Consider the following 57,671-nt stretch of genomic DNA (forward strand, 5'->3'; position numbering starts at 1 on the left):
CTCCGACTTCGGCGAGGCCGAGGCTGCGGCGGCCGCCTACGAGCGGCTCGGCCTGCGGTTCGACGCCGCGCGCACGCACCTCGCCCACGGGCGCGCGGCGCGCCGCGCGCGGCAGTGGCGCGTCGCTCGCGAAGCGCTCGAGGCAGCGGCCGCGGCGTTCGACGCGCTCGGCTCCCCGGGCTGGGCGGAGCAGGCCAGCGCGGAGCTGGCCCGCGTCGGCGGTCGCAAGCCCCTCGCCGACGCGCACGAGCTGACGCAGACCGAGCGCCAGGTCGCCGAGCTCGCCGCCGCCGGGCAGACCAACAAGGAGATCGCGCACGCCCTGTTCGTGACGACGCACACCGTCGAGGCGCACCTGACGAAGGTGTACGCGAAGCTCGGCGTCCGCTCGCGCACGGAGCTCGCCGCGCAGCTCTAAACACTAGGGATCCGGGGAATATCGCCGGCCCGGTCACGCCCGTACGGTCGCCGGATGTCCTCCCCGACTCCCTACCGGACCGCATGACGCGGCGCGGACTCGCGATCGCGACCGCGTGCGCCGGCGGCTTCCTGGCGTTCCTGGACACCACGATCGTGAACACGGCGTTCCCCGCGATCGCCGGCTCGTTCACGGGCGCATCCGCGCAGGACCTCGCGTGGGTTCTCGACGCGTACTTCATCGTCATCGCCGCGCTGCTCGTCCCTGCCGGCGGGATCGCCGACCGCGTCGGCCGCAAGCGGACCTTCCTCGCCGGCGTCGCGCTGTTCACCGCCGCCTCGGCGGCGTGTGCCGCCGCCCCTGGGCTGGAGGTGCTGATCGCCGCCCGCGCGGTGCAGGGCGCCGGCGCGGCGGTGATGATGGCCGTCTCGCTCGCCTTGATCCTCCCGCTGTACCCGGTCGCGCAACGCGCGTCCGCCGTCGCGCTGTGGGGCGCGTCGGCCGCGCTGGCCGCCGCTTCCGGCCCGCCGCTCGGCGGCGCCCTCGTCGAGCTCGACTGGCGCTGGGTCTTCCTCCTCAACCTCCCGCTGGGCGCGGTCGTGCTCGTCGCCGCCCGCGCCGCGTTCGCCGAGCAGCGCGACGCCCGGCTCACCGGGCTGCCGGACCTGCTCGGCGTCGGCCTGATCATGGCCGGCCTCGGGACGCTCTCCCTGGCGATCCTGGAGGGCGGCGCGTGGGGCTGGACGAGCCCGCGCATCGTCGGCGCGTTCGTCGTCGCCGCGCTGGCGCTCGCCGCGACCGCGCATCGCTGCCGCGTCCATCCACGTCCGGTGCTCGATCCCGCGCTGCTGCGGATCGCGTCCTTCAGCCGCGCGAACGTCGGCATCCTGCTGCTCGGGATGGCGTTCTTCTCGACCATCCTCGCCAACGTCCTGTTCCTGGTCGGCGTGTGGGGCTACAGCCTCCTCGGCGCCGGGCTGGCGGCCGTGCCGGGCGCGCTCGCGACCGCCGCGGTCGCGGTGCCGGCGAGCCGGTTCGCCGAGCGCCACGGCCAGCGCGCGGTGATCATCCCGGGCTGCCTGCTCTACGTCGCCGGCATGACGATCGTGCGTGGCGCCGGCTCCGAGCCCGCGTTCCTGGAGACCTGGCTCCCGGCCCTGCTGCTCAACGGCGCCGGCCTCGGGCTCGCGTTCCCGGCGTTCGCCGCGGCGGCGCTGCGCGACGTCCCGCCCGAGCACTTCGGCACCGCGAGCGCCGTGACCAACGCGACCCGCCAGCTCGGCGGCGTGCTCGGCACGGCGCTGCTCTTCGCGGTCGGCGCGCCGGTCACGCTGGCGGCGGCCGAGGACGCGTACCTGGTCAGCACGCTGTGGGCGCTCGGCGCGGGCGTCGTCGCCGCGACGCTCTACGGCCGCGTGCTCACGCTCGGGCTCGGCGCCGTGATCGCCACCGGCGCGCTCGTGCTCGCCGGCCCGGCCGCCGCGCAGACGACCGAGTTCCTCGGCCCGATCATCATCAAGCCCAAGCAGGTCCCGCGCCTGGCGGCCGCGGCGGACCTCACGAAGACCGCGGTCACCACGCCGTCCACGCCCGTGTTCCACCTCTACGAGCCGGAGGTCAAGGACGTCGGGCTGCGCGTCGCCGGCACGACCGACGGCGCGAACGGCGACCTGGTCGACCTGCTGTGCACGCGTGGCGCGGACGGGTACCAGCGCGTCGCGGCGAACGTCGCGGTCGGCAAGGACGGGAGCTTCCAGACGACCGTGGCGTTCGGGAAGTTCAAGCCCGCCGCCTGCACGTTGCGCGCGGTCCCGTACAAATCCACGCCCAAGGACCTCGGGCCGTTCACCGGCCCGCTCGTCGCGGTCACCTACCTCGCGCGCACGCGGTCCATCCCCGTGCTCGGGGAGGAGGCGGCGGTGGCGCTCGACTACGAGCTCGAGAGCGGGCACCGGCACGGCCACGCGACCGTCACGTCGGCCGCGGGCGCGGGCCTGAAGGCGCAGTACGGCGTCCGGCCCGCGCTCGAGCGCTACGGCACGCCGACCTGGGTCGGCGGCGCGCGGATCGAGGCGCTCGCCGTCGACGGCACGCCCGCCTACGTCGGCGCCGCGATCCCGCTCCTCGATGTCGAAGGCCGTCCGGCCGCGCCCCGCGGTTTCGACGGAGTCCAGACGAAGGTGGAGGTCGATCCCGTCACGGGGACCGTCGTCGTGGCCGAGACCGCGCGGGCGCTGCGCTGCGACGCGAAGTGCGTGGCCGTGACCGACACCGGCGTGCGGCTCCAGCGCACCGTCACGCTCGACGGCGAGCACGCCGTCGCGCGCGTGCTCGACCGCTGGGTGAGCACGGACGAGCAGCCGCACCGGGTGCGCGTCGAGTACGCGCACCGGGCGCAGGCCACACGCTGGCGCTTCCCCGGCTCGCCGGTCTTCCGCACGCCCGCGGCGACCGAGCCCAGGGCCGGCACGCTGCTCGTCCACGACGGGACGACGGCGCAGGCCCCGGGCGCGCTGACGCTCGACCCGGCGCCCGCGGCGCTGGCCTTCGCGACGCCGGACCGCGCCACGGAGACGCTCACGCTGACCACGCCCGCGACCGTGCAGCGCACGTTCTCGGTCGGGGACCAGGTGATCGAGGACGAGCCGCAACCGCCGCCGCCCGGCGCGCCGGAGCAGCCGGGCGACCCGCATCCGGAGCATCCGCAGCCGGACCCGCAGCCACAGCCGACCAAGCGGTGCGTCGTCCCGCGCGTGAAGGCCGGGGCGACGGTGAGCGCGGCGCGGGTGGCGCTCAAGCAGGCGAGCTGCGCGGTCGGCGCGACGCGCAAGGCCCGCTCGGCCAAGGTCAAGAAGGGCCGCGTGATCGCGCTCGCCCGCGGCGCCGGCAAGCGGCTTCCGGCGGGCACGAGGATCGGCATCAAGGTCAGCCGCGGCCGCCGCTGACGCACCTCGCCGGGGGTGCTCCGGCGCCCCCGGCAACTTTCTTCTTGACGTTCTGCCAGAGTCCGTGCATACTGCCGCCCACGGTTTCCGAAACCGTTTTTGGAGAGATGGAAGAACGAGTCACAATCCGCGAGCTCGCGCGGCGGTCCGGCGTGTCTGTCGGCACCGTCAGCCGAGCCCTCAACGGCTACGCCGACGTGCGTCCCGAGACGCGCGAGCGCATCATGCGCCTCGCGTCGGAGCTCGACTACACGCCCGCCGCCGCGGCCCGTTCGCTCGTCACCCAGCGCTCCCACGTCATCGGCGTGTTCATGGAGACGGGCGAGGGGCATCCGGACCTGCAGCACCCGTTCTTCCACGAGGTCCTCGGGGGGCTCAAGCAGCGTGTCGGCCGTGAAGGGTTCGACCTGCTGCTGTTCGCCTCCGAGCGGCCCGGGGGCGGGTACGGCCCGCACTCCTACCTCAAGCGCGCTCGCCACCACAGCGTCGACGGCTGCGCGCTGATCGGCCTGGACCCGGACGACTCCGAGGTCCGCCGGCTCGTGCGCGGGGAGATCCCGTGCGTGGCCATCGACATGCAGCTCGAGGGCCCGAACACCGAGGTCGTGATGAGCGACAACGAGGCCGGCGCCGCCGAAGCCGTGCGGCATCTGCACGGGCTCGGGCACCGGCGCATCGCCACGATCACGGGCATGATCGACTCCCGTCCGGGCGTCGACCGCCTGCGCGGGTACCGCAACGCGATCCAGGAGCTCGGGCTCGCCTATCGCGACGAGTACGTGCGCTACGGCGACTTCTACGCCGAGTCCGCGCGGGAAGCGACCGAGAAGCTGCTCGCGCTGCCCGAACCGCCGACCGCGATCTTCGCCGCCGCCGACCTGATGGCGATCGGCGCCGTGCGCGCCGCGGCGGAGGCCGGCCTGAGCGTGCCGGCCGACTTGAGCGTCGTCGGCTTCGACGACATCCAGCTCGCCCCCCACGTCAACCCGCCCCTCACCACGCTGCGCCAGGACAAGCTCGGCCTGGGCGCGGCGGCCGGCGACGCCCTCGTGGCGCGCATCGCCGGCGACCCCGAGCGTCCGCAGTTGCGGACGCTCCCCGTAGAGCTCGTCGTACGCGGCTCGACCGCAGCTCCCTAGGAGGTCCCGTTTCGCCCGGCCGGACCCACCGGCCAGTTCGTTCGCGCTGTACCAAAACCGTTTTTGTCAGCTTTGCAATGGAGGAGGGAGAACCCCATGCCGAAGAGGCTTGCGATCGTCACGTCGGCGATCGCGCTCGTGCTCGCCCCCGCGGCCTTCGTGGCCTGTGGCGGCGACGACAGCAGTGATTCAGCGGCCAAGCCGAGCGGTGCCAGCAACGCCGCGCAGGGCGAGACGCTCGAGAAGGGCGTGACCTTGACGCTCTGGACGATGCCGAACTCGCCCCAGCCCAAGGAGGACCTGCAGAAGATGGTCGCCCCGTTCACGGCCAAGACCGGCGTGAACGTGGACGTCCAGGAGGTCGGCTGGGACGTCCAGTTCGACCGCATCCGCAACGCCGCCGTCGCGGGCGAGGGCCCGGACATCACGCAGGCCGGCACCACGCAGGTGCCGTTCTTCGCCGCGCTCGGCGGCTTCCAGGACCTGACCGACAAGGTCGAGGAGATCGGCGGCAAGGGCGCCTACGCCGAGGGCATCTGGAACACCACGCAGGTCCAGGGCCAGGACGGCACGTGGGCGATCCCGTGGTTCACCGAGGCGCGCTCGCTCTACTACCGCAAGGACGTGCTCGAGAAGGCGGGCGTCGATCCCGCCACGGCCTTCAAGGACCTCGACTCGTTCAAGGCCACGCTGCAGGCGATCAAGGACAAGGTGCCGGACGTCCAGCCGTTCGGCGCGCCCGGCAAGAAGGCCTACGACCTCGTCCACCAGGTCATGCCGTTCGTGTGGGACCAGGGCGGCGCGGAGCTCAACGCCGACGCCACGCAGTCCACGATCAACTCGCCCGAGTCCCAGGCGGGCGTCGAGTTCATGGCCGGCCTGATCACCGACGGGCTGTTCGACAAGAGCCAGCTCGAGCGCGACGGCACGCAGGTCGAGAACCAGTTCAAGGGCGGCCGGCTCGCGGTCTGGATCGGCGGCCCGTGGGTGCTCGGCTCGATCGATCGCGCCGAGGACGACACGTGGAGCGACGAGGCGCGCGAGAACGTCGGCGTCGCCCCGATGCCGACCGGCCCGTCCGGCAAGGCGTACACGTTCGTCGGCGGCTCGGACCTGATGGTGTTCAAGAACTCCGAGCACCCCAATGAGGCGTGGGCGCTGGTGAAGTTCCTCTCCGAGGACCAGACCCAGGTCGACTACGCGAAGCTCCTCGGGATGTTCCCGGCCCGGCTGGATCCCCAGCAGCAGGTCGGCGACTCCTCCGAGAACCACAAGGCGTTCTTCGAAGCCATCCAGACGGGCCGGACCTACGCGCCGATCCCGCAGTGGGGCCAGATCGAGAACGCGTACAAGACGCGCTTCGGGAACATCCTCGACAGCGCGGCAGGCGTCGGCAAGGACTACAACGCGGCGACCGTGAAGTCCCAGCTCGACGCCGCGGCGAAGGAGGCCGACGGGCTCTTGGCCCAGTCGGCGGGGTAGTGGCACAGACGACCCTTCAGCCGCCCCCCGAGGCCCGTCCCGCGCGCTCCCTCCCCTTGCGCGCGGGGCGGCCTCGCCGCCGCCGCCGGCGGAACTGGTTCGCGTACGGGCTGATCGCGCCCGCCCTGGCGTTCATGGTGCTCGTGCACCTGATCCCCACGGCGGGTGGCGTGGTGCTGAGCTTCAAGCGGCTCAACACCTTCACCTTCGCGCGCCTGTTCGACGCACCGTGGGCCGGGCTCGAGAACTACCGCGGCATCCTCTTCGACACGGCGAACCCGCTGCACTCCGGGTTCTTCGGCGCCGTCCAGAACACGGCGGTCTACACGTTCTGGACGGTCGGCGGGACGTTGGCGGGCGGTCTCGCGATCGCGCTGCTGCTCAACCGGCCGATGCGCGGCCAGCGGCTCGTGCGGACGCTGATGCTCGCGCCGTGGATCGTGCCGAGCTTCGTCGTCGCCGTGCTGTGGCAGTTCATGTGGCAGAGCGACGTCGGGATCATCAACAAGGTCCTCGTCGACTACACGCACCTGCTGAGCGAGCGGCCGATCTGGCTGCTGGGCGAGAACTCGATGTGGGCGATCGTCATCCCGAGCATCTGGCGCGGGCTGCCGTTCGCGATGATCTTCTTCCTCGCCGGGCTGCAGGCGATGCCGCCTGAGCTCCACGAGGCGGCGGCGATCGACGGCGCGGGTCCGCTCCGCCGCTTCCGCTACATCACGCTGCCGTTGCTGCGGCCGCTGATCGCGGTGCAGCTGCTGTTCTGCGTGATCTACGCGACCTACCAGTTCGCGATCCCGTACATCATGCTCGGGAGCAACCCGGGCCCGGACGCCGACCTGATGATGACGTTGATCGTCAGGCAGTCGTTCTCCAACAACCTGTTCGGCTTCGGCGCCGCGGCGTCCGTCCTGCTCACGCTCGCCATGTGCGTGTGGGTGGCGGTCTGGTACCGCGCGTTCAAGCGTGATCTGGAGGTCAAATGAACGCCCGGCTCGTCAACCGAGGGCTGGACGCGCTGACCTGGCTCGTCCTGCTCGTGATGCTGTCGCCGATCCTCTGGCTCGTCGCCGCCTCGTTGCAGACGGACGGCCAGCTTTCGCGCGGCGCCTACAACCTGCTCGAGCCGACGTTCACCGCGTTCAGCCGCATGTGGCAGACGGTCGACTTCGAGCGCTACCTGCTCAACTCGCTGATCATCTGCACGGCGGCGGCGCTGTGCGCGACGGCGTTCGCGTCGTGCGCGGGCTACGCGCTCGCGCGCTTCAAGTTCCGGGGCGCGACGGGGCTGTCCCTCGGCGTCGTCGGCACCCAGCTCATCCCCGGCTCGCTGTTCCTGCTGCCCGTGTTCATGGGCTTCGTGTGGCTCAAGCAGAACACGCCGGTCGCGCTGTTCGACACGCACCTCGGGATGATCCTCGTCTACACGGCGTTCTTCACGCCCGTGGCGATCTACTTCATGCGGTACTTCTTCGCCGCGATCCCGCGGGACCTCGAGGAGGCCGCGATGGTCGACGGCTGCACCCGCTTCGGCGCGTTCGTGAAGATCGTCCTGCCGGCCGCGGCGCCGGGCCTGGTCGCGACCTTCGTCTACGCGTTCCTGTTCGCGTGGGACGAGCTGCTGTTCGTGGCCGCCCTGACGCAGGAGAACGCCGAGACGATCCCGATCGGCATCCGCAACTTCATCGGCAACTACCAGGAAAGGACGGCGCAGCTGATGGCGGCCGGCGTGGTCTCCACACTTCCCGTGCTCATCGCCTTCTTCGCGACCCAGCGTTGGCTCGTGAAGGGCATCACGGCCGGGGCGGTGAAGGGATGACGGCCACGGCGCCCAAGCCCGCCGCCGCGGCGGTGGCCGACGAGCTCCCGGCCGGCTTCCGCTTCGGCGCGGCCACCGCGTCCTACCAGGTCGAGGGCGCCGCGCGCGAGGACGGGCGCGGCGAGTCGATCTGGGATCGCTTCAGCCATTCGCCCGGCAACGTCGTCAATGGCGACACCGGCGACGTCGCGTGCGACCACTACCACCGCTGGGCTTCCGACCTGGACCTGATGGTGGCGCTGGGGCTCGAGTCCTACCGGTTCTCGATCGCCTGGCCGCGCGTGCAGCCGGACGGGCGCGGGCCGTTGAACGCGCGTGGCGTCGCGTGGTACCGGCGGCTCGCGGAAGGGCTGCTCGAGCGCGGGATCGAGCCGGTCGCGACGCTCTACCACTGGGACCTGCCGCAGGCGCGGCAGGAGGTCGGCGGCTGGGCGGTGCGCGACACGGCGCTGCGCTTCGCCGACTACGCGGCGGAGATGGCCGCCGCGCTCGGTGACGTCGTGCAGGGCTGGATCACGCACAACGAGCCGTGGGTCGTCGCGTTCCTCGGGCACGCGCACGGGCGCAAGGCACCCGGCATCCGCGACTGGCCGACGGCGCTGGCGGTGTCCCACAACCTGCTGCTCTCGCACGGGCTCGCCGTCGACGCGCTGCGCGCGGCGGGCTCGGCTCCGGTCGGCATCACGCTGAACCTCAACCCGATGCGCGGCGAGGAGCCGTGGGCGGTGGGGATGATGGACGCCCACCAGAACCGCTGGTTCCTCGATCCCGTGCTGCGCGGCGAGTACCCGGCCGAGATGCTCGCCTACTACGAGAAGGTCTTCGGGCCGCTGCCGGTGCTCAACCCCGAGGACATGGACGTGATCTCGCGGCCGATCGACTTCCTCGGCGTCAACTACTACAACCCGACCTATGTGCGGGCCTCGTCGGAAGGGCCGCTCGGCGTGTCGACCGTGGTGCCGCGCGGCGCGACCACCGCCATGGGCTGGCCGGTCGACGCCACCGGGCTCTACGACATGCTCACCCGGCTGCGCGCCGACTACGGGGACCTGGAGATCTGGATCACCGAGAACGGCGCCGCGTTCGACGACGAGCGGCTCGTGAACGGCGTCGTCGAGGATCCCTCGCGCGTCGTATACCTGTCGACGCACCTGGACGCGCTGCGGCGTGCCGTGGGCGCCGGCGTCAACGTCAAGCGCTACCACGCCTGGTCCCTGCTCGACAACTTCGAGTGGGAGCACGGCTACGACAAGCGCTTCGGCATCGTGCGCGTCGACTACGACACGCAGGAGCGGATTCCCAAGCGGAGCGCGCTCTGGTATCGAGATCACATCGCGGCGGTGCGGGGAGGTGGTGCGTGATGGCGTCGATCGCCTTCGAGGACGTGTCCAAGGTGTTCGACGACGGCACCCGTGCCGTCGACGGGCTCGACCTGGAGATCGCCGATGGGGAGTTCACGATCCTGGTGGGGCCGTCCGGGTCCGGGAAGTCGACGGCGCTGCGGATGGTCGCGGGGCTGGAGGAGGCGAGCGGCGGCTCGATCTCGATCGGATCACGAGTGGTCAACGATGTCGCCCCCAAGGACCGCGACATCGCGATGGTCTTCCAGAGCTACGCGCTGTACCCGCACATGAGCGTGGCCGAGAACATGGGCTTCGCTCTGAAGCTGCAGAAGGTGGGCAAGGCGGAGATCCAGACGCGCGTGAAGTCGGCCGCGGGGCGGCTCGGCATCGGCGAGCTGCTCGAACGGCGGCCGAAGGCGCTCTCGGGCGGCCAGCGCCAGCGGGTCGCCCTGGGCCGCGCGATCGTGCGCTCGCCCGAGGCGTTCCTCATGGACGAGCCGTTGTCGAACCTGGACGCGAAGCTCCGCGTGGAGATGCGCGCCTACATCGCCAAGCTGCACCAGGAGCTCGGCACGACCACGCTGTACGTCACGCACGACCAGACCGAGGCCATGACCATGGGCGACCGCGTCGCGGTCATGCGCGACGGCAAGCTCGAGCAGGTCGACACGCCCGAGGCCCTGTACGAGCGCCCGGCCAACCTGTTCGTGGCGGGCTTCATCGGCTCCCCGGCGATGAACCTCCTGCGCGGCTCCGCCTTCGAGGACGGCGTCCGCCTCGGCGACCAGCGGCTCCCGATCCGCACGTCCCACCGCGGCGACGTGATCGTCGGCATCCGCCCCGAGGCGATGGAGCCGGTCTCCGAGTCGGGCCCGGGCGTGCTCGAGCTCCGCGTAGTGCTGTCGGAGATGCTCGGCTCGGACGTCCTCCTGCACCTGGAGGCGCCCACCTCCTCGGTCCTCACCGGCGACATGCTGGACACCGCCGACGACGAGCTGCCGGACGACACGACCCGTTTCGTGGCCCGCGTCCCGCCCTCCCTACGGCCGGATCCGGGCTCGCTGGTCCGCTTGCGAGTCGACCCCGATCGCGTCCATCTCTTCGATCCATCCTCGGAGCGCGTGATCGGTCGCTAAACTGGCACGCCGCCCGGTGGGATTCCCGAGCGGTCAAAGGGGACGGGCTGTAAACCCGTTGGCTTAGCCTTCGAAGGTTCGAATCCTTCTCCCACCATCTTCAGAAAGCCCTGCTCCGGCGGGGCTTTCGTCGTTCGAGGACCCTGGTTGCGTGCGCAGCGTGCACCTGATGTGCACCGGAGGGGCCGTCGGTCGTTCTTGTGCACGGGCGGCGCAGACGGCGAATGAAGGACCGTGGGCCAACGGAGCGAAGTTCACGCGACGTGACCGAGGAGATCATCGAGGCTGCCGAGGACAACGAGCCCGATGATGCGTTCGCCGGCCTGGCTGCGGGTCTGCTGGTGGTTTCCGACGCGAACTGGGTCCACCGACGCGTCGAAACGATCGACATCCTGAGCACCGAACTATCGCGTCGCACCGTCTCGGTCGATTTCACCGTCCCGCCGACGCTCCGCAGTCCGCTCCAGGTGGCAAAGGGCGAGGTGCTGGTCCCGATCGCGACGTTGGAGAAGGCGCCGCTGCGGCACTTCGACCTTCGAGACGAGCGCGGGGGAGTTGTTCCCTGCCTTGAGCAGCGCGCCAACGGGGAGATCGCGACGCATGCGCTCGTCGAGCTAGCAACATTGGCGCTAGAGGATGCGGAGATGCCTTCGCCGGGAGACCGTCTCCGAGCTGACTTGCGGACGATCGCGACGGCCAGGCGGTCGCCCGCCGAGGCCGCTCTGTCAGGTCTCTACCAAGCGGCTGACAGCGGCGATCCGGAATGCAGCTTGGTGTTGGCCGACGAAATCTTCGCGCTCCTGCTGTCAATACTCGCCACCGACTTCATCCTCTTCGCAGTGGTGGAGTCAGCCGAGCGGCGACGAGTTCTCAAGTACGGCTACGACGAGCCCCTGGCGGACCAGCGATCTCAGCGGCTGAGACTGGTTCAGGGGTTGGGACTCGCACCGCTCGCCTTCCAGATCGACGTCCCTGTGGCTGCCGGCTGTCGGAGCTATCACGCTGAGGTCGTCATCCCGGAGGAACTGCGTCTGTCGTATGCAGAACTCGTAGATGGGCGAAGCGGAGAAGCGCTTGCCGATGGCGACATCGACAGCGACCGCGGGGCGTTGCACGCGCCCGACGTCGACGTACTCGCGCAACCTGAACTGCTCGTCGCGATCGGCGCAGAGAGAGCAGGTTTCATCACGGTGGCGGCCTGCGTCACCGGCGCGATCACGCTAGCCCTGTGGGCGGGCGCAACCCTGCTACCACCTGACCCGACACAGGCGGCGCCGTCCGTTGCCATCCTCTTCGCGAGCTCGGCGCTCGTCTCGGGCGCCCTAACGCAGCGCGGCGAGCACCGCCTCGTCAGCGCGTTCTTCGCTCCGCTGCGAGGCCTCCTCGGGCTTGCCGCGCTGGTAGCGCTGGTAGCAGCGTCGGTACTCGCCCTCGGCGCTTCAGCATGCGTGGTTGACATCGTGTGGAGCAGCGCAGCCGGCGTCGCATCGCTGCTGTCGGCGCTGTTTGCCGTCGCGTGGTGGAAGGCTCGAGGACGTCAAGTCTCTCGCGCGGAAAACGACTAGGATGGGTATATGCGCTTCGACCGCTACGTCCGCTACATCTCCGAGCACCGTCGGACACCGGAAGGGGTGTCGCGCCCGAGCGCGATTCGACTCGGCGCAGCAGAGGGTTACCTGGCGCGCCACGAAGGACGCTCGCTGAGCGCCCCGAGCGAGGCCGACGTGCAGCGTCGTGCCGCGCATATTCAGGCGAACACGCGCCGGAGCTAGAAAGCGCGCTTTACGGGCGCTCGCAGGCGCGCCCGTGTGACCCGCGCCAGCGTGTGCTGGACGGGCGCTCGCAGTTCGCGCCAGGTGCAGGAATTTCTGCGGGCGCGGAGATCGCTCAACACCCGGGACGCAACCGCTGCTTGGTTCTGTAGTGTTGCGCAATGAGCGACGTCCACGAACGCTAGGGGCAGCGTGTCCGCTACGGAAGTTGCAGTCGCCGAGCGCGACTCCAACCGGATCATCGAACTGCAGCTCTCTGAGCGCGCAGAGTTGATCGAAAAGGCGTCGAACGCTGACTTCATCGCGTATCTCGGCCCGATGTTCCCCCCCGCCGACGACCAGATCAAGGACGTCGTCGAAGCTGTTTCGCCCCGTCGGCCGTCGCTGCTCATCTTGCTCGAGACCGGCGGTGGGTTCGTCAGCGTGTCCGAGCGGGTCGCGCGGATCTTCAGGCACCACTACGAGCGTGTCGAGTTCATCGTCCCAAGCCACGCGATGTCGGCGGGCACGGTGCTCGTGATGTCGGGGGACGCGATTCACATGGACTACGCATCGGTGTTGGGTCCGATCGATCCCCAGATCCCAAAGAACGGCAATCTAGTCCCGGCGCTCGGCTACCTCGAGCAGTTCGAGCGTCTCATCAAAAAGTCAGAGGAAGGCAACCTGACGACCGCTGAGCTGGCGTACTTGCTGCAGAACTTCGACCCAGCGGAGCTCTACCGGTACGAGCAGGAGCGCGAACTGTCGATCGCGCTGCTCGAGGACTGGCTCGTCAACTTCAAGTTCAAGAACTGGACCACGACCGAGGGCGCCGGCGTGGAGGTGACGGAAGAAATGCGACGGGAGCGCGCACAAGAGGTCGGACGGAAGCTCAATGAGACGGGGCGTTGGCACTCTCACAACCGCGGGATCCCGATGGAGGTCCTACGCCGTGATCTCAAGCTTCTGATCGAGGACTTCGGGGCAAACGACGCCCTGCGTGGGCCTGTTCACGACTACTACCGGCTCCTCAAGGACTACGCGATGCGCCGGACACACGACGAAGGCTTCGTGCTACACACCAAGGAGAGCTATGTCGGATTCTGACGCACAGACGGGCCGCCGAATCAACCTCGACGAGGTCGCGGCCATCAACCCCAAGGTCGACCTCGGGCAGGTGCACGAGGTACAGGAGGTCCTTCGCGAACTCCGTGCGGGCGGAGTGGCGCGGTCGACATACAACATCGGCTCGCCGTACTACCACGTCCCGAAGCTTTCGTCACCACGCGTTCGCTCGCGCTCCTGGTAGCGCCAGCGGCGCGTGCGGTCCGGCGAAGTCGGACCAGGGTGGACGCGCGTCGACGCAACGCGGCGGGGGCCGGGCGGAGTTCCGTTCCGCCCTGTCGCGCCCGCCCCGGCTGATCAGGTGCTTCGCTAGCCGGTCGCTTGTGTTAGGGCGTGACGGAGGAAGCTCGCCCCTCAGCCGTGGTGACTGCGCCACCTTTGATGCCGCGTTCGCGACCGTTTCCGCGTCCCGCCGCCACTCCTCGTCCGTCACCGGCGCCGAGTATGCGAACACCTGGCGCAGGGCGCGCTCGACCGCTTCCACGACGGCGTCTCGATCTTCGCTGTTCATGCGCGGAGTGTGACGCCGGGAACTTGTGACAGACCCAGGGGGACAATGGGGAAGTGCGGTCCGAGTTGGTGCCTCGGTCGTCTGGTCTGTGGTGAGCGCCGGCCCTCTTCGAGGGTCGGCGCTACACCCGAAGACCTCCGACCCGAGGCGTAGGATCGCCCACGACCAGGCCCATCCGCACAACCGAAGGAGTAGCACCGTGAGCGCACCAAGCTCACACGCCGGAACCTCCGACCCGCCGATCGGCGCCGAGCTGATCTTCTGCGGCGAGACGTACACGTTCCAAGGACGCGACGAGTCCGGTAAGCCGATCCTGTTCCGCAAGCCGACGGGGCCGACCCGGACCGAGGCTGAGCGCGACGACTGGGAGTTCGACGAGGGCACGTCGGCCGTGGAGAAGGCCCGCGCTATCCGGAGCGGCGCCGCTCGCATGGCCGCGCACGCGCGCCGCATGCCCGCCGGGTCCGCTCGCAACTGGACGCTCGCCACTGCCCGCCGTGGCCTCCGCCAGGCCCACGAGATCAAGCGGCGCGAGATCGACGCGAACACTTCTGTTGCTCGCGCGCCCCGCGCTCAGGCTCGCGAACGTCGGCCGCGACGTCGCTCAAGCAGCTCGTCGACCACGTCGAGCGCAGACCCCGGCGAACCCCCCGCAGAACCTCACGACACCGTTCGGCGGTGCGCAGCGGCGTGGTGCGACCACCCGGTCTACGGCTCCGGCCAAAAGCGCTACTGCGGGACGCTTCACTGCGATCGTGCCCGCGCCGAGGAGCGGCAGCGCAAGAGCCGCGCCGACGCACTTGACCTCGTCGAGCACGAACGGCGCCATGCGCTGGAGCGGGCGCGGCGAGCGGGGATGGTCGGGCCCACCGCATTCGCGGGTCCCGGCGAACACTCGCTCAGCTTCCTTTGGAAGCACCAGCTGATCGAGGGCGAGGACCCGGGCGAGTTCGAAGCGCTGCGGTTCCGACGCACCCGACTCACGGTGGCGGCATGACGGCGGGTCAGCTCCTCACCGCCGAGCATCTGGCCGAGCGGTGGGCCGTGCCCGTCTCGCAGGTGTACCGCCTCACGCGCTCTGGCACCGTCCCGGCCGTCAAGGTCGGCCGTTACTACCGCTACCGCCTCGACGTGATCGAGGAGTTCGAGCGCAGCGGTGGTGGTGCCGCGTGAGCGGACACGATCCCTGCCAGGTCGTCTACGACGCGCTCGAGGTCCACGGCTGCGCGCCAACGGGTCCGATCTACAAGGCGAAGGCGAAGTGCCCTGCGCACGAAGACCGATCGCCGTCGTTCGCGTTGAGCGAGGGCGACGACCGTCGCGCGCTGCTGCACTGCTTCGCGGGCTGTGAGCCAAGGGCGATCGTCGCGGCGCTCGGCTTGAGCTGGGCCGACCTGTTCCCCGACAACCACCGGCACGCTGGCTCGCGCGCGAAAGCGCCACAGCCACCGGCCGAGACGGGACAACCCGTCGTCGAGGTGCTGGCCGGCCTCATGGCTGCGGGCATCCCGATCCATCTCACGCTCGACCCGCGACTGTTCATCGCCGACCGGTGCCCGGGGTGCGACGAACGTCGCCCCGGAGCGCTGTGGATCTCGCACGACCCTGCGGGAGCGTCGCATTGCGCGTCATGCCGGCGCCCTCACGGCCGGGTCAAGCTCACGTGCTTCAACGGTTGCTCGTTCGAGACGATCCTCGGAGCGCTTGAGCTTCTGCTCACCGCGCGCGAGCGCGGGACGCCGCAGGACGTCGCAGAGCACATCGCGGAGGGTGTCGCGTGAGCGCCCTCAGCAACAACCTCCGCGCGCTACACACGCCTCCAGCCGCCCAGCCGGTCAATGGCAACCAGCCGTCGTACGCGCCCGAGTTCGACGACAAGGGTCGCATGGCCCTCGCGCCGCTCCCCGGGCACGACAACACCGCCGGGCTTTGCGCATGGCTAACGGCGTCCCTCGCGCTCGATCGCAGCCACCCGATCACCGGTGGGCGACGAGAAGGGGTCCGGGGACCCGCCGGTCACGTCGTGCTGGAGCGACGTGGAACGGACCCCTTCAGGTTCGAGCCGGCCGCACGGATCAACACCCCCGCACGGCTCGTGGAAGACCTCTCGTGGCAGGCGCTGCCGACCGATAGCGCCATCCCGCCGTTCAAGTCCGAACATGCCCGCCAGATCGCGCACGCGATCCGGATGCTCTGCGGCACCACCGAGGCCCTAACCGACGCGGAGGAGACCGCGAGTCTCGTCGCCGCGTTCATCAGCGGCGCCGTGCTCGTCGAGGGCATGACGATCTACGGAACGGCCGCGCAGCGCTACGAAGCGACCGCTGCGCTGCAGCGCGACATGGACCCAGTCACTGGATTCGTGACCGGAGCTCCACGGTTCCTGCTGGACGCCGAGACCGGTGAATACGTCATCCGCGTCAGCGACCTCCACGAGGCCGGCCGAAGGTTCATCGGCGGCAGCCTCGCACGCGGCTGGGTCGACGCGCGCATGCAGAACCTCGGATGGACTCGCGCACGCCTCCAGGGCTACGCGCTCACCGGTCGCGAAGGACGCCGCAACGGTCCGCACACCCGGGTCGACGTCTACCGCGGACACCTCCCCAACGACGAACCGGTGAACACGTGAACACACGAAAGGTATGTATTACGCGCGCGGAAGACCCCCTGTCTTCTACGCGCATAGGTGTGTTTTCCGGTGTTCACGTGTTCACGGCGGACACGGAGGCCACCCGATGAGCCGCGAGAAGTGCAGCGGCTGCCGCCGCCCCCTCGTGTGGGCCACCGTCGATGGTCGCCGTGTCCTGCTGTGCGCCAACGCCTCGTGCACCCGAGAGGCCGTGACCGCATGACGCTCGCTCTACTGCGGCTCGACCGTGTCGTCGTCAACGTCGACACTGCGGAGGATCTCGCCCTTGGGACCGAGGATCGCCACCTTGCGACGCGTGCCCGGACTACGGGGCGGCAGCTTCTTCCTAAGGATCCCTACCGCAAGATTGCGCTCGCCATCGTCGACGAGCACGACCTCCTCGACGCGTTCTCCACGCGCGACAAGCGGCACCCTGTCTGGGAGCAGATCGCGTCGCTGGAAGGCCGGACCGAGCGGCTCCAAGGCCGGCTGCCTTACCGTGAGCTGGCCGCGCGCCTGTCACGGCGTGGGGACGCCGGGCAGTCCGCGGTGCTGTGGTTGCAGGACTTCGACGACGACGGCCCGGTCGACCTCGGCCGCCCGGGGCACGACTACCGCGAAGAGCTGGAGGCGCAGATGCCGTCGCTGCGTCGGCTGGCTGCCGAGACCGGTGCTGCGATCGTTCTCGGGCACCTCGGCTACGACCTCGACGTGCGCGAGGGTTGGTGGCCGATCGCCGAGCACGCCGATACCACCTTCCACTCCGCTTGGGACGTTGAGCGGCCTGGCTCTGAGGATTTCTGGATGGTCTTCGACGGCACCACCGAGCGCGGCCTGATTCCCGGCAAAGCCGCCTTCTCGGATTGGCGCTACAAGCTCATCAAGCTCCGCGACGCCGAGCGCGCGGCCCAGCTCAACCCCTCGGGCGGCGTGTAGCGCACATCTGGCCGTGGCGGGCGCGAGGCGTACCCTCGCACCCGAGAGCTTACGGTCGTCGGAGGGCGCGGGTGATGCGACCCGAGATGTCCACTCGCCGAACCGGGACCTGAGAACTTTGCTTGAGCCCGCTGGCGGCTCATCGGGCTCACGTTGCAGGCTGTTCTGCTGCGCGTTCCGCCGCGGCGCACGCCAACATCACGCGATGCACCCGACCCAACAGCTCTCGACGTCTCGCCGACGGATCGGCGTTAAGGGGACGAGCAAGCGTCCCTGGGGCTTGAGGCGGGGGAATTTAATGGGACGCGGGTTGTGAAGTGGCCGATTTCCAGGGATGTCCGGCGGGTCGAACCTTCTCCCACCACCTCTGAAAGCCTCGCCTCGGCGGGGCTTTCGTCGTTCCGGATCGAGGGATTCAGTAGGAATCGTTCAGCCAACGGCCGTCGACCTTGCGAAGTTGCTTGTGTGCGCCGTTCGAGTAATCCACGGTCGCGCGATCGCCGTCGACGCGGATGTTGGTCACCCGCGGAGTCTCGGGCTCCACCACGGAGAGGGTCGTGAAGCCCGCGGTCGTGCCGTCCGCCTCGGGGGCGGGGACTCGTATGCCTCAGAGCAGGTGCGGGCGCGGGGGTTGATGGCGTCAGCCATGAAGCGCTCCCGGGAGCGCTTGGTCATCCACGAGCAGCCGGCGTCCAGATCGCCACGGTCCCAGGCGGCGTCCGAAGCGCGAATCGCCGCCGCGACGCGCTCCTGTTCCGAGCCACCACACCCCGCCAGGAATGCGATCAGACCGAGAGCAACAACCGCTCGCATACGGCAAAACGTAGGCAAGCCGGTCGCCACCGACGGGCAAGCGGACCAATGTCGTGACTCCACCTCCGGGATTCAAGGAGCGGCGGCTGCGAGCGATCCAGGCTCTTCATAGGCTGAAGCCCATGTCCACGGGATCTCCGGTTCGTCAGCTGGCCGAGCAGGCCAGGGGCGTCGTCGACAAGGCGATGCGCTCGCTGCAAGGGCCGTTCGACGACTTCGGTCCGTTCATCGTCGCGGTGCCCGGTGATGGGTCTCAGCCGCGTCTGGTGGATCTGCCGAACGAGTTGCTGACGGGCGAGGCCGCCGGGAAGGCCGACGTCGTGCAGGGGTTGGTGCGTCCGCTGATCGTCGAGACCGGCGCGAAGCGGATCGCGTGGGTCGGGACGGTCTTCACGCTCGATCTGGAGGGCAAGAGCGAGGCGGAGGCCAATGAGGCGATTCGCCGGCTGATGGCGTCCGGGATTGCCGACCATCCCGACCGGCGGGAGTCGGTGATCGTGAACGCGATGGACGCCGAGACGGTGGAGACGTGGGTGGCGCGCGTGGGACGGACCGCGATCGCGCCGCCGACGCTCGGACAGTGGGAGGACTTCGGTGAGCACGCCGATCGCCGCCTGCTCGGCCTCGAGGCGCAGTCGTTCTACGGTGAGGCGGAGCTGCTCGAGCCGCTGCGGGCCGCGCTGCGGGAGAGCCCGGCGCAGCCGCGCACGCTCGCCACGGAGTCGTGGAACGAGCCCGGCCGCGTGGTCGTGGAGCTCGACGCGGACGGCTTCGTCATCACGCTCCATGGCGGCGCGGTGCCGATCGGGTGGCTCGCTCGTGCGCGGACGTTCCCGACGCTCGAGGCCGCGCGCGGCCAGTACGACGCGCTGGGGCCGCTGATGGACTCCGCGGAGGACCTCGGCGCGTGGCGCGGGCTCCCGTCCGATCACGAGGCTCCGGTGATCGTGGTCGTCGGTGCGCAGCCGTCCGTGGACCGTGCCCTGGAGTCGATCGGCGGTGAGCCGCACACGGTCGGCGAGGCCGACGTCCGGTTCTTCGTCGGCCGGCGACTGGCCCGTATGGCGTAGTCCTACGCATCGTCGTTGACAAGGTCAGGGGAGCCTGAAAGGGTCCTGCGTACTTGGGGGCCTGACGATTCCGGGGGGGATCAGGGTGATGCGGAGGAAGTCTCTTGCGCTGACGATCGGCGTGTCAGCGTTGCTGTCGATGGGCGGGGCGGCCGGAGCGGCCGAGCGGTTCCAGCCGAGCGTCACGTACGACCTGTCGGTCACGGACGCCGAGCGCGACGCGATCCACGCGGAGGTCGAGGCGCTCGCCGGACGGGTCAGCGACGCGCGGGCGGGCGACGGCACGTACGACCCGCTCACGCTGGTCGGGGCGATGCTGGACGGGGCGACCTACGACTCCATCTCCCGCGGCGGCACGGCCGCGACGACGTACCCGTTCCCGGTCAGCAACACCGCGGCCAACCAGAACGAGTACGACCGCAAGGTCGCCAAGCTCGCGTGGGTGGTCAAGCTGGCCAAGGACCTCGGGTTCCCGGTGGTCGTCCAGCGCCAGCCCGACAAGTACGTCTACGCGGAGATCGGTGATCCGGAGGCTCCGGAGATGGTCATGGCGTTGAGCCACCTGGACTCGCCGACCGCCTCCGTCTCCGCCGCCCAGCTGGCGCGCTGGCGCGACCCGTTCGGCAACCTCGGGACGCCGGGCGCCTACCACTCGTCCTACATCAAGGACAGCTGGGTCTACGGGGCGGGCATCCAGGACGACAGCGGGCCGACGCTGGCGACGCTGCTCGCGGCCAAGGCGATGCTTGAAGCGGGGCTTCCGATGGATCGACGCGTCCGCATCGTGATGGGCATCTACGAGGACGGAGGGCCCGGCACGCCCACGGCGGCGAACACCGCCGCCTTCCAGTCGCTCCCGTACAACGCGAACCCGAGCTTCTACGACAACTGGGCCTACAAGAACCTCAACCGGGAGGAGACGCCGGTCGCGGCCTACACCTCCGACTCGCGCTTCCCGGTCATCGTCGGCAACTCCGGAGCGGTGACGCCGGCGGTGTCGATGAGCCTGTCCGCGGACGCCGGCAAGGCCTTCCGGCTGACCGATGCGCGGGCCGGCGTCACGCTGCGCGCCGGTGACCCGACGCTGAAGGACATCACCTACGGCAGCACCACGCAGATCGCCTCGCGGGCCATCTTCACGCTCGACGTGGCGGGCGTCGCGGCCGCCGAGCGCGACCGGTTCGTGTCGGCGGTCACCGCGGCCGCAACCTCGAAGGGCTGGCTCCCAGCGGCTCCCGGCACCACACCCAAGGTGCAGACCACGATCGCCGGCGACGCGCTCACGCTGGAGGTCAACACCGACGTCGCGATGGAGATGCCGACGCCGCAGTACGGCAAGAACGCCGTCGTGTGGGGGATGTTCCTCCTCTCGAAGGCGCTCGACGGAGACCTGCAGCTGAAGACGGCCGCCGCCGGCATCGCCGACCTGTTCTTCCGCGACGGCGTCGAGGGCGAGGCCTACATCGGCAAGTACATGGGCATCCCGGCGGCCCTGTTGCGCAACCCGAGCAACGGCACGCCGAACCTGACCTTCGCCCTCATGGGCGGCATCAACTCGGAGACGCCGACCAGCTTCTACACGGACGCGACCGGCAGCCTCAGCATCCCGCTGTTCGTGCGCAGCATGCACGTCACCGCGGCCGACTCCACCCAGGCCACGGCGGCGGTCACGGCCGCCTTCCAGGCGAAGGGCTTCACCCTCGGCGCCCTCGGCTCGCCGATCGGCGCCGGGTTGTACGTCACGCACGACAACCCGCTGACGGCGCTGCAGTTCGGGAGCTACCAGGCCACGATCAACCGCAACCCGCAGCAGTTCGCGGATCCGTACGCCCTCAGCGACGTGGTCTTCCCGCAGGGCACGACCGGCGGCACCCTCGCCAGCAACTTCCGCAACAAGATGACCGCCTTCGGCGCCGTCATCCCGGGCAACGAGCGCTGGTGGCACACGGCGAACGAGCGCATGAAGATCGACTCGGCCGTGCAGATGACCAAGATGATGGCCGACGGCATGCTGGAGATGGCCCGCTACTCCGGGCCCGCCGGCGCCAAGTTCATGTGGGCCGACATGCCGGGGCTCAACGCCGACCGGGCGGACCTCGACCTGCTCGACGTCACGATCGGCACCTTCAAGGACGCGTCGGCTGCGGTCGACAAGAGCCGGCTGGGCTCGCAGGCCCTGCTCGGCGCCACCGCGTTCAACATCCCGATGTGGAACGGCCGCGGCAACTCCGCCCCGACGGCGGCGGCGTTCGCGCTCGGCCACGCCACGGGCGGCGTCTACCTGCCCCTGAACGACCCCGAGTACCTGAGCAGCATGTACGTCGCGCCGATGCGGCTCGAGTTCAAGGTGGAGCGCCCCGAGTACCTGCGGGACGCGGACTGGGCGAAGTTCGTCGCCCGCAGCTACGGCGACTTCAAGTTCAACGTCCTCGTCGGCGACACGGTCGTGCCGCTGGCCGTGCCCGCCGGGCAGAGCGCGGACAAGTACTTCTCCTCACGCGTCTCGGCGACCAACCCCGACGCCCTCTACCTGTCGGTCAACCTCGCGATCACCGACGGCCCGTACGACGGGGTCAAGCCCGTCCTCGCCGATTCCAAGACGGACCTGTACACCGTCAATCCGGCGTACCTGGCCGCGAACCCGGACCCGTTCCCCGGGCGCGGCGCCAAGCAGCAGCGGGGCTTCTTCGTGCTCGGCGACGGGACGAAGAACGCGGAGTTCTCCTCACCCGGCGCGGTCTACGTGACCGCTGCCAACTGGATCAGCGACGAGGAGCAGTCGACGGTCGGCGGCACCGTGCCCGCGACGCTCGCGCTGAGCCTGGGCGCGCCGGCCTCGTTCCCGCCGTTCCTCCCGGGCGTGGCCCGTGACTACACGGCGACCACGTCGGCCAAGGTGACCTCGACCGCGGGTGACGCGACGCTGAGCGTGTCCGAGCCCGGGCACCTCACCAACGGGGCGTTCTCCCTCCCGCAGCCGCTGCAGGTCGCGTTCTCGAAGTCGGCGTGGACAGCCCCGGTGTCCAACGACGACGTGACGGTCACGTTCAAGCAGTCGATCGGCGCCAACGACGCGCTGCGCACCGGCACCTACAGCAGGACGCTGACCTTCACGCTGTCCACCACCAACCCGTAGCGCCCCGTGGTCCATGGTCCAGCCGCTCGGCTGGACCATGGATCGCCGATCACCCTTCGCGCGGCCCGAGCAGGTCCCAGCGGTTGCCGGCGACGTCCACGAAGACGACGACTCGCCCGTACGGCTCCTGTCGGGGCTCGGTGACGAACTCGACGTTCGCCTCGCGCATCCGGCGGTACGTGGCGTCGAAGTCGTCGACGCGCAGGAACAGCCCGACGCGCCCGGCGAACTGGTCGCCGACCGCGCGTGCCTGGCGCTCACCGTCGGCCTGGGCGAGAAGCAGGGCGGTCGTCGCCCCGGGCGGGCGCACGACGACCCAGCGCTTCGGCCGTCCGTCGTTGGTCAGCGAGGGCGTGTCTTCGACGAGCTCGAAGCCGAGGACGTCGACGAAGAACCGGATGCCGTCGTCGTAGTCGTCGACGATGATCGCGAGCTGCTCGAGGTGCATGCTGGAAGGAAACCATGCAGGTGGGTGGTCCTACGGCACGTCTGAGGTCACGACCGGCCGCGCCGATGGCGCGGATTCCGCCTTCTCATCGGACTCCCACGTGATGTCGGTTCCCAGTTGGCGTGCGCACGCGCCTCATGTAGCTTTCGCCGCGACCAGGAGGTTGTGCAATGAGGGTGATGGGGTGGGGCACGGCGGCGGCCGTGCTGGTGTTGGCGTCAGGTCTGGCGACGCCCGCTTCCGGGGCGACGAAACGGCTGGAGCCACTGAACCAGTACGTCGTCACCGGCGGCGATCTGGCGCAGCTGGGGCAACTCGGCTACGACTTGACCGAGGGCGGGAGCGCTCGCGGGCAGGGGGTCGTGGCGACCCCGGCGGAAGCCGACGAGCTGCGCGCGAAGGGCTACACGGTGACGGCGCCGTACGGCGAGGCGAAGACCTCGCGGGCCGCTCCGCCGGACCCGTTCGCGACGGACCCGACCTACGGCTACGACGTGTTCCGTCCGTGGCACCTGAAGCCGGCGCCGTGTCCCGGGACCTGCTCGGGCGCGGTCGACGGCGCGGGCCAACCGATCAACCTGCAGACGTGGTACGAGCGTGAGCGCGCGGCGCACCCCGACATCGTCAAGAAGGTCGTCTACGGCAAGTCGCGCTACGGGCAGGATCTCGTCGCCTACAAGGTCAGCCTGAACGCGCACACCCTCGCTGACGGCGCCAAGCCCGTGGTCTGGTACGAGACCACGCAGCACGCGCGGGAGTGGATCGCGACCGAGGTCGGGCGGCGCCTGTTCGGGCACGTGCTCGCGCACGCGACCGACACCGCGACCGACATCCCGAAGCTCCTGCGCGAGAACGAGCTGTGGTTCGTCCCGGTCGTCAACGTCGACGGCTACGACTGGACGTTCCAGAGCAAGAACACGCGCCTGTGGCGCAAGACGCTCGCCGACAACGACGGCAACGACGTGATCGACGGCAACGACGGCGTGGACCCGAACCGCAACTGGGCGGAGAAGTGGCGCTACGACCAGGAGGGCGCGGTCGACGTCTTCAACGACGACACCTACCGCGGGCCGACGCCGCAGTCCGAGCCCGAGGTCGCGCAGCTCGACGCGATGTTCAAGAAGCTCAAGCCCAAGTTCCTGCTCGACTACCACTCCTACGGTCCGCTGATCCTCTACCCCGAGGGCTGGCAGGTCGAGACGGAGAGCACCGACACCCCGGCGACGAAGGCGCTGGCGGGGCTGGATGACGACCATCCGGCGATCACGCGCTTCGACCCGGACGTGTCCGGCGAGCTCTACACGACCAACGGCGACGTCACCGGTCACGTCTACCAGCGCTACGGCTCGCTGGCCTACACCGTCGAGCTCGAGGGCGGCAGCGGTCCGGGCGTCGGCGGCACCGTCGAGGGTCCGAACGCCTTCGACCCCGGCGGGTTCGTCTTCCAGGACTCCGAGACGGCGGTCGAGGATCAGTTCCAGCGCAACCTCGAGTTCGCGCTGGACCTCGCGCGGTCGGCCAAGAACCCGGGCCGCCCGGTCTCGCACATCGGCAACACGGCGCCGGACTTCGAGCCGAGCGCCTTCACGGTCTCCTACGGCTCGCCGCAGACCGTCGAGGTCAACGCCAACCGCGACCTCGGTCCGGTCGACGTGCACTGGCGCGTCGGCAACGGCTCGATCCAGACCGCGCGCACGAGCGAGTTCCTCGGCGGTGAGCGCTACGACCCGCCGGGCGTCTACTACCACAAGCTGCGCGCCGCGGTGACCGGCTTCACGGCCGGAGATCAGGTCGAGGTGTGGTTCAGCGCGGGCGCCAAGAGGTCCTCGTCGTTCACGTTCACGGCCGAGAAGTCCGTGGCCAAGGACGTGCTCGTCATGGCCGCCGAGGACTACTCGGGCAACAGCAACATCCTCGGCGAGGGGCCGCGTCCCGGACCCGAGTTCCTCAGCTACTACACGACGGCGCTGCAGGACGCGGGCATCTCCTACGACGTCTACGACGTCGACGCGCACGCCCGCACCGCGCCCGATCCGCTCGGCGTGCTCGGGCACTACAAGGCCGTCATCTGGTACACGGGCAACGACCTCTACGTGCGTGAGCCGACCCAGCCGGGCGCGACCGGCAACTCGAAGCTGATGGACGACGAGGTGATCGCGGTCCGCGACTACCTCAACGAGGGCGGGTCGCTGCTCGTGACGGGTCAGCAGGCGCTGCAGGGCGTGTGGGACCAGTTCCTCTACAACCCGCTCGGCGCGCCCCCGAACCCGTTCTGCAAGTCCAACAACTCGCAGGGGCAGGGCAGCGTCGACGATCCCGTCGGGCAGACGACGAACTGCATCATCGTCTCCAACGACTTCGTCCAGTACTACCTCGGCGCGTGGACGGCCACGATCGCCGCGGAGGAGGACGCGGTCGCCACGCTGCCGTTCAAGGGCGCCGGCGGGCCGTTCGGCACGACCGCGTTCACGCTCAACGGCGGCGACTCGGCTGACAACCAGCTGCTCGCGCAGACGTTCGTGACGACGTCGACGATCCTGCCGCAGGCCGAGTTCCCGCAGTTCGCGTCCACGCGCGCGATCGGCTTCGACCGGCCGCCCGCGTACGACCCGCCGGAGGGCACGAAGTACGCCTACGCCGAGTCCAGCGACGAGGGCTACCAGCGCCTGCGGCGCACCATCGACCTGACCGGCGCCACGTCCGGGGCGCTGAAGTTCAAGATCTCGCACGACGTCGAGACCGAGTACGACTACGTGTTCGTCGAGGCGCACACGGTCGGCCAGGACGACTGGACGACGCTCCCCGACAAGAACGGGCACACGACCACGTCGGTGGGCGCGTCCTGCGACATCGACTGGGACACGATCCACCCGTTCCTCGACCACTACCAGACCAACCCCACGGCGGGCGCGGACTGCACCAACACCGGCACGACCGGCGCCTGGAACGCGGCCACCGGCAACTCCGACGGCTTCCAGGACTGGGAGATCGACCTGTCGGCCTACGCGGGCAAGCAGGTCGAGGTCTCGATCACCTACGCGCAGGACTTCTCGGCCGCCGGGCTCGGCGTGTTCCTGGATGCCCTGCAGGTGCTCAAGAACGGCGCGGTCAGCGAGTCCAACGGGTTCGAGGCCGGGCTCTCGCCGTGGGAGGCGGGACCGCCGCCGGCCGGCACGGAGAACGACGCGGCGTGGGTCGCGCGCGAGAGCGTCGGCTTCGTCGACGGTCCCGGCATCGCGACCGACGACACGCTGCTGTGGGGCTTCGGCCTGGAGGGCATCACGACCCGGGCCGAGCGCTCGGCGGCGCTCAAGGACGCGATCACCTACCTGACCCGTTCCAAGCCGGCGACACCGCCGGTGCCCGGGCCGCCGCCGGCGACCTACACCGACAGCGAGGAGGGCACGGTCGGCGGCACCGTCCCGGCGACGCTCTCGCTCTCACTCGAAGCGCCGGCGCAGTTCGGCGCGTTCACGCCCGGCACCACCCGGACGTACTTCGCCTCGACGAAGGCGAACGTGATCTCGACCGCGGGTGACGCGCTGCTCAGCGTCTCCGACCCGAGCGCGTTCGGGACCGGCCACCTGGTCAACGGCACGTTCGTGCTGCCCGAGCCGCTTCAGGCCCGGGCCCGCAACGCCGCCAACACCGGCACGGCCTACAACAACGTCGGCTCGTCGGCCTCGCCGCTGAACCTGCTGACGTGGAGCGGCCCGGTGTCCAACGACGCCCTGACGCTCGAGTTCAGCCAGCTCGTGAAGTCCACGGACCCCTTGCGCACCGGCACCTACAGCAAGGCCGTGACCTTCACGCTGTCCACCACCAACCCGTAGCGCCCACCGTCTCGGGGGCTGCCGCTCGGCAGCCCCCGGGGCGGACGCCTCAGCAGACGACGATCAGGTGGAACGACGGCTTCAAGGGCTGGAAGAACGAGCCCTCGAGGTCGCGGACGAAGACCATGACGACGTTGCGGTCGCTCGCCCGGGACTGCGGGTTGAGGATGACCGGGGCGAGCGTGCCGCCGTTGCGGGTCCGCCCGGGCGTGGCGCTGTAGACGCACTGGGAGACGTCCTGCTGGAAGCCCACGTCGTAGACCACGCCGCCGCCGACCTGATCGATCCTCCGCGTGCGGGACTGATCGACGCCGACCGACTGCGCGCTGGACACGGTGCCGTCGGATTCCACGGCGGCGGTGAAGATCGGGTTGCTGAGCTCGCGGTTGGTCACGGAGACGGGCGAGGACGGAGATGACGAGCGCGGGGGAAGGACGTCGTGGCATACCCGCCCCAACGTCGGCGGGGCTCGCGCTATTCCCGCCGCCTGTCGGTCCCAAGTCGGACAATTCTCAGGCTCGGTGGGCGCGGGTGGCGCGACAGCGCTCTTGATGCCATCGACATCGCGCGCGTCGCAGTATTAGATGCGCGGATGGTGAGCCAGGCCGTGTCGACCGCGGCGGCGCGGGCCGTCGACGCCCGCAAGACCTACGGGGAGGGCGACGCGGTGGTGCACGCGCTCGCCGGCGTGACCGTGAGCTTCCCCGTCGGTCGCTTCACCGCGATCATGGGACCGTCGGGGTCGGGCAAGAGCACGCTGATGCAGTGCGTCGCCGGCCTGGACCGGTTGACGTCGGGGTCGGCGTTCATCGGCGACACCGACATCAGCACGTTGTCGAAGACCGACCTGGCGCTGCTGCGACGCGATCGGCTCGGGTTCATCTTCCAGCAGTACAACCTGATCCCGTCGCTGAACGCGCGCGAGAACGCGCTGCTGCCGCTGACCCTCGCCGGCCGCGAGCCCGAGCAGGCGTGGTTCGACGAGATCATCGCGACCGTCGGCCTGGGCGAGCGGCTCAAGAACCTGCCGAGCCAGCTCTCGGGCGGTCAGCAGCAGCGGGTGGCGGTGGCGCGGGCGTTGGTGCCGCGGCCGGACATCGTGTTCGCGGACGAGCCGACGGGCGCGCTCGACTCGCGCTCGGGGGCGGAGATCCTGACGTTCATGCGGCGCGCGGTCGACGACTCCGGCCAGACGATCGTGATGGTCACGCACGACCCGCACGCCGCGTCGTACGCCGACAACGTGTTGTTCCTCGCCGACGGGCAGATCGTGGATGAGATGCCCGAGCCGACGACGGACCGGGTGCTGGACCGGATGAAGCGCTTCGAGGTCTGAGCCGTGCGCACACTCGCCTGGCGAGGCGTCCGCAACAACCTCGGCCGCTACGTCGCGACGCTGGTCGCGATCATCACCGGCGTCGGGTTCTTCACGGCGACGACGTTCGTGTCCGACCGCGTCATCTCGAGCCTGGAAGGCGACGTCGACCAGCAGTACGGCAACGTCGACGCGGCGGTCGTGCTCGCCGACAGCACGGCCGACCTGTCCGGCGATCCGGGCAAGGACCTCAAGCTCTCCGCGCGGCAGGCCGACCGGATCACGAGCGTGCCCGGCGTGGACGGCAGCGCCGGGCTGCTCACCGCGCCGGTCGCGTTCCCGCCGCGTCGCGGTCATCCGAGCGCGAAGGCGGCGACGGGACGGCTGTGGATCGACGACGCCGAGCTCAACCCGCTCGAGCTCACCTCCGGACGCGCGCCGAAGGGCGCCGGGGAGGTCGCGGTCGATCGCGGGCTCGCCGAGAGCGTGGACCTGAAGGTCGGCTCCCGCGTGAAGGTGGCGACGCTCGCCGGGGCGTTCGACGCCACCGTGGTCGGCGTCACGAAGTTCGGCAGCGCGGACGCGCTCGACCAGGACGGCACGGTGTCGGTGCCCGCCGCGGCGGCGTTCGACTGGCTGAACTCCGGCCAGCGCGAGTACCAGGCGCTGTACCTGCGCGGCTCCGTCGACCAGGCGCAGCTCGAGCGCGAGATCAAGCCGTTGACGCCGGAGGGCTACACGGCGCAGACGGGCGAGCAGTTCCTCACCGACCAGCGCGAGTCGACGGGCGCGATCGGCCGCTACCTCAAGCAGGCGCTGCAGGCGTTCGCGCTGCTGGCGCTCTTCGTCGGCGCGTTCGTGATCTACAACACCTTCAGCGTGATCGTCGCGCAGCGGCTGCGTGAGCTCGCCGTGCTGGCGGCGATCGGCGCGACCCCGAAGCAGATCAAGCGCTCGCTGCGCCTGGAAGGCCTGATCATCGGCCTGCTCGGGTCGGCCCTGGGCGTGGTCGCCGGGCTGGTGCTGACGTTCGTGCTGATCGCCGTGCTCAAGGCGGTCGGCGTCGAGCTCCCGGGCAGCGGGATCAAGGTCGGGCTCGCCCCGGTCGTGCAGGGCATCCTGCTCGGCACCGTCATCACGTTCCTCTCGGTCAACATCCCGGCGCGGCGGGCGGCGAAGACGGAGCCGATCGAGGCGTTGCGGATCTCCGCCGTCGACGCGACCTCGTTCTCGCGGCGACGGAAGATCACGGCCGCGGTGCTGGTCGTGCTCGGCGCGGGCGGGCTCGTCGCCGGTGGCTCATGGGCGGCGATCGGGTTCGGCGCGCTGCTGCTGTTCGTCGGCGTGATCGTGGCCGGACCGTTCATCGCGCTCGGCGGCGCCCGGCTCGCTCGCCCGCTCATGAAGCCGTTCGGCCTCGAGGGCCGCCTCGCGGTCGACAACGTGGCCCGCAACCCGGGCCGCACGGCCACGACGGCCAACGCGCTGCTGATCGGCGTGTTCCTGGTGACGCTGGTCACGGCCGCCGGCACGAGCGTGAAGGACTTCGCGGTGGGCGAGCTCAAGAAGCTCCAGAGCGCGGACTTCATCATCACGAGCGAAGGCGGCTCGATCGACCCGCAGCTCCAGGCCGACTTCAAGCGCATCGACGGCGTGAAGGCCATCACGCCCTTCCGGCGCGAGACCGTGACGATCGACGGCAAGGTCGCGCGCCTCTCCAGCGGGGACATCCCGGCGATCCAGAAGGTCGCCGACCTCGAGTTCGCACGCGGCTCGGCCGCCGACCTCCAGCCGGGGACGATCGCCGTCACCGAGGCCGACGGTGGTCCGCGGCTCGGTGCCCGCGTGCGCGTCACCGACAGCACCGGCAAGTCCCAGACCCTTCGCGTCTCCGCGCTGCTCGCGCCGACGATCGACGCCCAGCAGATCGGTGCGCTGACCGCCGAGCCGACGTTCGCGGGCCTCGTCGGCCGGACCGCGCCGACCGTCGCGTTCCTCGACGTCGACTCGGGCGCGCAGACCAAGACCAAGGACGCGATCGAGGCCCGCGCGGATCAGCGCCCGGACATCACCGCCGAGGAGGGCAACGTCACCGGGCAGCTCGTCAGCTCGATCTTCGACTTCGTCATCAACGCCGTCAACGGCCTGCTCGGCATGAGCGTGATCGTCGCGCTCATCGGCATCATCAACACGCTCTCGCTCTCGATCCTCGAACGCCGTCGGGAGCTCGGGCTGCTGCGCGTCGTGGGCATGCTCGACGGACGCGTGCAGCGCATGGTCCGCCTCGAGTCGCTCGTCATCGCCGGGCTCGGAACGTTCGCCGGCATCGCCCTCGGCCTCTTCTCGGCGTGGGCGCTGATCTTCTCGATCGACCGCATCGCCGAGGCCGACATCGGCTTCAGCCTGCCGATCGGCCAGACGCTGCTCGTCCTCGTGCTCGGCCTCGGCCTCGGGCTGCTCGCCGCGCTCATCCCCGCGCGCCGCTCGACCCGGCTCGACGTGCTCGAGGCGATCCAGGCGACCTAGGTTCCGCCGATCGCCCGTCGCAGCACCCGCGTGAGCATGTCCGTGCCCTGCTCGAGGCCCTTGATCGGCACCCGCTCGTCGTTGCCGTGCATGGCCAGCAGGTCGGCGTGGTTGATCGGGTACGGGTAGATGCCGTAGACAGGGATGCCGCGCTGCCGCCACGGCGTGGCGTCCGTGCCCGCTTCGAACAGCGCCGGGGTCACGACGGTGCCGGGCCATTGCCGCCGCCCTTCCTGGCTGAGCGTGCGGTACAGGTCGGTGTCCGTGGTCGTGGGCGCCTGCCGCGCGCGCTTGTCGAAGGCGTCGAGCGTCTCGGTGACCGTGGCGTCGCCGCTGACGATCGGCGTGATCTCCACCTTCGGGTCGGCGACGACACGCCGCAGCTCCCGGATCAGCGGCCGCGGCTTCTGCCCGGGCAGCATGCGCATGTTCACCGTCGCCTCGGCGGTGCCGGGCAGGACGTTCGCGCGGATGCCGCTGTCGACGATCGTCGGCACGAAGATGTTGCGCACCAGCCCGTCGAACAGCTCGCCCCACTGGCCGTCGCGCAACTGGTCGGCGAGCCGGCGCCGGACCGCAGGGCGCCGCGTGGTGGTGATCGCGCGCAGCCGGCGCGCGGTCGGGGCGTCGGCGGTGCGCGCCCAGGCGCGCAGATAGCGGCGCGCGGTGGGCGTGATCCGCGGCGCGGTGTCGTAGTGCTCGACCCGGTCGAGCGCGCGCACGAGCCGGCGCAGCGCGCTGTCGGCCAGCGGGCGGGACGAGTGGGTCGAGGTCCCGCGCGTGCGGAAGGTCACCGACAGCGAGTTCTTGTCGATCGTCGTGATGCCCATCAGCCGGGCCCCGCCGCTCCCGCCGGCGAAGATCCAGCCGCCCTCGTTGAGGGACTCGCTCGCGTCGATCTTCGGCCAGTGGTTCTCCGCGAGCCACGTGGTGCCGTACGAGCCGCCCTCCTCGTCGGCCTCCGCGAGCAGGATCAGGTCGCGGGTGCGCGGTGCGCCCTCCCGCGCGAGTCGCATCGCCGCGACCGTGAACGCGGCCAGGCCGCCCTTGAAGTCCAGCGCGCCGCGCCCGTAGAGGCGGTCGCCGCGGATCACGCCCGCGAACGGGTCCACGGTCCACAGCGGGCGCTCGACGCCGACGACGTCCTCGTGCCCGGCGAGCAGCAGCGGCTTGCGACCGTCCGGCGCGGTCGCGGGCAGGCGGGCGATCAGGTGCGCCTTGCCCACCGTCGGGGTCGGCACGATGTCGACCTGGAACCCAAGCGGCTCGAGGCGCGTGCGCAGATACTCCGCGACGAGCGCCTCGTTGCCGGGCGGGTTGGACGTGTTGATCCGGACCAGGTCGCCGAGGATCGTCACGACCTCGCTGTTCTGGGCGCGGGCGGGAGCCGCGAAACCCGCGAGCGATATGACGACGACCGCGAGTGCTGCGAACCGGCTACGGCGATGCATGGCGCCTCCCTGGAGTCCCTGACCAACACGGCCATACCCGCGCGGTGCGGAGACCTACCAGGCTCAGGCGGCGGCGAGCGCCTGCTCGAGGTCGGCCCAGAGGTCCTCGACGTCCTCGCAGCCGACGCTCATGCGGATCAGCCCGTCCGGGATGTGCTCCTGGCCCGGGTGGACGCTGCGGCGCTCCATCGTCGTCTCGACGCCCCCGAGACTCGTGGCGTTGTAGATGATCTTGACCGCGGCGCACGCGCGGTCGACGGTCGGCGCGTCGGCGAGCTCGAAGCTCACGACCGCCCCGAAGCCCGGATAGCGCACGCGGTGCACCGCCGGGTGCGCCTCGAGGCGGGCCACCAGCTCAACGGCGCTCGCGACCGCCGTCTTCAGCCGCACCGGCAGCGTCCGCACGCCGCGCGTGGCCAGGAACGCCTCCAGCGTGCCCGGCGTGGCGCCGTAGAGCTTGCGCGCCGTGACCAGCAGGTCGCGCTGCGCCTCGTCCTTGGCCACCGCGGCGCCCATCAGCAGGTCCGAGTGACCGCCGAGGAACTTGGTCGCGGCGTGGATGACCACGTCCGCGCCCAGCGCCAGCGGCTGTTGCAGGAGCGGCGTCGCGAACGTGTTGTCGACCACCACGCGCACGCCGTCTTTGCGCGGCGCGCCGCAGATCGCGGCCACGTCGGAGACGTCGAGCAGCGGGTTCGTCGGCGACTCGAGCCACACGAGATCGGCCTCGAGCAGCTTGGCGATCCACGTCTCCGTGTCCGGAGCGGGCACGCGCTCGACCCGCCACCCATGGTCGCGCGCGCCGGCTTCCGCGATCCCGGCGACGCCCTGGTAGCAGTCGTCGGGGATGACGAGGTGCGCGCCGGTCGGCAGCTGACCCAGCACGGCGGCGCACGCCGCCATGCCGGACGAGAACGACACGGCGTGCCCACCCTCGAGCCCGCCCAGGACCTCCTCGAAGGCCTGCCAGGTCTCGGTCGCCTCGGTCCGGCTGTACAGGCGCTCGGTGCCGAGGACGAAGTTCGATGCGGGAACGAGTGGCGTGTTCAAGGGCGCGCCGGGCACGCGCTCCGGCCGGCCGCCGACGATGGCCCAGGTCTCTGGCTTCATGCACACATGGTGGTGATCAGCGGACTCTAAGAAGATTCTCATTCAGGTCTCATCACGTGAGCGCCGAAGGTCTGGGTGTGGAGCTCTCAGACGTGACACAGCAGGCCCTCGGCGCCGCCCTGCGCGGGGCGCAGGCGCGCCACCAGGCCCTCGCCGGCAACATCGCCAACGCCACCACTCCCGGCTACGTCCGCCAGGACGTCGACTTCCACGCGACGCTGCAGGCCGCGCTCGGCGCCGGTCGCAGCCCTCGCGACACGGTCTTCACGCCGAGCCGGGATCCCGCGGCGGGGACGGTGCGCGCCGACGGCAGCACGATCGACATCGACAACGAGTCCGCCAAGCTGGCGGCCAACGTGCTCGAGTACCAGGCGATCGTCGCCGTCAAGGAAGCGCGCGGGTCGATCGTCAAGGCGGCGCTCGGCGTGGGTTAGCGGTTGAGGGCGGCCATGCTCGCCTCGTCGAAGCGGTCGCCGGAGGGTGGCTGCAGATCGTTGAGCCGGGCGAGGTGGTCGGCGGGGAGCAGGAGGCCTTCGGCGGCCGTGTTCTCCTCCACGCGGTCCACTCGCGTCGTCCCCGGGATGGGGGCGATGTCGTCGCCGCGGGTGAGCAGCCAGGCGAGGGCGACCTGAGCGGGTGTCGCCTCGAGTGCGTCGGCGACGGCGCGGACCTCGTCGACGATGCGCAGGTTGCGTTCGAGGTTGCCGCCGGTGAAGCGCGGGTTGGTCTGCCGCCAGTCGTCGGCGTCCAGGTCGTCCAGGGAGCGGATGTTGCCGGTGAGGAAGCCGTGGCCGAGCGGAGAGAACGGCACCAGGCCGATCCCCAGCTCGCGCAGCACCGGCAGGACCTCCGCCTCGGGGTCGCGGGTCCACAGCGAGTACTCGTTCTGCAGCGCGGCGAGCGGGTGGATCGCGTGCGCCCGGCGGATCGTGGCGACACCGGCCTCCGAAAGGCCGATGTGCCGCACCTTGCCCTCGGCCACCAGCTCGGCCAGCGTGCCGACGGTCTCCTCGATCGGCGTGTCGGGGTCCACGCGGTGCTGGTAGTAGAGGTCGATGTAGTCGGTCCCGAGGCGCCGCAGCGACCCGTCGACGGCGATGCGGACGCTCGCGGGCGAGCTGTCCAGGCCGGGGCGCCCGGTGTGCGAGATCAGGCCGAACTTGGTCGCGAGGACGACTTGGTCACGCCGCCCCTTGATGGCCCGGCCCACCAGCTCCTCGTTCGTGTACGGGCCGTACGCCTCGGCGGTGTCGATGTGCGTGACCCCCAGCGCCAACGCGCGGTGGATCGTGCGGATCGCGTCCGCCTCGTCGCCATTGGCGCCCGTGTAGTACGCCGACATGCCCATGGCGCCGAAGCCCATGCGCGAGACCTCGAGCCCGCCGAGTGAGACCGTCTGCATCGTTCCCGCCTTTCAGTTCCGATCGGTACAGATGTCGCACCGTACCACTTCTGTACCGAGCGATACCGAATTGGCTATGCTGGCCGTCATGCCCAGCGAGACGAAGGCCCGGGCCGGCCGGCCGCGCGGATTCGACGCGGATGACGCGCTCGAACGCGCCCTGCTCGTCTTCTGGGAGCAGGGCTACGAGGCGACGAGCCTCACGGACCTGACGGAGGCCATGGGCATCACGCGCACGAGCCTGTACGCCGCCTTCGGCAACAAGGAGGCGCTCTACAAGCAGGCGCTGCAGCGGTACGTCGAAGGGCCGGGCGGCTACGGGGAGGGCGCGCTCCAGCAGGCGACCGCGCGCGACGTGGCCGCCGCCTTCCTGCGCGGCGCGGTCCAGGCGACGACGCGGTGCGATCGTCCGTCGGGCTGCCTGATGGTGCAGGGCAGCCTGGCCGCGAGCCCGCCGGCGCACGCCGCCCGCGACGCCGCGATCGGCCTGCGCGACGACATGCGCGGCCGGCTTCGGGACCGGTTCGAGCGGGCCCGCGAGGAGGGTGATCTGCCTTCCGGAGCGGACGCCGGCCTGCTCGCCCGCTACGTCATGACCGTGGCCCACGGGATCGCCGTCGAGGCCGCGAGCGGTGCCGGCGGCGATGAGCTGCGCAAGGTCGCTGACGCCGCGGTGCAGGGCTGGCCGCCCGCCGCATGATCCGCGTCGGCATCGTCGGCCTCAGCGCGCGCGGAGGCTGGGCGGGCAAGTCCCACGTCCCCGCGCTGGCGGGCCTCGACGGGATCGAGCTGCGCGGCCTGGTGGGGAGCAGCGCCGAGTCGGCGCGCGCCGCGAGTGAGGCCTTCGGCGTTCCCGCGCACGCGTCTGTGGAAGCGCTCGCGAGCGAGGTCGACCTCGTCGTCGTCGCGGTGAAGGTGCCGCGGCACCGCGAGCTCGTGCTCCCCGCGCTGGCGGCGGGCACGGCGGTGCTCAGCGAATGGCCGCTGGCCGTCGACCTCCGCGAGGCCGAGGAGCTGGAGCGCGCCGCGGCCGGGACGCGGTCGTTCGTCGGGCTTCAGGGGCGGACGTCGCCGACCTTCCGCTGGCTGGCCGACCTCGTGTCCGAAGGCTACGTGGGCGAGGTGCTGTCGACCACCGTCGTCGCGTCGACCGCCGGCTGGGGCGCGGAGACGTCCGAGCGCATGCGGTACACGCTGGATCGCGCGTCCGGAGCGACGATGCTGACCATCGCGTTCGGGCACGCGATCGATGCCGTGTCGATGGTCGTCGGCGAGCTGGAGGACGTGACGGCGACCACGGCCACCCGGCGTCCGCGGGTCTCGCTCGTGGGCACGGACGAGCTGCTTCCCATGACCGCCGAGGACCAGATCGCCATCTCCGGCACGTTGCCGGGCGGCGCGGTCCTCTCCGCCCACTACCGCGGCGGGACGCTGGCGGGCCCCGGGTTCTCGATGGTCGTCGACGGCACCGAAGGCACGCTCGAGGTGACCGCGCCCAGCCATCCGCACCTCGCCCGCGTGACAGTGCGCGGGGCGCCCGGCACCGAGCCGCTCGCCGAGCTCACGCTGCCCGAACGCTACGACGAGGACCCGCAGGCGGCCGGCACACCACGCCACACGCTGGCGCACGCCTACGCCGCGATCCGCGACGACCTCTCCCGCGGCACCGCGGTCGCGCCGGACTTCGCCCACGCTGTCCGGCGCCACCGGCTCCTGGACGCGATCCAGCGCTCCGCCGCCACCGGACGGCGCATCCAGCTCTAGAGGAGCCCTTCGCGCGCGGCCGCGTGGATCGTCGGCACCGTCGGCGCGAAGCCCAGCTCGCGCGCGAGCGATCCGTCCATGCGACCCGACCAGGGGTTGGCCAGCGGCTCGGTCGATCCCTCGATCGGCGTGCCCGCGAGCTGGGCCATCTCGTAGACGGTCACGGGGGCGTCGTCGGTGACGTTGACGATGCGCCCGTCCGTCGCTCCGGTGAGCGCGAGGCGGACGGCGCCGGCGACGTCGCGGTGATGCGCGACGGAGTAGGTGTGGGCGGGGTGGAGCCCGAAGCGCGTGGCCAGGGCGGGCATCGACTCCAGGTGCCCGTCGCCCTCGCCGTAGACGAACGGCAGGCGCAGGATCGCCCAGGTCAGGCCGCTGTCGCGCAGCAGCGCCTCAGCGGCCAGCTTGCTCGCCGGGTAGGCGCCGGTCTGCGTGGCCGGGTCGTCCTCGCGGCTCGGGCGCGGCGTGTCGGCGTCGTAGACGTTGCTGGTGCTGGTCATGACGAAGCGGGCCCGCGGCGCGTGCGCCTTCACGGCTTCGATCAGGTGGCGCGTGCCGTCGCGGTTCGCGCGCCAGACGGCGTCCTCGTCGTCGGTCCGGAAGAGCGCCGCCAGGTGGACGACGGCCTCGACGCCCTCCACCGCCTCCGGCAGCGAGCCGGGGTCGGCGAGGTCGCCGCGCACGCCGGTCGTGCCCGCCGGAAGGTCCACGTCGCGGCGGACGAGTGCGCGGGCGTCGAAGCCGGCCTCGGCGAGGCGCGGCAGCAGGCGGGAGCCGACGAGGCCGGTGGCCCCGGTGAGTAGAACAGTCGTCATGATCATCTCCAGTAGTGATCGTCAGTACAGCTGACGATCAGCCTAGCAGTAGAATTGCCGCATGGCCAGAGAGGACGACCTGGGGCCGCGGCTCGCCGGCCGCCTCACCTACCTGCTCAAGCGCGCGCTGGTGGACCTCGACGCCCTGCACGAGCAGCACCTCGAGTCGTCCGGCATCAGCGCCCGTGAGCTCGGGGTGCTCCTGTTCCTGGACGGCCGCGAGCCCGAGTCCCAGCAGCAGACCGCCGCGCGCATGGGAATCGACCGCACGACGATGGTCGGCCTGCTCGACTCGCTCGAGGACAAGGCGCTGGTCGCGCGCCGCCCGGACGCCGCGGACCGGCGCCGCAACGTCGTCGTGCTCACCGACACGGGCCGCGCGACACTCGAGGCGGCCACGATCGCCAGCGACACGGCCGAGCGGGAGCTGCTCGGGGAGCTGGACGACCGCGAGGCCGCCCAGCTGCGCGAGCTGCTCAAGCGCGTCGTCAGCCGACCTTCGTGAGCGTCGGGTACGTGTAGGTGCCGTAGAGCGCTGCGGGCGTCGGTTCGCTGCTGGCCGTTCGGTAGTTCAGATCGACGCCATACGGTAGTGCAGACGCGTGACTAGCGGTAGCGTTCATGGCTGCCTTTCGGTAATGTGCATGGCGCGTTCCGACGCTCTGGGACGCGGTCCGGCGCGCCGTCGACGACGGCGCTCCGCGCGGGCCGTCCTCCTGACGGGCTCAGCGGCTCCGGCCGACGACGAGCACGACCCCCAGCGGCACTCCGGTGCCGGCCGGATCGACGTGCTGAGGATGCGGCCGATGACGCTTCCTGAACGTCTCGGCCTGGAGCCCACGGTCAGCCTGCGCGCGCTCCTGCGTGGTGACGACGCGGAGGTGGGTGGCACGAGCGAGCTCGGCCTCTCGGACTACGCCGACGAGATCGTCCGGTCGGGGTTCCCGGGCGTCCGCGCGTTGTCGGGACGATCGCGGCGGGTGCGCCTGGACGGCTACCTCAGCCGCATCGTCGACCGCGACTTCGCCGACGAGCTGGGCCAGCCGGTACGCCGCCCCGACACGCTGCGCAGGTGGATGGTGGCCTATGCGGCCGCGACCTCGACCGTGACGAGCCTGGAGAAGATCCGCAACGCCGCGACGCACAACGAGGCGACACCCGCCAAGACCACCGCGCTGGCCTACCGGGACGCGCTCGTGCGGCTGTTCATCCTCGATCCGGTCGACGGCTGGCTGCCCACCGGCAGTCAGCTCAAGCGACTCACGCAGAGCCCGAAGCATCACCTCGCCGACCCGGCGTTGGCCGCCGCGCTGCTCGGCGTCACCGAGGACACGCTTCTCGAAGGGAAGGGCGGCCTGGCCACGATCCCACGCGACGGGAGCTTCCTCGGGGCGTTGTTCGAGTCCCTGGCCACCCTGTCGATCCGCGTGTTCGCCCAGGTCGCCGAGGCGCAGGTCCGGCACCTGCGCACGCGCAGCGGCGACCGGGAGGTCGATCTCATCGTGCAAGGGCGCGCCGGTGAGGTCGTCGGCGTCGAGGTCAAGCTCTCGGCCACCGTCGACGACGACGATGTCCGGCATCTGCGCTGGCTCCGCCGCGAGCTCGAGGACGACCTGCGCGCGGCGATCGTCATCACCACCGGTCCGCACGCCTATCGCCGGGCCGATGGGATCCACGTGGTGCCGCTCGCGTTGCTCGGACCGTAGTCCGGCGTCGCTCGCAGGCCCACTCACAGGCTGCGAGCGCGGTGTGAGCGGCGTGTGCCCGTGCTGCGAGCGGTCGCGCCGATGGTGGTCCCATGACCGCTCCCGCCCTGACCGAATCGACCTCGCGCACGTACACCTCGCTGCGCGCGGCCTGGATCCCACTCGCCGCCCTCTGCCTGGCGTTCTTCGTCGAGATGGTCGACAACACGCTGTTGTCGATCGCCCTGCCCACGATCGGCCGGGACCTCGGCAGCGGTACGACCGCGCTGCAGTGGGTCACCGGCGCGTATTCACTGACGTTCGGCGGGCTGCTGCTCACCGCGGGATCGATCGCGGACCGGCTCGGACGCCGGCGCGTACTTCTCGTCGGGCTCGCCGTGTTCGGCACGCTCAGCCTGAGCGTCGTGTTCGTCACCACGAGCGGTGAGCTGATCGCGTTGCGCGCGGCACTCGGCATCGCGGCCGCGGCCATGGCGCCGATCACCAACTCGCTCGTGTTCCGGCTGTTCGACGACAAGGCGCTGCGCATGCGCGCGATGACCGTGATGATCGTGGTCGGCATGTCCGGGTTCATCCTCGGCCCGCTGCTCGGCGGCACCGCGCTCGCCCATGTCCGCTGGGAGTGGCTGCTGGTCGTCAACGCCCCGATCGCGCTGATCGCCGCCATCGGCGTCCGGCTCGGCGTCGCCGCCGACCGCAAGGAGGACCTCACGAACGACCGGCTGGACCTGCCGGGCGCGCTGCTCAGCGTCACCGCGATCGGGCTGGCCTGCTTCTCGCTGACCAGCGGCGTCGAGCACGGCTGGCTGTCCGCGCTCACGCTCGGCTCGATCCTCGGCGCCGTCGCGGCCGCGGTCGCCTTCGTGCGCCATGAGCGCCGCACCGCGTCGCCGATGCTCGACCTCAAGCTCTTCTCGAACGGCACCGTCCGCGGCGCCACCATCGCGCAGATGGGGACGTCGATCGCGATGGCCAGCGTGATGTTCGGGCTGATCCTGCACTTCCAGTACGCCTACGGCTGGAGCCCGGTCAAGGCCGGCCTGGCGAACCTCCCGATCATCGTCACCATGCTCGTCGCGACGCCGCTGTCCGAGGGCCTCGCCAAGCGCTACGGCCACCGGATCGCCTGCGTGATCGGCGCCGGGTTCCTCGCCGGCGGGCTGGCCGGCCTCTCGCTGGGCGTCGCCCACGGCTACCTGCCGATCGCGATCTCGATGGTGCTGATGACGATCGGCCTGCGCACGGTCATGACCATCTGCGCCGTGGCGCTGGTCGACGCGATGCCGGCCAACCGCACGTCGATCGGCGCGGCGCTCAACGACACCGCGCAGGAGGTCGGCACGAGCATCGGGACCGCCGTGGTCGGCACGCTGATCGCCGTGCTGGTCACGACCCAGCTGCCGGTCGGCACGTGGAGCTCCGCGCTCGTGGACTCGTTCTTCCACGGCGAGCAGATCACCTACGGCGTGCTGGCGATCGTCGTCGGCGTCGTGGCCGGCTTCGGCGCCCTCACGCTGACCGACTCGCGCACGGTCGAGGAGCCGGTCCCCGCTTAGGATGTCGAGAACCGCGGACCCGTTCCGTCCCTTGGACATGACGCTTCTACGAATGGACAACACGCTCATCGTGGTCGAGGACCTCGCGGCCGCCAAGGCGTTCTTCATCGAGCTCGGCATGGTGCTGGAGGGCGAGACGACGGTCGAGGGGCCGTGGGCGGGCAAGGTCATCGGGCTCGAGGACGTCCGCGCCGACATCGCGATGCTGCGGACCCCGGACGGCCACGGGCGGGTGGAGCTGTCGCAGTTCCACACGCCGAAGGCGGTCAAGTCCGAGCCCGAGCACGCGCCGTCGAACACGCTGGGCCTGCGCCGGATCATGTTCGCGGTCAAAGACCTCGACGACGTCGTCGAGCGTCTCCGTCGCCACGGCGGCGAGCTGGTCGGCGAGATCGCGCAGTACGAGGACAGCTACCGGCTCTGCTTCCTCCGTGGCCCCGAGGGCATCGTCCTCGGGCTGGCCGAGTCGCTCAGCTGAGCCACAGCCGGACGGCAAGCGCCACGCCCAGCGCGACGATCAACAGGCGCAGCACGCGGGTCGGCATCCGCCGGGCGATCCGCGGGCCGAGGTTGGCGCCGGCCGCCATGCCGACCGCGAGCGCCGCGACGGAGGACCAGGCCACCGCGGTGGACAGCACGAGCACCGTGGCCGAGGCGACCGACGACGCGCCGATCAGCATGTTCTTCAGCGCGTTCGCGGTCGCGAGCCGGCGGTCGACGAGCACCAGCATCAGCGTCAGGGTCATCACGCCCGCGCCGGCGCCGAAGTAGCCGTTGTAGAGCGAGACGGCGAGCACTGGGAGCACGAGGGCCGCGGCGGTCGCTCGACGGTCCCGGCGCTCCCGCCAGGCGGTCATCCGGGGCTCGAGCAGCAGCGCTAGGGCGCCGGCCAGCACCAGCCACGGCACGATCCGATCGAACGCGTCGGACGGGGTCACGAGCAGCAGCACGGCGCCCGCGCCTCCCGCCACCGCGGCGACCGCGCACCAGCGCGCCACCCAACCGGCGCGGCCCTCGAGCTCCGGCCGGGAGGCGAGCGCCGAGCCGGGCCAGCAGGCGACGAGCGCGACGTTGTTCGCGACGGTCGCGTCCAGCGCCGGCAGGCCGAGGGCCAGCAGGGCGGGATAGGAGACCAGCGACGTGATCCCGCCCGCGCTGCCGACGAGCCCCGCGACCAGGCCGGCAAGGACCAAGAGCGCGCTCTGGAGGGGGTGGGACATGAAGGCTCCTTCCGTCGCCCGCACGCGGCGGGCAGGGGTAATAGAAGCCCTCGGGGTTTTTATCCCGTGAGGTGTGGGGCCAAATCAGCCGGCCCTGGCGCCGCTCGGTCCAGGCCGCCAGATCCTCATTTTCCTTGGCCTCTCGGCACGGACCCGGCGCGGAACCCTAGGCGCAACCACTAGCTGGAATCAGCCTACCGTCGCCGGCAGGCGGAAGCGCACGCGCGTGCCGACCGCGGCGTCCTCGAGCCAGATCGAGCCGCCATGGGCCTCGACGATCGCGCGCGAGATCGCCAGGCCGAGCCCGGCGCCCGGGGCCTGGCGAGCGGCGTCGCCGCGGAAGAACGGCTCGAAGATGCGGTCGCGCTGGGAGGCGGCGATGCCCGCGCCGGTGTCGGCGACCTCGATCTCCACGCCGTCCACACCGTCCTCGACCTGGACGGTCACGCTGCCGTCGGGCGGGGTGTGGTGGATCGCGTTCTGGATCAGGTTGAACAGGACGCGGCTGAGCTGCTCGCGGTTGCCGTGGGACCAGACGGTGGACCCGTTGACGTCGGCGCGCACCGTGACCGAGCCGGCGTCCGCGGCGGGGCGCATCGCGTCGACGGCGTCGTGGACGAGCTCGGTGACGACGAGGCGCTCCGTGGTCCACTCGAGCTCCTTCGCCTCCAGCCGCGTGAGGTCGAACAGGTCGTCGATCAGCGCGGCGACCTGCCGCACGTGGGTGTTCATGCGGCTGGCGTACTCGCGGCGCTTGGCCTCGTCGACGATCGAGTCGTCGATCGCGGCGGCGAGCAGGCCGAGCGAGGTGATCGGCGTGCGCAGGTCGTGCGAGACCGCCGCGAACAGCTCACGGCGCATGCGCTCCTCGCGCTCCAGGCGCACGATCATCTCGTCGACCTCGTGGCCGAGCCGCGCGATCTCGTCGTCGCCGCGCGCCGCGACGCGCACGTCCCGGCGGCCCTCGCCGACAGCGGCGAGCGTGACCCGCACCGCGTCGAGGTCGGCGAACGCGCGCGCGGCGACCCGGCCCGCCACCCACAGCACGAGCACTCCGGCGTAGATCGCCAGCAGCACGGTCATCAGGCCGTCGTGGTTGGACAGGAACATCTGCGAGATGAACAACGCGACGCCCGCCGTGAGGGCCACGACGCCGAGCGCCGCGACCAGCGCGAACTGGCGCCGCAGCCCGCCCGGCCGGCGGCGGACGATCCACTCCCCGACCAGCACCGTGGCGATCGCGAGCGGCGCGACGATCTGCACCGTCACCCAGGCGGCGTGCGCGCCGTAACACACCCAGACGACGCCCGGGATCGCGGCGGACAGCGCGGCCGCGAGCGCTAGGCCGCGAAGCGGTAGCCGACGCCCCATACCGTCTCGATCCAGTGCGGCTGCTCCGGGTCCGGCTCGAGCTTGGCCCGCAGCCGCCGGATGTGCACGGTCACCGTGGAGGTGTCCGAGTAGAACGCGTACTGCCACACATGGTCCATCAGCTCCTCGCGCGTGAACGCGCGGCCCGGATGGCGGGCGAGGAACAGCAGCAGGTCGAACTCGCGCGAGGTCAGCGCGATCTCGCGGGCGCCGCAGCGCACCCGGCGCGCCGTCGGGTCGATCTCGAGCGCGCCGAAGGTGAGCACCGGCTCGTCCGCGCGCACCGTGTCGATCCGACGCAGCACCGCGTCGACGCGCGCCACCAGCTCGTTGGGCGAGAACGGCTTGACGACGTAGTCGTCGGCGCCGAGGCGCAGGCCGGTCACGCGGTCGGACTCCCCGCCCTTGGCCGTGAGCAGGATGATCGCGCTGCTGCGATCCGGGCGCTCGCGGATCCGGCGCATGACCTCCAGGCCGTCGGTGCCGGGCAGCATCAGGTCCAGAACGATCAGGTCGGGTGAACGTTCCGCGACGGCCGCGAGGGCCGCGTCACCGTCGCTCGCGACGCGGGTCTCGTAGCCCGCCCGTTGCAGGTACGCCGAGACGACCTCGCCGATCGTCGGCTCGTCGTCGACGACCAGGATGGAACCGCGCACGTGCACTCGATCCATTCTCCCATCGCGCAGCGGGTCCAGGAGCGAGTTCAGAGAATGTTCACCAGGGTCGGGGCTACGGTCGCCGCGTGCTCACGGACGACGAGTTGCTCAGCCGCATCGCCGACCGCGACGAGCGCGCCTTCGCCCTGCTCTATGAACGCCACATCCACGCGGCGCGGACGACCGCGCGGCGTGCGTGCCGAGAGCTCGCGGACGACGCGCTCCAGGAGGCGTTCTTCGCGCTCTGGCGTGACGCCGGCAGCTTTCGCGCGCGGCCCGGCGGCGCCGCCGGCTTCCTGCACACGATCGTGCGCAACCGGGCCGTCGACCTGCGGCGCCAGGCAGACGTCCGCGAACGCCGCTTCGTCCACGCCGAGGACACCGGGGTCGAGTTGCGCTCGCCCGAGGGAGCGGTCCTCGCGCGCGAGGAGCACGCACGGCTGCGCGCCGCGGTCACCGGGCTGCCCGGCCCCCAGCGCGAGGTGATCCTCCTGGCGTACGCGGGTGGGCTGACGCAGCCCGAGATCGCCGCACGCCAGTCCGTCGCGCTCGGCACCGTGAAGGGCCGGAGCCGGCTGGCGTTGCGCCGGCTCGCCGCCGCGATGGGCTGACTGGGTGATGTTTGGGGGCCTTGTGCTGGCGTTCGGGACTAAAGAGCGACCTACTCGTCCGTAGGTACCGTCACTTGTAACCGGTTCCACGACAGAAGCTTGCGCTCCTTCAGTCCATTCGCATAGAGTTCCGTCTGGTAGCTAGCGAAACGTCCAAGGTTCGCCAGTTCGGACACGGATGCCGACTGAGGGGTCGGCACCCATTGAGAGGAGAGGGATGAAACACCGGAGGGTGTGGAAGGCCGTCGCGGCCGCGCTGACGGCGAGCGCGCTGCTGGCACCAGGGTCCGCGCAGGCACAGCGGGCACCGTCCATGGGTGAAGGCGCCCCCGTGGGCCAGAGTGGCATCCAGCTTTACAACTTCAGGGACTACCTCAGCAGTGGTTCCGGCGAGATCGTGTGCCCGGCGTCGCCGGCGCCCGCCACGCCCTACTGCACGCCGACGCTGCCGGCCAACAACGTGCTGGCGCGCATGGAGCGGCTGTTCGCGTTCCTGAAGGCGAACGACATCAAGAACGTCGAGCTGTACGGGTACCCGGGAAATCCGTTCCCGAGCGACTCGAGCCCGCAGGGGAACCTGCAGGGCAGCATGGATCTGCGGGCGCTGGGCGACAAGTACGGGATCCGCTTCCCGGGTCGTCACGGCAGCCTGAACGAGAGCCGCTGGGACGCCGAGATCGCGCACGCGAAGATCCTCGGCCAGGACCACCTCGGCGAGGGCAGCTCCGGTGGCGCCGGTGGTCTGGGCAGCTACAACCAGACGCTCACGACCGCGACGCAGCTCAACAAGCTGGGCAAGCGCTCGGTTGAAGCCGGCGTCGGCCCCGCGTACTTCCACAACCACGCGGGCGAGTTCTCCACGCGGTTCGTCGACACCAGCGGTGACGGCCGGAACAAGAGCGCGTGGGAGATCGTCATGGAGCGCACCGACCCGCGCTGGGTCGTCGCGCAGATCGACATCGGCTGGGCCGTCTGCGGCGCTTCAGGCCACGCGACCCCGGTCGATCCGGGCGTCGGTGCCACGTACGTCGACCAGATGATCCAGAAGTTCGGTCGCCGCGTGATCTCGTTCCACGTCAAGGACATGGCGGCCGGCGGCATCAGCCCGAGCTGCGGTGACAACGATCAGCGCGTGCTCGGCCAGGGCGCGATCAACTTCGCGCCGCTGTTCTCGTCCGGCAAGAACAAGACGCGCTACTACTTCTCCGAGCGCGACCCGGTCGGGCTGGGCGGGCCGACGAACTTCAACCCGTTCACCAACGCCGGTGATGGCGCGAAGGCGCTGCGCGCCGATCCCAAGCCGTCGCTGAAGGCCAGCCCCAAGCTCTTCCCGTCGGTGCCCAAGGGCACGCCGGCGTCCGCCAACCAGGCGCCGATCAAGGTGACCAACGACGGCGACGCGCCGCTCGTGATCGCCTCCGGGGCCAACGCGATCAAGATCGAGGCCGACGACGCCGACGGTGGCGCCACCACGGCCGGTGACTTCGCGGTGGTCAGCGACGACTGCGCCGGCAAGACGCTCGCCCCGAACGCGACCTGCACGGTCAACGTCGGCTTCAAGCCGACCCGCAGCAACTACACGTCGGTCGCCCGCCTGGTGATCGACTCCAACAGCGACGACGCCGTCGAGCGCGTGCTGATCGCCGGCGCGCAGGTGCCGCCGAAGGTGCTCGTGTTCCGCGGCGCCACCGACGCGACCAACACGGCCGGCGTCGACGCGCTCAAGGCGCTCGGCACCGCGAACGACTTCCTGGTCGAGGACACCGCGAACGCGACCGCGTTCACCACGACGAACCTCGCGAACTACCGCGCGGTCGTCTTCCTCGACAACAAGGGCGACCTGCTCAACGCGGGGCAGGAGACCGCGCTGCAGAGCTACATCCAGGGTGGCGGCGGCTTCGTCGGCATCGGCGGCGCGGCCGAGGCCGAGACCGCCAACACCTTCATCACCGGCCTGATCGGCGCGCGTCCCGACGGCGCGAGCCCGACGACGGCCAGCGACCAGGTGCTCGTCGCCGGCGACCGGGTGCATCCCGCGTCGCGCGATTTGCCGCTCCAGTCGACGGTCAACGACATCTGGTACCGCTGGACCACGCGTCCGACCGGCCAGGTGCACACGCTCGCGCGCTACCGCGCTCCGGGCGCGGCGGCCGGCGACGGCACGACGACCGGCGGCACGGACTGGCCGATCGCCTGGTGCCGTGACTACCAGGGCGGCCGCTCCGTCTACACCGGCCTCGGCCGGACCGCGGCCGCGTACGGCCAGGACAACCTGAAGAAGCACCTGCTGGGCGCGATCCAGTGGGCCGGCGGCCTCGTCCGCGGCGGCTGCAAGGCCACGATCCTGTCCAACTACTCGACCGACCGGGTCGTCAACGCCGCCAGCGGCAATCTGAACAACACCGGCGAGTCGCACGGCGTCGCCCCGGCCTCCAACGGCTGGGTGTTCTACATCGGCCGCGCGGACTGCCGCACGGACGCCGAGCGCGGCGCGATGATCGGCCAGGCCTCGAGCCCGAAGATCCTCGACTTCGCCAACCGCAACGTCGGCGTGGGCTGCGGCACAGTCCACATCTTCGACCCGAAGGCCGCCAACGGCACCGTCAACAGCGGTGTCACCAAGGCCGGCGTGATCCCGGTCTACGGCGACCGTGGCTCAGGAGACGAGGTCAACGGCAAGATCGAGACCGGTCTGCTCGGCGTCGTGCCGTCCCCGGACTTCGCGACGACCGGCCACATCTACCTGCAGTACTACCCGACGTTCAACCCGGACAACCCGGTGCTCCCGGGCCTGGCCGACGGTGACGCGCGCCGCGTCACGAAGATCTCCCAGGCGCGCGTCTCGCGCTTCACGATCGACCTCGCGACCAAGCAGCTCAAGCTGAACTCCGAGGTCCCGATCTTCAAGTACGACGCGCAGGTCTACAGCTGCTGCCACCGCGGCGGCGGCATGGCCTTCGACTCGCAGGGCAACCTGTACGTCACGACCGGCGACTCGAACTCGTCGCAGAGCACGAACGGCTACTCGGGCAACTTCCAGCCCCTGCGCTGCCCGGTCGGCCCCGCGAACGAGGTCTCCAACAACCACTGCGGCACGGCGAACTTCTCCTACCGCGACGCGCGCCGCACGGCGGGCAACACCAACGACTACAACGGCAAGATGCTCCGCTTCAACCCGATCGAGCAGATCGCGGACGGGGCGAAGCCGACGGTCGGCGTGGGCACGACGTACTCGCTCCCGACCACCGCGTCGCCGAACGGGCCCAACCTGTTCGACGGCAACGAGGGCGGCGGCGGCAAGACCAAGCCCGAGATCTACGCCATGGGCCTGCGCAACCCGTCGCGCATGTCGATCGACCCGAAGACGGACATCCCGTACGCCGCGTGGGTCGGGCCGGACGCCCAGAACCCCTCGGCGACCCAGGGCCCGTCGACCTACGAGAGCGCCACGCAGCTCCCGTCCGCCGGCAACTACGGCTGGCCCTACTGCATGGGCAACCAGCAGGCCTACCGCGACCGCACGTCGGACGGCAACCTGCGCACGACCAACGCCGCGGGCTACGTGACCGGCGGCCCGGCGAGCGCGCCGACCAACGGCTGGTACGACTGCAAGAACCTCGTCAACGACTCGACCAACAACACGGGTCTGACGACGCTGCCGCACACGACCGGCACGGGCAAGGACGCGGGCACCGCTCGCGCCCACAACGTCTGGTACAGCCGCGGCAACACGAACGGCGCCAACGGCTGCCCGGACTTCGCCCGCCCGACCGGGGCCGACAACGCTCCGGACTACGGCTCCGCGCCGACGTCGAAGTGCCCGTACATCACCGCCTCGGGCGCGACCGTGTTCGACGGCCCGGTCTACCGCTACGACGACAAGGCGACCGACAACGCGGTCCGCTGGCCCGAGTACTGGGACGGCCGCTGGTTCCTCAACGACTACGGCAACAGCTCGGTCAAGCACGCGCTGCTGCTCGATCCCGCCACGGCGGCGAGCGGCTCGCAGCCGATCTACGCGGACAGCTTCCGCGGCGGTCTGCCGTGGGGCGCGAACTACATGGACTCCAAGTTCGGTCCGGACGGCGCGCTGTACGTGCAGGTCTACGAGGGCTTCTTCTCGACCGGCAACAACGCGGGCCTCTACAAGATCACCTACACGGGTGGCGCCGACACTCCGGGTCCCGACCCGCAGTGGAAGGCGACCACGACGGCACGTGAGGTCGACTTCGCGCTCGGCGCCACCGGTGGCGTCGGCTACGAGTGGGACTTCGGTGACGGCACGCCCGTCTCGAGCGCCGCGACCCCGCGTCACGTGTACGCGGAGCCCGGCACCTACACCGCCAAGCTGACGGTGACCTACGCCGACGGCGAGAAGGCGACCAAGACGACCAGCGTCACGGTCGGCAGCGACAGCTCCGCGCCGACGCTGACCGTCCAGCTCAACGGCCAGACCCCGGCCGGCCGCTACACCGCGCCGGTGGAGGTCACCGTGCGCGCGACCGACGGCACCGGCGCGTCCGGCGTCGAGTGGATCGAGCGTCGCGTCGACGGCGGCGCGTGGACCCGTGCGACCAACTCGGGCAACGCGGAGCCGTTCGAGACCAAGTTCACGGTCAGCGGCGCCGGCACGCACACGGTCGAGTACCGCGCCCGTGACAAGGCGGGCAACGTCACCGACCCGGTGGGCTCGGTCACGTTCGCGATCGACTCGGCCGGTGGCGGCTCCTGCAACCCGCTGTCGGATCAGTTCAACGGCACGTCCGTCGATCCGAAGTGGCAGCTGCTCAACGGCGTCGCGGGCAAGGAGCCCACGGTGGCCAACGGCCACCTGACGATGCCGCTGCTGCGCGGCGACCTGTACGAGGACCAGGGCACCGCCCAGACGCTCGTGCAGGCCGCGCCTTCGGGCTCGTGGGTCGCGACGGCGAAGATCGCCCACGCGAACATCAACACCGACGGCGAGGCGGCCGGGCTCGCGCTGATCAACAGCCTGAACCCGAACCACCTGCTCAAGACGACGATCCAGTACAAGGGCGACGTCGATCCGAACACGACCGGCAACCAGCCGGGCAAGTGGGCGGAGCGGGTGCTGACGTCCAACAACGCGGCGATCACGCTCCCGCCGGCGACGGTGCCGTGGCCCAACTCGGGCGGCCTGACGCTGGCCGGCGACTACGTCTGGGTCCGCTTCGTCTACGACGACGTGGCCAAGACGGTCACCACCTGGTCCTCGACGAACGGCACGACGTTCACGTCGTTCGGCGCGCCGATCTCGGTGACGCAGTACCTGTCCGGCGCGGGCGGCCTGCGGGTCGGCGTGTTCGGCAAGCACGACGGCTCGGCCGACGACAGCGTCACGTTCGACGCGTTCAACGTCGTCGCGACGGCCGAACCGCAGACGCCGGCCGACAACTGCGGCGGCACGGGCTGCGGCCCGCTGTCGGATCAGTTCACCGGCACCACGCTGGACTCGAAGTGGCAGACCCTCAACCCCGTCGCGGGCAAGGCGCCGACGGTGGCCGACGGCCACCTGACGATGCCGATGCTGCGCGGCGACCTGTACACGACGACGGCGACGTCGCAGGCGCTGCTGCAGACCGTGCCCTCGGGCTCGTGGGTCGCGACGGCGAAGTTCAAGCACGCGAACATCAACGCCGACGGCAGGGCAGCGGGTCTCACGCTGATCAACAGCATCAGCCCGAACCACCTGCTCAAGACGACGCTCCAGTACAAGAGCGACGCCGATCCGAACACCACCGGCAGCCAGCCGGGCAAGTGGGCGGAGCGGGTGCTGACGTCCAACAACGCGTCGGTCATCCTGCCGCCCGCGACGGTGCCGTGGCCCAACTCGGGCGCGCTGAACCTGAGCGGCGAGTACGTGTACGTGCGGTTCGTCTACGACGACGCGACCAAGCAGGTCACGACCTGGAGCTCCGCCAACGGCACGACGTTCGCGTCGTTCGGCGCTCCGATCTCGGTCACGCAGTACCTGTCCCAGGCCGGTGGCCTGCGGGTGGGCGTGTTCGCCAAGCACGACGGCTCGGCCGACAGCACGGTCGACTTCGACGCGTTCAACGTCGTCTCGGGCGCTGACCCGCAGACGCCGGGTGACGACTGCGGCGGCGCGAAGGGGTGCCCGCAGGTCGACGAGTTCAACGGCACCTCGCTCGATCCGAAGTGGGAGATCGCCAACCCGACGCCCGAGAACGTGGCCGTCGCCGATGGCAAGCTCGCGCTGACGACCGCGCAGGGTGACGTGTCGGGCGCGAACTTCACCGCGCGCAACATCGTCATGCAGGCGGTGCCGACGGGTCCGTGGTCGGTGACCACGAAGATGGACCACTCGACGATCAGCGCCAACGGCCGTGCCGGCGGCATGCTGGTCTACGGGTCCAACGGCCCGAACTACCTCGCCAAGCTCGGCGTGCAGTACAAGACCACGGACCTCTCGGGCCAGCCGATGAACGGCATCTGGGCCGAGCGCGTCCTGACGTCCAACAACACGATCAACAGCGGCTTCGGCGGCCAGTACCCGAACACGGGCAAGCTGACCCCGCCGAGCAACGACCTGTGGCTGCGGGCGAGCTTCGACGGCACGAACCTGATCAGCGAGTACTCGCTGGACGGGACGACGTTCGCGAAGATCGCTCCGGATGTCCCGGTCACGGCCGCGACCTTCGGTGCCAACGGCATCACGAAGGTCGGCCTGTTCGTCAAGCACGACTCGGGTGGAGCGGCCGCGCCGATCCGCTTCGACTCGTTCAACGTCACGGCCGACAGCTGTGGCGGTGGCGACACGTCCGCGCCGCGCACCACCCACACGCTCGATCCGGCCACGGCCGACGGGTCCGCGGGTTGGTACAAGAACAACGTCAAGGTCACGCTCGCCGCGACCGACAACGACGGCGGCTCGGGCGTGGACTACACCGAGTACCGCAAGCAGGGCACCGCGACGTGGACGCGCTACAGCGCGGCGTTCACGATCGAGGACGCCGGCAGCACGACGATCGAGTACCGCTCGGTCGACAAGAAGGGCAACACCGAGGGCACCCGCTCGGTGAGCTTCAAGATCGACAAGGCCACCCCGACGACGAGCGTCAAGCTCGACGGCGCGGCGCCGAAGGCCACCTACGAGGGTCCGGTCGCGGTCGACCTGGACGCCACGGACGGCACGGGCTCCGGCATCAGCAAGACCGAGGTCCGCGTCGACGGCGGCGAGTGGAAGCCGTACGTGGAGGAGGAGACGATCCTCAACTCCGCGGCCGACCTCGCCAAGTGGGCGCAGGCCGGCGCCGGCGGCATGACGTGGTCCACGGAGGACGGCGGCTACGCCCGCACCTTCTCGGGCTTCGGCATGCCGTGGTACCCGGTCAAGGAGTACGGCGACTTCGTCGTCAAGCTCCAGTGGCGTGACTCGAGCACCGGCACGAGCGGCAACGGCGGCGTCTTCGTGCGCTTCCCGAACCCGGCCGAGGCCATCACCCGCACGGCGGCCAACCGCTACCCGTGCCAGGTCGGCTCGGGTCAGAACGATCCGGCCTGGGTCGCGATCTACTGCGGCCACGAGATCCAGATCAACGACAACCAGCCGTCCGAGCCGCAGAAGACGGGCTCCGTGTACAACTTCTCGGCGCTGAACGCCACCCAGGCGAAGGTTCAGCCGCGCGGGACGTGGGTCGACTACGAGATCAAGGTCGTCGGCCAGACGTACACGATCACCCGCAACGGCGAGGTGCTGCAGACGTTCGAGAACACCCCGGGCAAGACGTCGTCGCGCTCGGGCGACCCCTCGACGACCGACCGTCAGTTCTCGAAGGGCTACATCGGCCTTCAGAACCACGGCGCGAGCGACGTCATCGACTACCGCAACATTCGCGTGGAGCCGCTGGACTCGGGCTCCGTCAAGAGCGGGTTCACGGTCACGGGCAACGGCGCGCACAAGGTCGAGTTCCGCTCGACCGACGTGGCCGGCAACGTGGAGACGGCCAAGTCGGTCGACTTCACGATCGGCAGCCAGCCCGCGGGCGAGAAGACCCCGCCGGTGACGACCTCCTCGCTCAACCCGGCCTCGCCGGGCGCGGGCGGGACCTACACCGGTCCGGTCGACGTGACGCTGTCGGCGACCGACCCGGCTGAGACCAGCACGGGCGGCGGCGGTGCCGCGAAGACGCTCGACGTCAACGCGTTCCCGGATCACTGGGAGCCCAACGCGCTGACCGCGACGGTCGGCGACACGGTGCGCTGGAACTTCCCGACGGCGACGGCGGGCACGGTCCACGACCTGTGGCTGATCAAGCCCAGCGATCCGCAGGGCTACACGGGCACGCGTCTCACCAACAACAACGGCGGCATCGCGCTGCCGGGCGATCCCTCGATCACCCAGACGGTGTCCGAGGTCGGCACGTACTCGTTCCTGTGCAAGATCCACGCGAACATGACCGGCACGATCGCCGTGACCTCGGGCGGCACCACCGTCCCGGGCTCCGGCGTCGACTTCACCGAGTACCGCGTCAACGGCGGTGCGTGGACCAAGAAGACCAACACGAGCAACGCCTCGCCGTTCGTGACGACGTTCAAGGCGGAAGCCGAGGGCGCGTACGCGGTGGAGTACCGCTCGGCGGACAAGGCCGGCAACACCGAGGCCACGAAGTCGGTCAGCTTCGAGATCAAGAAGCCGAGCGACTCGACCTCGGTCGACACCGACCTCAACGCGCAGGTGCCGCGGGCCATGGGCATCTCGATCGGCGGCACGGTGACGTTCGGGGCGATCCAGCCCGGCGTCGCCAAGGACTACGACGCGGGCACGATCGTCCGCGCCACGTCCAGCGTCGCCTCGTCGAAGCTGACGATCTTCGATCCCAGCTCGACGGCCACCGGCCATCTGGTCAACGGCGCGTTCGCGATGCCGCAGGCCGTCAAGGTCGCCGTGGGCTCGGCGTTCGCTCCGCTCGGCGGCTCGGCGAACCCGACGGTGCTCGGCACCTGGGCCCATCCGCTGGCCAATGAGGCAGTGGAGCTGAAGTTCCGGCAGTCGGTCGCCGAGGGCGACCGCCTGCTCGAGGGCAACTACAGCAAGCGCGTGACGCTGACGCTGTCGGCGACCACGCCGTAGCACGCAGTCCCGTCCCCGGCCCCGCGGCGTGCCGCGGGGCCGGGGGCTTCGTCTTCCCAACTTTGGATCGACCCACCCAGCCATGACTCTGCATCGGATACGCCTCGCGCTCTGCGCCGCGGCGACGGCGAGCCTGATCGCGGCCGCACCCGCGGCGGCGGACGCGGGCCGGGTGCTCGTGTTCACCGGCGCCGCTCACCCGAGCACGCCGGCGGCGGTCTCCGCCATCCAGGCGCTCGGCGCCGCCAACGACTTCACGGTCGACGTGACGGCCGAAGCGAGCGCGATCAGCGACCTCGGGCGCTACCGCGCCGTCGCGTTCGTGCACGCCGCCGGCGACGTCCTCGACGCGAACCAGCAGACCGCGCTGGAGGCCTACGTCAGCGGCGGCGGCGGCTTCGTCGGCATCGGTGAGACCGCCAAGCTCGAGGAGGGCCAGCCCTTCTTCGACACGCTGCTCGGCCTCACCGGCGCGAGCCGCACGACGGGCGGGGCGACGACGCCCCAGGACGTCGAGTTCCTGGACCGCGTGCACCCCGCTACCCGCGCGAACCCGCTGCTGGTGAAGGGCCACACGGACACGTACTTGAAGTGGACCGCCAACCCGACGGGCAAGGTGCACACCGTCGCGCGCGTGCGCTTCGGCGCGCTGCCCGGCGGCACGACGATCACCAACGACGCGGTCTCGCGCCACGACGGCGCCGGCGATCGCATGCAGCCCCAGAACGAGCGCCCGGTCTCATGGTGCCGGGACGTCGGCCAGGGGCGGTCGTTCTACACCGCGCTCGGCGGCACGGCCGCGGCCTACGAGCAGGCCGCCGTCAAGCAGCAGCTGCTCGGCGCGCTCCAGTGGGCCGCGGGCATGGTGCGCGGCAACTGCAAGGCCGCGATCGACGCCAACTACACCGCCGTCCGCCTCACGCAGACGGTCGATCTCGCCGCGCTCGCCACGGCGGACGACGGTCGCGTGTTCACCGGCGCGCGCGGCGCGATCCGGGTCGGCGACGCGAAGGTCGCGCAGCTCTCCGTGTACGGCGAGCAGGGCCTCCTCGGGCTCGCGCTGGACCCCGCGTTCATGCGCGGGCGGCCGTACCTGTACGTGCAGTACTTCCCGTTCGGCAAGGGCGAAGGGGGCACGGCCACGTCGGACCCGGCCAAGCAGCTCGGCCCGGGCGTGGACCAGCTCACGAACATGGGTGAGCGACGCGTCTCGCGCTTCACCTACGACGCGGTGAGCCAGACGCTCGTGCCCGGCTCCGAGCGTGTGCTCTTCCACTGGATGACGCCCGTCTACCGCGCGGGCCGGGTGGGCGGCGCGATGGACTTCGACTCCGCGGGCAACCTCTACTTCGCCTCCGGCGACACGATCGACGGGGCGGCCAACGCGTACCGCGGCGGCTACACCAACGCCCACGCCGAGCACACGCTCCCGAACAGCGGCGGCGCGATCACGTTCGGCGACGCGCGCGGGACCGCGGCCAACACGAACGCCTACGAGGGCAAGGTCCTGCGGATCACGCCGCTCGCGGACCCGGGCACGGTTCCCGGCGTCGGTCGCACGTACTCGATCCCCGGCGCGGACGCGCCCAACGGCCCCAACCTGTTCGCGCCGGCGAACCGGCTCGCGAAGCCCGAGGTGTTCGCGATGGGCCTCTCCGACGTGCGCTCGCTCGACGTCGACCCCAAGACGGACACGGTCTCGATCGCCTGGGCCGGCACCGGGCAGACGGCGAACGCGGTCACCTGGGGCCCGGCGAAGACCGAGAGCGCGACTCGCGTCACGGCCGCCGGCAACTACGGCTGGCCCTACTGCGGAGCCGGCAACCGCTTCGGCTACCGCGCCACGCTGCCCGCCATCGGTGGTGGCGGCGCGGCCAACCTCGGCTGGCCCGACACGCCGCGCGGCACGGTCGGCGGCGGCGCGAGCGGTGACGCGGGCGCCTTCTGGGACTGCTCGAAGTCGCTGCCGAACGACTCGCCGTTCAACACCGGCCTCACGGACCTCCCCGCGCCCAAGCCGGCCACCGTCTGGTACGGCCCGCAGGGCGGCTGTTACGACTTCCCGCGCAACGCCAACGGCGTCGCGCTCTACAACGACAGCAACACCTCCACGGGCATCGACACGACGCGCAGCTGCCCGTGGGCGCTCGGCGGTGAGCAGTCCGTCGTGACCGGCGGCACCTACCGGCGCCCCGCGCAGGCCGCGGCCAGCGCCTGGCCCGCCTACTGGGACGGCCGCTGGTTCGTCGCCGACGCGGCCGGCGCGAGCGTGCACCACGCGCTGCTGATGGACCCGGCCACCGAGGCCTCCGGCGGCGTGCCGATCGCGGCCGACTCGCTGGCCGCGATCCTCCCGGCCGACCTGCGCGGCCTCGGCTTCGGTCGCGACGGCGCGCTCTACACGACGACGGCGTCCGGCGTCTGGCGGATCGGCTACACGGGCGGTGACGACACGCCCGGTCCGGACCCGCACTACGCGGTCCGGGTGGGCACGTCGATCGTCGACTTCAGCGTCGGCCGCTCCGGCGGCGTGCGCTACGAGTGGACGTTCTCCGGCGGCGGGACCGCGACCGGCGCCAACGTGACGCACGCGTTCGGCGGCGACGGGACCCGGCAGGCGACGCTCACCGTGATCTACGCCGACGGCGAGCGGGTCAGCCGGACGTTCAGCGTCCAGATCCCGCCCGTGTCCGACGCCGAGGCGAACGTGGAGATCACCGCGGTCGTGCCGCGCATGCTCGGGCTCACGCTCGGGGCGCCCGCCACGTTCGCGCCGATCACGCCGGGCGTCGCCGCGACCTACAGCGCGACGATGACCGCCAGCGTGCGCGCCACGACGGGCACCGCCGCGCTCAGCATCGTCGACCACAGCGCCGTCGGACCCGGGCACCTGGTGAACGGCAGCGCGGTGATGCCGCAGCCGCTCCAGGCGCGCGCCGGCGACGCGGCGCACGGCACCGTCTCCGGCATACCGCTGCTGTTGCGATCGTGGACCGAGGCGGCGGTGGAGACGCTCACGGTGGGCTTCCAGCAGCCGGTCGCGTCGACGGACCGCCTCCTCGAAGGCCGATACGCGAAGACCCTGACGTTCGAGCTCGGGACGACCACGCCATGAAGCGCTCGCTGCCCTGGATCGTCTGCGTGTTGATCGCGCTCGTCTGCGCCCCCGCGTTCGCGGTCTCCCAGCAGGACGACCCGCTGCCCGCGGCAAGCATGGTCGTCTCCGACAGCGGGTTCCGCGACGCCACGTCGACGAACCCCGCCGACCGCACGGTGGACATCTTCGCCGGTGGCCGGGTCACCTTCAGCTACCCGTCGGGCACCGGCGAGTACAACGTCGTGTGGGATCGCGGAAGCCTGGAGCCCGCGTCCTGCGAGCAGACCGCCGGGCCCGTCTGGGGCACCGGGACCACGCTGCCGTGGTGGACGCAGGGCCCCGGCTGGGCCGGCTACTGCACGTTCACGCTGCCGGGCACGTACACGTTCCACTCCGGCATCGATCCCAACGGGTTCAAGGGCACGGTCGTGGTCCACGCGACGGCGACGCCGACCGCCACGCCCACGGCGACACCGACCGTCACGGCGACACCGACCGTCACGGCGACGCCGACCGTGACCGCCACGCCGACGGCCACGGTCACGCCGACCACGGCCCGGATCTCCGCCCACGACAACTTCTTCCAGGTCGCCGGGGGCTCGGGCACCACGGTGACGATCCAGGCCGGCGGGAAGGTCTCCTTCGACTATCCGACCGGCGCGAACTACCACAACGTGGACTTCCGGACGGCGTCCAAGCCGAGCAGCTGCGTCAAGACCAAGCTGTCCCCGACGCTGCCGATCGCGGACACCGACCAGCTCGCGCCGATGCCCGACTTCGCGCAGCCGCCCGGGTGGGAAGGCGAGTGCACGTTCCCGGCGCCCGGCACGTACAGCTTCCTGTGCCCCGCGCACCCGACGGAGATGACCGGCACGGTGATCGTCGAGGGCACGGGCGAGCCGACGCCGACGCCGACGCCCACCGCGACGCCGACGCAGACCCCGACGGCCACGCCGACCGCGACGCCGACGGTGGTGCCCGGTCGCCCCGGGATCGTCGCGCGTGACCGGATGACGCCGACCGCGAAGAACTGGTTCCAGGACGCCGCGAGCGGCGACGAGTCCGACGCCACGGTGAACATCGCCCCCGGCGGGACCGTCGACTTCGGCTACCCGTCGGGCGCGAGCGTGCACAACGTCGTGTTCGTGGACAACCCGACGTCGTGCGTGCAGAAGTCCGGCGTCGCGATCACGCCCGCGCCGCCGCTGCCGCAGTACTCCCAGCCGCCGGGCTGGACGGGCGAGTGCACGTTCGCCTCCCCCGGCGTCTACACGTTCGTCTGCCAGGCGCATCCCGTCGAGATGGAGGGCAAGGTCGTCGTCGGCGACGAGCCGACCCCGACGCCCACGCCGACCGCGACGCCGGAGCCGCCACGGGACATCGTCCCCGCGAAGGTCCCGAAGCCGTGGGCGGCGATCGACA

At 70.8% G+C, this 57,671-nt stretch carries 41 protein-coding genes and 1 tRNA gene (1 of these 42 running past the window's edge); 33 read left to right on the forward strand and 9 right to left on the reverse strand.

Features of this window, described 5'->3' with window-relative positions; translation table 11 throughout:
• From OJ997_RS05415 to OJ997_RS05505, 19 genes are all read left to right on the forward strand, one after another.
• The coding region (locus tag OJ997_RS05415) for a helix-turn-helix transcriptional regulator (RefSeq protein WP_270024027.1) at positions 1–418 on the forward strand (418 nt) is incomplete at its 5' end.
• A gap of 83 nt (positions 419–501) precedes the next feature.
• Entirely contained in the window at positions 502–3,363 is a 2,862-nt protein-coding gene (locus OJ997_RS05420; RefSeq protein ID WP_270024029.1) for a DHA2 family efflux MFS transporter permease subunit, read from the forward strand.
• A 107-nt stretch (positions 3,364–3,470) separates the two neighbouring features.
• Complete coding sequence (locus tag OJ997_RS05425; RefSeq protein WP_270024030.1) at positions 3,471–4,502, forward strand: LacI family DNA-binding transcriptional regulator; 1,032 nt, start codon at positions 3,471–3,473, stop codon at positions 4,500–4,502.
• A gap of 96 nt (positions 4,503–4,598) precedes the next feature.
• Positions 4,599–5,984 (forward strand): sugar ABC transporter substrate-binding protein, encoded by a 1,386-nt coding sequence (locus OJ997_RS05430; protein WP_270024031.1) that lies wholly within the window; start codon positions 4,599–4,601, stop codon positions 5,982–5,984.
• A gap of 56 nt (positions 5,985–6,040) precedes the next feature.
• Positions 6,041–6,970 (forward strand): carbohydrate ABC transporter permease, encoded by a 930-nt coding sequence (locus OJ997_RS05435; protein WP_270024032.1) that lies wholly within the window; start codon positions 6,041–6,043, stop codon positions 6,968–6,970.
• A complete protein-coding gene (locus OJ997_RS05440; RefSeq protein ID WP_270024033.1) occupies positions 6,967–7,803 on the forward strand; it encodes a carbohydrate ABC transporter permease in 837 nt (278 codons plus the stop codon). The genes OJ997_RS05435 and OJ997_RS05440 overlap by 4 nt, the downstream gene beginning before the upstream one ends.
• A complete protein-coding gene (locus tag OJ997_RS05445) occupies positions 7,800–9,164 on the forward strand; it encodes a GH1 family beta-glucosidase (RefSeq protein WP_270024034.1) in 1,365 nt (454 codons plus the stop codon). Before OJ997_RS05440 ends, OJ997_RS05445 begins: the two co-directional genes overlap by 4 nt.
• Entirely contained in the window at positions 9,164–10,282 is a 1,119-nt protein-coding gene (locus OJ997_RS05450; RefSeq protein ID WP_270024035.1) for an ABC transporter ATP-binding protein, read from the forward strand. The genes OJ997_RS05445 and OJ997_RS05450 overlap by 1 nt, the downstream gene beginning before the upstream one ends.
• A 15-nt stretch (positions 10,283–10,297) precedes the next feature.
• Positions 10,298–10,379, forward strand: a tRNA-Tyr gene (locus OJ997_RS05455).
• A gap of 166 nt (positions 10,380–10,545) precedes the next feature.
• The gene (locus OJ997_RS05460; protein ID WP_270024036.1) at positions 10,546–11,847 is read left to right on the forward strand and encodes a hypothetical protein; all 1,302 of its coding nucleotides are present in this window, start codon (positions 10,546–10,548) and stop codon (positions 11,845–11,847) included.
• A 9-nt stretch (positions 11,848–11,856) separates the two neighbouring features.
• The gene (locus OJ997_RS05465; RefSeq protein ID WP_270024037.1) at positions 11,857–12,054 is read left to right on the forward strand and encodes a hypothetical protein; all 198 of its coding nucleotides are present in this window, start codon (positions 11,857–11,859) and stop codon (positions 12,052–12,054) included.
• A 192-nt stretch (positions 12,055–12,246) separates the two neighbouring features.
• The gene (locus tag OJ997_RS05470; RefSeq protein ID WP_270024038.1) at positions 12,247–13,140 is read left to right on the forward strand and encodes an SDH family Clp fold serine proteinase; all 894 of its coding nucleotides are present in this window, start codon (positions 12,247–12,249) and stop codon (positions 13,138–13,140) included.
• 728 nt (positions 13,141–13,868) lie between these two features.
• On the forward strand, positions 13,869–14,666 hold the full coding sequence (locus OJ997_RS05475) for a hypothetical protein (RefSeq protein ID WP_270024039.1): 798 nt from the start codon (positions 13,869–13,871) through the stop codon (positions 14,664–14,666).
• Complete coding sequence (locus tag OJ997_RS05480; protein ID WP_270024040.1) at positions 14,663–14,842, forward strand: helix-turn-helix domain-containing protein; 180 nt, start codon at positions 14,663–14,665, stop codon at positions 14,840–14,842. The genes OJ997_RS05475 and OJ997_RS05480 overlap by 4 nt, the downstream gene beginning before the upstream one ends.
• A 125-nt stretch (positions 14,843–14,967) precedes the next feature.
• Entirely contained in the window at positions 14,968–15,450 is a 483-nt protein-coding gene (locus tag OJ997_RS05485; protein ID WP_270024041.1) for a hypothetical protein, read from the forward strand.
• A complete protein-coding gene (locus tag OJ997_RS05490) occupies positions 15,447–16,298 on the forward strand; it encodes a hypothetical protein (protein ID WP_270024042.1) in 852 nt (283 codons plus the stop codon). The genes OJ997_RS05485 and OJ997_RS05490 overlap by 4 nt, the downstream gene beginning before the upstream one ends.
• 219 nt (positions 16,299–16,517) lie before the next feature.
• Complete coding sequence (locus OJ997_RS05495) at positions 16,518–17,234, forward strand: hypothetical protein (protein ID WP_270024043.1); 717 nt, start codon at positions 16,518–16,520, stop codon at positions 17,232–17,234.
• A 935-nt stretch (positions 17,235–18,169) separates the two neighbouring features.
• Positions 18,170–19,117 carry a hypothetical protein gene (locus OJ997_RS05500; RefSeq protein WP_270024044.1) on the forward strand — a complete coding sequence of 316 codons (948 nt, stop codon included), beginning with the start codon at positions 18,170–18,172 and terminating at the stop codon, positions 19,115–19,117.
• A gap of 88 nt (positions 19,118–19,205) precedes the next feature.
• Complete coding sequence (locus tag OJ997_RS05505; protein WP_270024045.1) at positions 19,206–22,253, forward strand: M20/M25/M40 family metallo-hydrolase; 3,048 nt, start codon at positions 19,206–19,208, stop codon at positions 22,251–22,253.
• A gap of 49 nt (positions 22,254–22,302) precedes the next feature.
• Here OJ997_RS05505 and OJ997_RS05510 read toward each other — a convergent pair whose 3' ends face one another.
• On the reverse strand, positions 22,303–22,701 hold the full coding sequence (locus OJ997_RS05510; protein ID WP_270024046.1) for a VOC family protein: 399 nt from the start codon (positions 22,699–22,701) through the stop codon (positions 22,303–22,305).
• 179 nt (positions 22,702–22,880) lie between these two features.
• Between OJ997_RS05510 and OJ997_RS05515 the strand changes: the two genes are divergently transcribed.
• Entirely contained in the window at positions 22,881–26,534 is a 3,654-nt protein-coding gene (locus tag OJ997_RS05515) for a M14 family zinc carboxypeptidase (RefSeq protein WP_270024048.1), read from the forward strand.
• A 49-nt stretch (positions 26,535–26,583) separates the two neighbouring features.
• On the opposite strand, the gene OJ997_RS05520 is transcribed toward OJ997_RS05515, so the two are convergent.
• Complete coding sequence (locus tag OJ997_RS05520) at positions 26,584–26,928, reverse strand: hypothetical protein (RefSeq protein ID WP_270024050.1); 345 nt, start codon at positions 26,926–26,928, stop codon at positions 26,584–26,586.
• A gap of 198 nt (positions 26,929–27,126) precedes the next feature.
• Between OJ997_RS05520 and OJ997_RS05525 the strand changes: the two genes are divergently transcribed.
• Together OJ997_RS05525 and OJ997_RS05530 are read left to right on the forward strand one after the other, a co-directional pair.
• On the forward strand, positions 27,127–27,870 hold the full coding sequence (locus tag OJ997_RS05525; protein WP_272599396.1) for an ABC transporter ATP-binding protein: 744 nt from the start codon (positions 27,127–27,129) through the stop codon (positions 27,868–27,870).
• Positions 27,871–27,873: 3 nt separating this feature from the next.
• Positions 27,874–30,375, forward strand: coding sequence for an ABC transporter permease (locus OJ997_RS05530; protein ID WP_270024052.1), 2,502 nt, complete (start codon positions 27,874–27,876; stop codon positions 30,373–30,375).
• Here the strand turns inward: OJ997_RS05530 and OJ997_RS05535 are convergent.
• Both OJ997_RS05535 and OJ997_RS05540 read right to left on the reverse strand, forming a co-directional pair.
• Positions 30,372–31,826, reverse strand: coding sequence for a M20/M25/M40 family metallo-hydrolase (locus OJ997_RS05535; protein ID WP_270024053.1), 1,455 nt, complete (start codon positions 31,824–31,826; stop codon positions 30,372–30,374). The genes OJ997_RS05530 and OJ997_RS05535 overlap by 4 nt on opposite strands.
• A 63-nt stretch (positions 31,827–31,889) precedes the next feature.
• The gene (locus OJ997_RS05540) at positions 31,890–32,936 is read right to left on the reverse strand and encodes a trans-sulfuration enzyme family protein (protein WP_270024054.1); all 1,047 of its coding nucleotides are present in this window, start codon (positions 32,934–32,936) and stop codon (positions 31,890–31,892) included.
• A 77-nt stretch (positions 32,937–33,013) separates the two neighbouring features.
• Here OJ997_RS05540 and OJ997_RS05545 point away from each other — a divergent pair, with 77 nt between their 5' ends.
• A complete protein-coding gene (locus OJ997_RS05545; RefSeq protein ID WP_270024055.1) occupies positions 33,014–33,370 on the forward strand; it encodes a flagellar basal body rod protein FlgB in 357 nt (118 codons plus the stop codon).
• Here OJ997_RS05545 and OJ997_RS05550 read toward each other — a convergent pair.
• Complete coding sequence (locus OJ997_RS05550) at positions 33,367–34,338, reverse strand: aldo/keto reductase (protein WP_270024056.1); 972 nt, start codon at positions 34,336–34,338, stop codon at positions 33,367–33,369. The two genes, OJ997_RS05545 and OJ997_RS05550, sit on opposite strands and share 4 nt — an antisense overlap.
• A gap of 88 nt (positions 34,339–34,426) precedes the next feature.
• Here OJ997_RS05550 and OJ997_RS05555 point away from each other — a divergent pair, with 88 nt between their 5' ends.
• Complete coding sequence (locus OJ997_RS05555) at positions 34,427–35,038, forward strand: TetR/AcrR family transcriptional regulator (RefSeq protein WP_270024057.1); 612 nt, start codon at positions 34,427–34,429, stop codon at positions 35,036–35,038.
• Positions 35,035–36,102: a Gfo/Idh/MocA family protein gene (locus tag OJ997_RS05560; RefSeq protein ID WP_270024058.1), complete on the forward strand. Its 1,068-nt coding sequence runs from the start codon at positions 35,035–35,037 to the stop codon at positions 36,100–36,102. The genes OJ997_RS05555 and OJ997_RS05560 overlap by 4 nt, the downstream gene beginning before the upstream one ends.
• Here the strand turns inward: OJ997_RS05560 and OJ997_RS05565 are convergent.
• Positions 36,099–36,917, reverse strand: coding sequence for an NAD-dependent epimerase/dehydratase family protein (locus OJ997_RS05565; protein ID WP_270024059.1), 819 nt, complete (start codon positions 36,915–36,917; stop codon positions 36,099–36,101). The two genes, OJ997_RS05560 and OJ997_RS05565, sit on opposite strands and share 4 nt — an antisense overlap.
• A gap of 61 nt (positions 36,918–36,978) precedes the next feature.
• Here OJ997_RS05565 and OJ997_RS05570 point away from each other — a divergent pair, with 61 nt between their 5' ends.
• The 4 genes from OJ997_RS05570 to OJ997_RS05585 all read left to right on the forward strand — a co-directional run bounded on the left by OJ997_RS05570 (position 36,979) and on the right by OJ997_RS05585 (position 40,657).
• Positions 36,979–37,422, forward strand: a complete 444-nt coding sequence (locus tag OJ997_RS05570; RefSeq protein ID WP_270024060.1) for a MarR family winged helix-turn-helix transcriptional regulator — start codon at positions 36,979–36,981, stop codon at positions 37,420–37,422.
• 301 nt (positions 37,423–37,723) lie between these two features.
• Positions 37,724–38,623: an ATP-binding protein gene (locus tag OJ997_RS05575; protein WP_270024061.1), complete on the forward strand. Its 900-nt coding sequence runs from the start codon at positions 37,724–37,726 to the stop codon at positions 38,621–38,623.
• Positions 38,624–38,715: 92 nt separating this feature from the next.
• Positions 38,716–40,179: an MFS transporter gene (locus OJ997_RS05580; protein WP_270024062.1), complete on the forward strand. Its 1,464-nt coding sequence runs from the start codon at positions 38,716–38,718 to the stop codon at positions 40,177–40,179.
• A 37-nt stretch (positions 40,180–40,216) separates the two neighbouring features.
• Entirely contained in the window at positions 40,217–40,657 is a 441-nt protein-coding gene (locus OJ997_RS05585; protein WP_372517870.1) for a VOC family protein, read from the forward strand.
• On the opposite strand, the gene OJ997_RS05590 is transcribed toward OJ997_RS05585, so the two are convergent.
• The 3 genes from OJ997_RS05590 to OJ997_RS05600 form a co-directional block, all read right to left on the reverse strand.
• Complete coding sequence (locus OJ997_RS05590; RefSeq protein ID WP_270024064.1) at positions 40,650–41,399, reverse strand: sulfite exporter TauE/SafE family protein; 750 nt, start codon at positions 41,397–41,399, stop codon at positions 40,650–40,652. The two genes, OJ997_RS05585 and OJ997_RS05590, sit on opposite strands and share 8 nt — an antisense overlap.
• Positions 41,400–41,588: 189 nt before the next feature.
• A complete protein-coding gene (locus tag OJ997_RS05595; RefSeq protein ID WP_270024065.1) occupies positions 41,589–42,770 on the reverse strand; it encodes a sensor histidine kinase in 1,182 nt (393 codons plus the stop codon).
• The gene (locus tag OJ997_RS05600; RefSeq protein WP_372517871.1) at positions 42,740–43,441 is read right to left on the reverse strand and encodes a response regulator; all 702 of its coding nucleotides are present in this window, start codon (positions 43,439–43,441) and stop codon (positions 42,740–42,742) included. Before OJ997_RS05600 ends, OJ997_RS05595 begins: the two co-directional genes overlap by 31 nt.
• Before the next feature lie 71 nt (positions 43,442–43,512).
• On the opposite strand from OJ997_RS05600, the gene OJ997_RS05605 reads away from it, so the two are divergent.
• From OJ997_RS05605 to OJ997_RS05620, 4 genes are all read left to right on the forward strand, one after another.
• Entirely contained in the window at positions 43,513–44,037 is a 525-nt protein-coding gene (locus OJ997_RS05605; protein ID WP_270024068.1) for an RNA polymerase sigma factor, read from the forward strand.
• 217 nt (positions 44,038–44,254) lie between these two features.
• On the forward strand, positions 44,255–53,152 hold the full coding sequence (locus OJ997_RS05610) for an OmpL47-type beta-barrel domain-containing protein (RefSeq protein WP_270024069.1): 8,898 nt from the start codon (positions 44,255–44,257) through the stop codon (positions 53,150–53,152).
• Between the two features lie 82 nt (positions 53,153–53,234).
• Positions 53,235–56,267 (forward strand): ThuA domain-containing protein, encoded by a 3,033-nt coding sequence (locus tag OJ997_RS05615; protein WP_270024070.1) that lies wholly within the window; start codon positions 53,235–53,237, stop codon positions 56,265–56,267.
• Positions 56,264–57,671 carry the 5' portion of a plastocyanin/azurin family copper-binding protein gene (locus OJ997_RS05620; RefSeq protein WP_270024071.1) on the forward strand. Its footprint extends 359 nt past the window's final position, so only the first 1,408 of its 1,767 coding nucleotides appear in the window; its start codon is at positions 56,264–56,266; its stop codon lies beyond the right edge, outside the window. Before OJ997_RS05615 ends, OJ997_RS05620 begins: the two co-directional genes overlap by 4 nt.

Source organism: Solirubrobacter phytolaccae, from assembly GCF_027587195.1.
Lineage (GTDB): Bacteria > Actinomycetota > Thermoleophilia > Solirubrobacterales > Solirubrobacteraceae > Solirubrobacter > Solirubrobacter phytolaccae.

Coding starts and splice junctions, on each gene's coding strand:
- OJ997_RS05420 (WP_270024029.1), top strand. CDS start 502: ATGACGCGGCGCGGACTCGCGATCGCGACCGCGTGCGCCGGCGGCTTC.
- OJ997_RS05425 (WP_270024030.1), top strand. CDS start 3,471: ATGGAAGAACGAGTCACAATCCGCGAGCTCGCGCGGCGGTCCGGCGTG.
- OJ997_RS05430 (WP_270024031.1), top strand. CDS start 4,599: ATGCCGAAGAGGCTTGCGATCGTCACGTCGGCGATCGCGCTCGTGCTC.
- OJ997_RS05440 (WP_270024033.1), top strand. CDS start 6,967: ATGAACGCCCGGCTCGTCAACCGAGGGCTGGACGCGCTGACCTGGCTC.
- OJ997_RS05445 (WP_270024034.1), top strand. CDS start 7,800: ATGACGGCCACGGCGCCCAAGCCCGCCGCCGCGGCGGTGGCCGACGAG.
- OJ997_RS05450 (WP_270024035.1), top strand. CDS start 9,164: ATGGCGTCGATCGCCTTCGAGGACGTGTCCAAGGTGTTCGACGACGGC.
- OJ997_RS05465 (WP_270024037.1), top strand. CDS start 11,857: ATGCGCTTCGACCGCTACGTCCGCTACATCTCCGAGCACCGTCGGACA.
- OJ997_RS05480 (WP_270024040.1), top strand. CDS start 14,663: ATGACGGCGGGTCAGCTCCTCACCGCCGAGCATCTGGCCGAGCGGTGG.
- OJ997_RS05495 (WP_270024043.1), top strand. CDS start 16,518: ATGACGCTCGCTCTACTGCGGCTCGACCGTGTCGTCGTCAACGTCGAC.
- OJ997_RS05500 (WP_270024044.1), top strand. CDS start 18,170: ATGTCCACGGGATCTCCGGTTCGTCAGCTGGCCGAGCAGGCCAGGGGC.
- OJ997_RS05505 (WP_270024045.1), top strand. CDS start 19,206: ATGCGGAGGAAGTCTCTTGCGCTGACGATCGGCGTGTCAGCGTTGCTG.
- OJ997_RS05510 (WP_270024046.1), bottom strand. CDS start 22,701: ATGCACCTCGAGCAGCTCGCGATCATCGTCGACGACTACGACGACGGC.
- OJ997_RS05515 (WP_270024048.1), top strand. CDS start 22,881: ATGGGGTGGGGCACGGCGGCGGCCGTGCTGGTGTTGGCGTCAGGTCTG.
- OJ997_RS05525 (WP_272599396.1), top strand. CDS start 27,127: ATGGTGAGCCAGGCCGTGTCGACCGCGGCGGCGCGGGCCGTCGACGCC.
- OJ997_RS05535 (WP_270024053.1), bottom strand. CDS start 31,826: ATGCATCGCCGTAGCCGGTTCGCAGCACTCGCGGTCGTCGTCATATCG.
- OJ997_RS05540 (WP_270024054.1), bottom strand. CDS start 32,936: ATGAAGCCAGAGACCTGGGCCATCGTCGGCGGCCGGCCGGAGCGCGTG.
- OJ997_RS05550 (WP_270024056.1), bottom strand. CDS start 34,338: ATGCAGACGGTCTCACTCGGCGGGCTCGAGGTCTCGCGCATGGGCTTC.
- OJ997_RS05555 (WP_270024057.1), top strand. CDS start 34,427: ATGCCCAGCGAGACGAAGGCCCGGGCCGGCCGGCCGCGCGGATTCGAC.
- OJ997_RS05560 (WP_270024058.1), top strand. CDS start 35,035: ATGATCCGCGTCGGCATCGTCGGCCTCAGCGCGCGCGGAGGCTGGGCG.
- OJ997_RS05565 (WP_270024059.1), bottom strand. CDS start 36,917: ATGACGACTGTTCTACTCACCGGGGCCACCGGCCTCGTCGGCTCCCGC.
- OJ997_RS05570 (WP_270024060.1), top strand. CDS start 36,979: ATGGCCAGAGAGGACGACCTGGGGCCGCGGCTCGCCGGCCGCCTCACC.
- OJ997_RS05575 (WP_270024061.1), top strand. CDS start 37,724: ATGACGCTTCCTGAACGTCTCGGCCTGGAGCCCACGGTCAGCCTGCGC.
- OJ997_RS05580 (WP_270024062.1), top strand. CDS start 38,716: ATGACCGCTCCCGCCCTGACCGAATCGACCTCGCGCACGTACACCTCG.
- OJ997_RS05585 (WP_372517870.1), top strand. CDS start 40,217: ATGACGCTTCTACGAATGGACAACACGCTCATCGTGGTCGAGGACCTC.
- OJ997_RS05590 (WP_270024064.1), bottom strand. CDS start 41,399: ATGTCCCACCCCCTCCAGAGCGCGCTCTTGGTCCTTGCCGGCCTGGTC.
- OJ997_RS05595 (WP_270024065.1), bottom strand. CDS start 42,770: ATGGGGCGTCGGCTACCGCTTCGCGGCCTAGCGCTCGCGGCCGCGCTG.
- OJ997_RS05600 (WP_372517871.1), bottom strand. CDS start 43,441: ATGGATCGAGTGCACGTGCGCGGTTCCATCCTGGTCGTCGACGACGAG.
- OJ997_RS05610 (WP_270024069.1), top strand. CDS start 44,255: ATGAAACACCGGAGGGTGTGGAAGGCCGTCGCGGCCGCGCTGACGGCG.
- OJ997_RS05615 (WP_270024070.1), top strand. CDS start 53,235: ATGACTCTGCATCGGATACGCCTCGCGCTCTGCGCCGCGGCGACGGCG.